Origin of the sequence: Marinobacter sp. ELB17 (assembly GCF_000169375.1) — a bacterium.
Taxonomy (GTDB): Bacteria; Pseudomonadota; Gammaproteobacteria; order Pseudomonadales; family Oleiphilaceae; genus Marinobacter.
Window position 1 is genome coordinate 1 of sequence record NZ_AAXY01000018.1, and the last position, 57,671, is coordinate 57,671.

The window sequence follows — 57,671 nt, forward strand, 5'->3', positions numbered from 1 at the left end:
ATGGGACTGCCACCCACCTGTTGTAAGGCTCGCTGCAAGCCCGCCGCCAGAGCCGCATAACTCTCACCACCTTGAACGACGGTAACCGAGCGCCAACCGCTGTAGGCCAATCGAAATTGATAGAGCAGGTGTGGAAAGGTCTTGGATTGAATCGTAACCGGGTTGTCGGGGTGGGTAAAATCAGAAAACCCCTGTTGCGCCACAACCGCCTGCTGGCGAAAAATGACCTCGCGTTCCGGCCCGTGTAGCGCCCGCCAGAGCTTCACACGGCGTTGCAGGGTGCGCAGAATGGTCTGATCGTAGTGCTCAGGGTAATGCTCTTGCAGATAATCAAGCAGAGTTGTACCGGTCAGCTTAGGCTCATTTTCTAACAGATGGAGCAACTCTGTTTCCCAAACCGCTTCCAGTGGATCTTCTCGGGTACGCCATTGCCGCTCGGTGTCAAGGCAGGGTTTTTGTGCTGATGTCTCGATGCGTCGCCCAGATCGGACAGAAACGCCTGCCTTGGCGGCAGCTACTTCTTGGCTTGCGCCATTTTGTCGGTGCTGCATGTACAGCTCCTCTTGTCGGTTGGTTATGTGTTGACCAGGCACCTTGTGCTCCACAGTGGAAAACAAAGTACCGATTGTTACACCCAACCGGCCAAGATAATTGTCGTTAACCGGTCATCCTAATTGTCGCCGAACACCACGCAATGATCGTGATTGAGGATTTGAAGGTCAGCAATATGTCTCGCTCAGCCAAAGGCACCACGGACAATCCGGGCACCAACGTTGCCGCAAAATCCGGCTTGAACCGGTCGATACTGAACCAGGGCTGGCACGAATTCCGGGGCGGAGAAGTGCTGGCGGTGCCGGCGCATTACACCCGTCAAACGTGCCCAGCCTGTCAGCATGTCAGTGTCGACAACCGCAAGACGCAGGCTCGTTTTAAGTGCGTTGAGTGTGGGTTTTCAGAGAACGCTTATCTGGCCGGTGCGATCAATATAAAAGCACGAGGGCATCGCGTTCTAGCTTGTGGAGAGACGGCGTCAGCTGTTCAATGAAGCAGGAACTGGCTGCCCGAGTAATCAGGTAGCACTCTCTTTTGGGAATCCTCTTCCTGAGCATTCAGCGAAGGGAGGATGTCAGTAAGAGGAATGTTTCGGCACGTGAAGCCTGGCCGGAAATCGAGGACACCGCAATACGAAAATCTCTAACCAACACAGACTGCAGGGCACTGGTTTGAAGTCCTAGAGCAAAATGGATACTTCAGGCCAAAACCCCTGCTAAGTCCAATACACTTAAATATTAGACATAATGGAATAGAGTAATTATACTGTACCCATGACCTATTGGTATTGGCGCCAAACCTGGTTTTCGCTAGCGTCAGCTAAACACCACAGCCTGGTAAAACCTCATGAGCACGATAGATACAAACAAGCTGGGCGGAATCAACCTCAAGATCCGCGGCGGCGAGCAGTCAATCGGAGCCATTACAAAGAATCGAGTTACCCTACGCGATCCTAAAACCCGTAAGCCTCGCGGTGTTCGGATCTAAACTCCGGACGACCAACTGATTAAAGAGCTTTAACAGTGAGCTAGCTATGAGCAAATTAGACGAAATCACACTGTATTACCCAACTGAATTGAAGCGTTTTAGTAAAGTGGAAGCTATGGCGGAACTTATGCGCATCGGGGAGTTTCAGATTTTACTTGCTTTTATCGATCCACGTACTAACCGCCAAGTTGAGAAGAGATTTACGTTCTACCCAGCGCCACAAATCACCATCACTGGTAAATATTTTTTTGCTGAATACGCCGGTCTGCCGCTGAAAATACCGGCTGACCTAGGCTGGTGGGTTGAGGCTCAGCGTCAGAAACTGCTCAGCGTTATGAAGGTAGAGCAAAAATTACTGATTTTGAAGCGAGGCAGCTACACGGAAACCGTATTTGACCTTGAAGTGCTGCCAGCTATTCAGGGGTTCTGGGGACATTCCGTCCTAATGTAACACTTATCGCTACAGCCCAACTGTCATAAGGCATCCAGAGGCACCTTAATTTTCAAAATCGCTGTAATATCCAGTTTATAGTAGTATTCCAGGTTTCGCGAGAAGCCCATGTCTTATAAAGAACGCCTGACCATACTTCACGAAGCTGAAATTAACGACCTATATGGCATTCCCAGTCTCTCGCTTGAAGGAAAACGTGTCAGTTTTGCACTGAATGACCCGGAACAGGACGTTATTAAATCCATCAGGAATCGCAATCATAAATGCTATGCCATAGCACTTCTCGGTTATTTTAAAATCAAACCGATCCAACACAACCCGCCTTACAAGGAATTGCAGGAAGATCTAACCTTTATTGCTGAAGAATATTTCGCTAAATTTAAAGTTCCTCGCTTTAGTGTTAGTCGTATGCAAAAGGCACGTATCTACGACAAGATTCTCAACCTGCAGGGTTTTAAAACATGGGATGCAAAGCAACATCAGGAACCTCTCATTAGCTATTTACAAAAGGTTGCTAAATCCTGGATAGAACCACGCTTTTTATTTGATGCCTGTACCGAATATCTGGCTCGGAATCATATAGCTATTCCAAAATATACTGTACTTCAACGGATTATAAGTCAGGTAATCAAGCAGGAGCGTAAGCGACTTTCTGACACATTAAAAGCAACTATATCTGCTGATTTGGCTGAGAAACTGGCGGATTTAGTCGATGGAGAAAGTACACTAACGGTCAAAGAACTTAAGCAGGCTGCGAAAAGTTTTAATGTTTCAGAGTTGGAGAAAGAGTTGAACGTGAATAAGCTGATTCAGACTTGGATGAATGAAGTAAATCAGGTGGTATCTGCTTTGTCACTATCGCAAAAAAACCAACTGCATTATGCGACGATGGTTGATTACTACTCTATTACCAAGCTTAAACGCTTTTACCGAGTCACGCAGCAGCTTTATTTACTTTGTTACCTTCAGGAGAGGGCGCAAATCAATATTGAACGTCTGGCCGATGGATTTATCTACCACGTTCGAAAATTGCGTGAAAAAGCCAAAGCGCATGCCAAGGAAATGGCCTATAAAGACTGGGAAGGTGCAGCAGCAAATATTAGCAAAGCCGCTGAACTATTATACTTTTTTATTGACGATACAATTGATGACCAAGTGTCATTTAGACAAATAAAAAAACGGGTACAAGACTTGCTTGGAGCACGGGAAATTGAATTACTGTGCCTGTATCTAAAAAAACAAAAACGTACGAACAATGATTACATCTGGGAATTTTATGATAAGAACAATGAGCTGATTCAACACATAATACGCCCCATCTTTTTATGTCTGACGTTTGAAGGGTCAGGCAATACACAGGCATTAGCTGCACAATTAAATGGAATGCAAAAGGAGTTGTTAGATACCGGGGAATTGGCGTCTACAGACCGGCGATTAATTTCATCCAAACATCAATTTTATGTGATCGATGCGGATAACAAGGTACTCTCTGAACGTTACGAGATTATGCTGTATTTAGCGGCCCAAAATAAGCTGGATGGCAAACTTTTTATACCCACAGCCATAAAATATCGCGCATTACACGATGATCTGGTTGGGGATATCCCTTGGGCTGAGAAAGACAAATTGCTCAAAGATTCCATGTTAGGCAGTATGAATACCGAGCCTGCCCAGCTGGTCAAGTCAATGGAACAAGAGATGACCGATAAGCTGCAGCGGGTCTGCCAACGTATTGATGACGGCGACAATCGAAATGTGATATTGCGTAATCGTTCGGGTAAAACCCAATGGCGGCTTCCGTATTCCGGTGCTAAAACTGCTCTAAACAATCCTTTTTTTGATCGCATGGAACCCATCAACGTTGCTGACGTATTGCGCTTCGTTCATCAGGAGACAGGCTTTTTAAAGCACTTTGAGCATGTTCGTCAGATACAGTCCGGCCAGAGCGATCATTTGAATGATTTGCTGGCAGCAGTCATTGGCAATGGAACTTATTACGGCTTGCATGGCATGGCCAGTATCTCTGATCGGTCATATGAACACCTACGCACAGTGCAAGCCAATTATTTGCGACCTGAAACGCTAAACCTCGGCAATGATGCCATTAACGATGCGACAGCGAAATTATCAATCTTCAAACATTACAATATCCAGGAAGGACTCATTCATGCGAGTGCCGATGGGCAGAAATTCGAATCACGGTTAGAGACATTTAAAACCCGCTATTCATCGAAATATTTTGGCACAAACAAAGGACTGACATCGATGAACCTGATTGCCAATCATGTAGCATTGAATGCCCGAATTATCGGTGCTAATGAACATGAATCACACTTTATTTTGGACTTGCTTCATAACAACACCTCTGAAATTAAGCCGGATATATTATCAACGGATACGCACGGGGTTAATCATGTGAACTTTGCCTTGCTGGACCTGTTTGGCTATACCTTTGCACCGCGCTATGCTCAGTTTGGAACGGTGATATCAGACTTATTTGATGTAAGTGAGGGAGAAGATAATAAGGCGACGCTCTCATTGAAAAAGCCTATCAATACAGCACTAATTATCGATGAGTGGGATACTATTCAACGCATTATTGTATCGCTGCAGCAAAAGACGATAACGCAGGCAACACTTGTTAGAAAGCTTTCCGGCTATAGTCAAAACCATCCCTTGCTGAAAGCTTTAACTGAGTACAACCGTATGCTCAAGGCCATGTACTTACTGGACTATATTGATGATGCCAGCTTAAGAACTTATGTGCAGCGAGCATTGAATCGCGGAGAGGCTTATCATCAACTACGCCGTGCCATTGCTCATGTGAATGGTAATCGTTTCAGAGGGAAATCAGACGATGAAATCGTCTTGTGGAATGAATGTGCGAGGCTATTAACCAACGCCATTATTTATTTTAACTCGCTGATACTGACGCGATTACTCGAGTATTTTGAAGAGGAAGGTGACGATAAGAAGCTCGAAATTATCAAGCAGGTTTCACCAGTGGCCTGGCATAATATCAATTTGAACGGGACCTACAGCTTCAGCTTTGAACAAAATCCGCTCGACTTGGATGAGATTATGCAATCAATCGTGCAAAATGAAAATTAAGACACCTCTGGACACCCTATGAGGCAAGGGCTGTAGCGATAAGTGTTACATTAGGACGGAATGTCCCCAGAACCCCATAATGTAGCTCAGCGTTTTAATTCAGATAAAGATTACGCTGAAAAGCTCAACGGTTTAGAGCTGAAAGCAAAAACCGCCGGTAGCGGGGTTTGGGCTTTTAGTGACAGTGTTTCACCGTCAGAATATAGAAAGGAAGTTAAACGTGTTGGAACAACACCAGCAATACCCTGATTCATGGCTGACGTTGTTAAAGTGGGTGGCGATAGCATCAATGACGTTGGACCACTGCAACCGGTTTTTGCTGAGTGAAGCGGGCGCGATTGCTCCTGGCCTTGGTCGTTTGGCCATGCCTTTATTTGTGTTTGTCCTTGCTTACAACTTAGCGCGAATGCCCGTTAACAAAATGCCGAAATTAGTTTTTCGGCTTTTTGCGTTTGGGGTTTTGGCAACACCGGCTTACCTGGCTGTGGGCGCAACGTCTAAATATGGGTGGTGGCCATTAAACATCCTGTTTACGTTTATGACGCTTACGACGGTTGTGTGGCTGCTGAGCGTGAAAACGGACAGCAAGTGGAAAACGGTTGTGTACCGTTTTTCAGCCATAATTTTGTTTCTCGTTTTAGGGGTAATTGTCGAATATTTTTGGGTCGGTCTTGGTTTGGGTCTGTCGATTTGGGCTTATTTTCGCCTAGCGAAAATAACAATCTGGGGCAGGGCTTTACCGTTCGCGGTGGCTGCGTGGTTCGTGCTTCTGAATGATATGAACGGCAACTGGTGGGCGCTTGTGGCATTTGCGTTGGTCGCGACAGGCTGGTTAGTGCCAGCGGATAAAGTCAAATTACCTCGCTGTAAATGGTTTTTTTACTGGTTTTATCCCGCACATTTGGCGGTAATTTGGGTTTTGGTGAAAATTTTTCCTTGAAGTGCGATAAATGTAAATGCCTTTCAAAAATAGTTATTCAATAACTTTTAAGCCATAAAAAAACCGCCTAAATAGGCGGTTCTTTTATTTATAATTCTGGTTACTTTTTTGTGAAACGTTTTTCATATACGCCCACTAACACTAAAGTCTCGCCATCTAATTTAAACTTTGTTTGATTGCTTCTTACATCAACCAGATTACCTTCGTTTACTAAATATGTACCGTTTGTTTTAGTTATATTTCTATCATGCAAAATATTTACTTTGTCGCTTGAATCTTCAGTTATTAATAACGTTTGTGACTTTCCTCCGTCCTCTTTTACTTCGCTCCATGTACCTAAAAACGGCTCTTTGTTACTGCCGCCGCAAGCGGTTAAAAGTAAGGTTGTGGCCAATGCAATAACAAATTTAGTCATTTTAATAATCTCTATGTGTGTAAATTTTATTCTGTTACTATCCAATCAGATACGTCTAAATCTGGATTTTCAGAACGCCATTTTTTCAGAACCGTGTGATTTCCGCCCGCTGTGGTAACGGTTTCACCCGTTTCAGGGTTTTTGTATGTTTTTGGTTCTCTTGGCTTCCGAGGCTTTTTGATGAAAGCGTTATTTGCTAAGTGTTCGGCCTGGTGAGGGTTTAGCAGTTCGGCAGCTTCTTCTTTGGTCTTTTCATAAACTTCTAAAAGGGTTTCAAGTTCGTTAAAAAACTTTAGATCATTCTGAAAGCTCTCATTGTTCTCAATAGCAGCCAGATCACTTTCCATTTTCTGCACTTGTTCTTTGATTTTCATGTATTCGCGTAGCGTTGCCATACAGTTTCCACCTAATTTTTGGTCTAATTTATGATTTACTTATTTCGTAAAGTCGCATTGTGGCAGATAAATTGAATTGCCACAACGCAACGGAGTATGGATTACATTTCAAAATCACGTGAACTAATTTTTAATTGTTGCGCTGGTTGGCTCACTTCCGTTTTAGCAGCAGCCATAACGGCTTTCATATAGTCGTTATCTTGACCAATGGTTGTTAGCTCTGCGGCCAGCTCTGGGCTCTTATCGGCTAGATACACAACGGCAATAATAGCCTCCTTTAGTTCAGGTTTACCTCTCAAATCTTCAAGGCGGCTGGTTATTTCTTGCGCTGTTTTCTTTGCGCCTGCTTCGGTATGAGGCGGCTTTAGCTCCAATATTTTGTTTGCGTTATCTTTTGCTTCAGCATTTTCAACACTGAGCTGTGCGGGCTCTTGGTCAAATGTGGCCACAATAGAATTAGTGAAGCTTTCACTGTAACCAGTCCTGAAGTTCCCGCTGATCTCATCATTGCCAGCAGGCAACGTTTTTGTATAAATGGGCTCTCCACTTTCAAGTTGCCCGGTAACGTTGGTTTCAGCAATTACCTGTGAGGCATTTCCTGGCTCTTTATCGAGTCCGTTAGGCAGGTTGTGGACAATGGAAGGTAGCTCTGAGGCTTTGGCTTCAAAGAACGCACCACCGGCAGCAGCAGCCGTTGTGTACTGCGTGGAAATATCGCCAGCCACTAGATCGAAAGTACCAGTTTTGTTTTCAGTAGTTGGCACATACTGTTCCAATTTGAAATTAGGCGGCGTGAAATCCTCCCCGGTTAATTCTGCTATTGTTTCGTTGTCTAGTTTCCTTATGTCTAAATCGTTTGTAACTTCTCTTGCAGCTTCGCCAGCGGTCATTTCTCCACTATCGCTAAGCGGTACAAAATCTTTATCAAAATGGGTTACTTGGTACATACCCTCTTCTTTTGCACTTCGTGTTAGAAGGGTTGTTGTAGATTCTGAGCTAAGCGTTAGAGCTTCAATTTCGCCGCTGTTTATTCTTTCTTCGACGCGCTCACCCAAGAGTGATCGCTGATCGCCAGCTTTAACGGCTGCACCAAAAGCATTTTCATTGGTACTGCTCGCCAGTTCTTCCATTTTGTACAGCTTACTAAGGTCAAGGTCTGTGTCAGGTGTCTTCTCGTCATTATCGGTGTCAAGCATTTCCACAACTTCATTCAACGTTTTCTCGTTTTCAATTCTTGTTGATTCCGCCGCCATACCTTCATTAATTAAAGATTCAAGTTCTTCAGGTGTATTTGCTGTGTTGCGCTCGGCTTCGGTATTTTCTACGGTCTGCCGGTTGGTCACGGTTTCAATGTTTTCAGTGTCGAGCTGATTTTTGACAGTCTCAATATTTTCAACATCGAGCTGGTTTCGTTCGTTCACTTCCAGTTCGCTTGTTAGCTCTGAAACATAGCTTTCCATTAGTACGGCGCTGCGGGTCGCTCTCGCGCTATCTAAGTTTGTTTCTAGTACATCAAATTTTTCAGCCGTGATATTTTGGCTTTCCATCAGCGCCATATACTGGCTTTCCAACTCAACGAATCGGCTTTCTTGCTCTCTGAAACTATCCGCCATTGGCAGCATCTTACTGTCTTGATAATCGGTTTCCAGCTCTTTACTAAACGCTCTGGCTGCGTGATTCGTTAACATAAATTCGTTGGGCTCTTTCCCGGCAAGCTCCGCTTTATGGGGTTCTGGGGACATTCCGTCCTAATGTAACACTTATCGCTACAGCCCAACTGTCATAAGGCATCCAGAGGCACCTTAATTTTCAAAATCGCTGTAATATCCAGTTTATAGTAGTATTCCAGGTTTCGCGAGAAGCCCATGTCTTATAAAGAACGCCTGACCATACTTCACGAAGCTGAAATTAACGACCTATATGGCATTCCCAGTCTCTCGCTTGAAGGAAAACGTGTCAGTTTTGCACTGAATGACCCGGAACAGGACGTTATTAAATCCATCAGGAATCGCAATCATAAATGCTATGCCATAGCACTTCTCGGTTATTTTAAAATCAAACCGATCCAACACAACCCGCCTTACAAGGAATTGCAGGAAGATCTAACCTTTATTGCTGAAGAATATTTCGCTAAATTTAAAGTTCCTCGCTTTAGTGTTAGTCGTATGCAAAAGGCACGTATCTACGACAAGATTCTCAACCTGCAGGGTTTTAAAACATGGGATGCAAAGCAACATCAGGAACCTCTCATTAGCTATTTACAAAAGGTTGCTAAATCCTGGATAGAACCACGCTTTTTATTTGATGCCTGTACCGAATATCTGGCTCGGAATCATATAGCTATTCCAAAATATACTGTACTTCAACGGATTATAAGTCAGGTAATCAAGCAGGAGCGTAAGCGACTTTCTGACACATTAAAAGCAACTATATCTGCTGATTTGGCTGAGAAACTGGCGGATTTAGTCGATGGAGAAAGTACACTAACGGTCAAAGAACTTAAGCAGGCTGCGAAAAGTTTTAATGTTTCAGAGTTGGAGAAAGAGTTGAACGTGAATAAGCTGATTCAGACTTGGATGAATGAAGTAAATCAGGTGGTATCTGCTTTGTCACTATCGCAAAAAAACCAACTGCATTATGCGACGATGGTTGATTACTACTCTATTACCAAGCTTAAACGCTTTTACCGAGTCACGCAGCAGCTTTATTTACTTTGTTACCTTCAGGAGAGGGCGCAAATCAATATTGAACGTCTGGCCGATGGATTTATCTACCACGTTCGAAAATTGCGTGAAAAAGCCAAAGCGCATGCCAAGGAAATGGCCTATAAAGACTGGGAAGGTGCAGCAGCAAATATTAGCAAAGCCGCTGAACTATTATACTTTTTTATTGACGATACAATTGATGACCAAGTGTCATTTAGACAAATAAAAAAACGGGTACAAGACTTGCTTGGAGCACGGGAAATTGAATTACTGTGCCTGTATCTAAAAAAACAAAAACGTACGAACAATGATTACATCTGGGAATTTTATGATAAGAACAATGAGCTGATTCAACACATAATACGCCCCATCTTTTTATGTCTGACGTTTGAAGGGTCAGGCAATACACAGGCATTAGCTGCACAATTAAATGGAATGCAAAAGGAGTTGTTAGATACCGGGGAATTGGCGTCTACAGACCGGCGATTAATTTCATCCAAACATCAATTTTATGTGATCGATGCGGATAACAAGGTACTCTCTGAACGTTACGAGATTATGCTGTATTTAGCGGCCCAAAATAAGCTGGATGGCAAACTTTTTATACCCACAGCCATAAAATATCGCGCATTACACGATGATCTGGTTGGGGATATCCCTTGGGCTGAGAAAGACAAATTGCTCAAAGATTCCATGTTAGGCAGTATGAATACCGAGCCTGCCCAGCTGGTCAAGTCAATGGAACAAGAGATGACCGATAAGCTGCAGCGGGTCTGCCAACGTATTGATGACGGCGACAATCGAAATGTGATATTGCGTAATCGTTCGGGTAAAACCCAATGGCGGCTTCCGTATTCCGGTGCTAAAACTGCTCTAAACAATCCTTTTTTTGATCGCATGGAACCCATCAACGTTGCTGACGTATTGCGCTTCGTTCATCAGGAGACAGGCTTTTTAAAGCACTTTGAGCATGTTCGTCAGATACAGTCCGGCCAGAGCGATCATTTGAATGATTTGCTGGCAGCAGTCATTGGCAATGGAACTTATTACGGCTTGCATGGCATGGCCAGTATCTCTGATCGGTCATATGAACACCTACGCACAGTGCAAGCCAATTATTTGCGACCTGAAACGCTAAACCTCGGCAATGATGCCATTAACGATGCGACAGCGAAATTATCAATCTTCAAACATTACAATATCCAGGAAGGACTCATTCATGCGAGTGCCGATGGGCAGAAATTCGAATCACGGTTAGAGACATTTAAAACCCGCTATTCATCGAAATATTTTGGCACAAACAAAGGACTGACATCGATGAACCTGATTGCCAATCATGTAGCATTGAATGCCCGAATTATCGGTGCTAATGAACATGAATCACACTTTATTTTGGACTTGCTTCATAACAACACCTCTGAAATTAAGCCGGATATATTATCAACGGATACGCACGGGGTTAATCATGTGAACTTTGCCTTGCTGGACCTGTTTGGCTATACCTTTGCACCGCGCTATGCTCAGTTTGGAACGGTGATATCAGACTTATTTGATGTAAGTGAGGGAGAAGATAATAAGGCGACGCTCTCATTGAAAAAGCCTATCAATACAGCACTAATTATCGATGAGTGGGATACTATTCAACGCATTATTGTATCGCTGCAGCAAAAGACGATAACGCAGGCAACACTTGTTAGAAAGCTTTCCGGCTATAGTCAAAACCATCCCTTGCTGAAAGCTTTAACTGAGTACAACCGTATGCTCAAGGCCATGTACTTACTGGACTATATTGATGATGCCAGCTTAAGAACTTATGTGCAGCGAGCATTGAATCGCGGAGAGGCTTATCATCAACTACGCCGTGCCATTGCTCATGTGAATGGTAATCGTTTCAGAGGGAAATCAGACGATGAAATCGTCTTGTGGAATGAATGTGCGAGGCTATTAACCAACGCCATTATTTATTTTAACTCGCTGATACTGACGCGATTACTCGAGTATTTTGAAGAGGAAGGTGACGATAAGAAGCTCGAAATTATCAAGCAGGTTTCACCAGTGGCCTGGCATAATATCAATTTGAACGGGACCTACAGCTTCAGCTTTGAACAAAATCCGCTCGACTTGGATGAGATTATGCAATCAATCGTGCAAAATGAAAATTAAGACACCTCTGGACACCCTATGAGGCAAGGGCTGTAGCGATAAGTGTTACATTAGGACGGAATGTCCCCAGAACCCCACTTTGGTGCCTACCAGCTTTTGAGGAATGGTTAAGTAAATGCAACGCTTATCCGTATCACGTGAGTCGATAGTGACTCTCCCCGCCTTCTCAGGACAGGCGTCTGGCACGCTTGTATACCCGGAAAAATCCATGAAATTGTATTGCTCAAGTGGAGAGGAACCGTTAGCACTGGCTCCAACGGAAGACGCAAACTTAGCCATGTCTTCTTTGGATTTTTTCATCGCCGCCCGATATAGAACGATCTTGGCGTCGCGCTCTTTGGTCAGCTTTTCGTAGGCTTCTTTTGATTCGGAAACCTTCTCGTTATAGGCGTCCCCTTTGTTGGCGAGCTCAGCCTTGGTCGCATTACGCTGGTCTATTTCAGCCTGGATTCCCGCGATTTCGGCATTATGCCTAGCCGTACTTTCGTCGTACCAGGCCTGAGCTGCTTCCTGGAAGCCTGAAACAGAAGATTCAAGGGCGGTTCCTGAAACACCATCATAAGTCAGGGCTAATTGAGGGGCTAAGCCTTCAGCGCCTGAAATGATGAAGTCACGAAACTTGTTATCCAGATCCTTGATTGCTTGAATATCCGCAGAGTAGCTTCGTGCTGCATCTTCGGCGCCGGACTTAACGCTGAACACAGCGCCGGATATTTCCTCTATATTCGCTACCTCGCGAATGTCTCGCGTATCAACCACGCCCGATGAGGGGTAGTCGGAACAGCCAGCCAAAAACGAACCCAAAACGATCAGAATAGATAGTTTCTTCATGTGTTTTCCATAAAAAAGTTTAAGAAGTTTGCGGCCTAAAGTGAGTATTTCGAGCGCCAATGAATATATCACAATTACTCTATCAGCTTTCCTTAGCGACGCCCAAAAACCGCAAAAAGGATTAGATTTTAGATCGCATAGCATCTTTTAGTTGTCACTAATTTATAGGCCAAAAAAAACTAAAAACCCCGGTAAAATTTGCATTTTGTAGGCCAATGGCCTATTATTGTATTCGTCATCTGGCAACGCCAGAACCCCCACGGCAACCGCCCCAGGAGAACCCCGAATGCAAGGTCACCCCACGCCCGGCACTGTTAATTTAGACGCTGACTTCAGCGCGATTTACGCCAATACTGTCGGTTTTCTGAGTAGCTACTCTTTGCACGAATTCCCGTTTTTCCAGAGCTCCCGCGTTATCACACCAACCATCAGTCAAACGCCCCAAGCAACGGCATTAGTTGCCGGTCCAGCAAACAATCCAACTTAACAAGGCCGTTATTGGCGGGAAGGCGAAAGCCTGACTGCCACCATGCCGGAAGGGCCTCGGCCCGACCGACATAGAAAGAAGCAGTGACCCGCTCGCCCGTCTTCGGGCATATCTCCGTACTCGCGCAAAGCAATAAGCCCCAACACACCACCCGCTTAAAGCGGGTATTATGGCAATCGTTGAGAGACAGTCAGTGTCTCGCTCTCACTATGCAAGAGCCTGAAGTCCTACTTTTGCTGATATTTATTTATGGTAGTTTATGCGATACCAATTACCCCCACTGGTATAGTGGTTGTAATCAAAATACCCACTGGCTGAGCTAACACCACACAATGATTAAAGCGATCCGCTACTTTGCCTTCTCACTGATTGACAGCCAAAGCGCCGATGCCTTTGTGTCACGGCAGAAAATGAACAATGCCTTGGCGTTTGAGGTCACGCAGACTCAATTAGACGAACAACATGTGTGTGAAGGCGCGGTGGATGTGACCTGGATAGCATCGCAGCCTGTTGGCATTGCCCGCCTGACTGAAAAGGAGCTTGCACGAGCGTTTCAAGATGTGACGAAAACAGATTGGATAAAGGCCGAGGTATTGCCAGCCGTCTACGGTCGGGATGCCCAGTTCAGACACGGAGCCCGCACTCACCAGTGGGCGCCAGACTTTATCAATGCCGTGTCCTTTAAGGTTTATCTTCACAGATCAGGCCAGATGATCAGTCACGGCCGTCCCCGCATGGCTAGAGAGTGCCTGGAACCTGCCGGCCAGGGTGGCGTCATCCTGGGTACCATTGATGACCTCGACACGTTTTATGAAGAGAACCCATACCCTGAGCATGAGCACCCAGCTCAGAGCGAAGATCAGGATCGGATTACACTTTCAGAAACGCTCAGGTATTGTGAGCGCCTTTTAAAGTCCGTGTGCAGGGGCAGCCTTGAGTCACCTGCCGAGGGGCTGCGTTACAAAAAACTGGAAAACCCGATACTTCTGTTGAACGGCGACCGAGACGCCAGCATCAAGGCTCTCTTGTCCGTGTATGACAGCATCGAAACGCTGAAGCCCGACCTGCCCTGCCTTGAACGATTCACCTCGTCCATGATCGGCTCTAAGTCCTACCCTTGCATATCAGTATCCACATTACGGACCACCGGTATTAAGTGGGGCACACTTCAACCATCAGTTACGTTGAGCGATGACCAGACTCGCGCTGTACACGCAAGCCTCAGTATGAAAGAGGGAGACGTGCTTGCGATCAACGGGCCACCTGGAACGGGCAAGACTGCCATTCTTAAAGAGATTGTCGCCAGTGCCGTAGTCCGAAGCGTTCTAACCAATAAGCCACCGCCGCTAATGGCCATCAGTAGCACCAACAACCAGGCAATCCGGAATGCCATGCAAAGCCTGACGAAGTTTTCGGGCGGCGATTCTGAGTTGCACCAACGATGGATACAAGAGGTCAGCGGGTTTGCGGTGTACGCGGTGTCGCAGTATGGGGAGTCGCTGGCGGACGAGCATGATCTGTTCACACTGAGGCGCCTTGACGAACTGGAAGGCAACCTGGACATTCCACAGGCGACGGTTCGCTTCACCCGTAAGGCCAACTCATTTTTAAAGCCCAAACAGCCCCTGACCAGTGTTGAAGAGAGTTGTGCAGCGTTAAAGGAGAACTTACGAAAGCAGGCCCGAACGCAAGCGTGGGTCTTCCGTCTGAGAAGTGAAATGGAGAACTGCCGAACACCGAACGATTTGAAGGGGCTAATTGAACGGTTCACTGCGCAGAAAACGTACTGGATGAGCCAGCATTCGTTGAGCCATGAGTTTTTGAGCTCATGGGCAGCACTATTCAAAGACCTGTCCAGCATTGCGGTTAGCCTGGATCAGCTTATCGAGCTTGATGACCAGATGGCGGAGCACACCAAGGTCATTGCCAGCACGCTGAACGCTCACCCACTCTTGAAACGCAGCAAAGTCCTCGCACGTTCTGTCTGGGGTCAGCGTCTGGCAGCGCCGGCAGTGCGGAAAGCTCTGGGTGAGCTAAAGCTCGACATTGGTTTCGTAACACGGCCGGCCGCTGAAAATCATTATAAAGCCCTCAAGAAACAGCGATTAAGTAGCGCGGTGCAGATGTTAAAGGGTATTGCCCGAGGGGAAACTCTGAAGCACTGGTCAACGCTTGCAGAAGCAGCGTTGGCCGAAGATTGGCGGAGCGACTGGTTCTGGCTGGCCATTCATATCAGGGAGGGGGAATGGCTGATAGAACTGCGGGATACCTTACGGGCAAAAGATCCTGACAAGCGCACGCAGGACAAAGTGATTCGGCGCCTCACTCGGCAAGCCAAAATTGTCCCGGTAATCGTAGCCACGCTCCACAGGCTGCCCAAGGTCTTGTCACATTGGGATGTGGCTCGACAGGCTGAGCTGCCGTTATTCAATGTATTGGACACCCTCATCATTGATGAAGCTGGCCAAAGCGCCCCTGATGTGGCCGCTGCGTCCCTGGCCTTGACGCAAAAAGCTGTGTTGTTTGGCGATCGGGCTCAGCTGGAACCAGTTTGGAGCGTTTCTGAGCGGGAAGATATCGGTAACCGAATTGCGTCTGGCCTACTAACGAAACAACAAGCCAACGGACACAAAGGATCGCAGTTTGGCGCCACCGGTGGGGCCACCTCGGCGGGCAGCGCAATATGGCTCGCCCAAAATTCAACGTGCTTTAACGATGCTCGCGGTGAAGTTCATCGTGAACCAGGCTTATGGTTAACAATGAATCGGCGCTCGGTACCGGATATTCTAGGGCTCAGTAACGAGCTGTGCTATGAAGGACGGCTAACGGCCTCGCGATCAGCGGATACCCTCTCACCCTTCCCTGGCCTCAGCGTTATGGATATTGCCGGCCGGTGCACTGAAAGCATGGGTTCCCGCGTAAACCCCTTGGAATCGATGATGATTGCCAACTGGGTTTCCTGCCAACGTGAAGCCATAGAGTTTGCGTATAAAAAACCGCTGGCGGAATGCCTGGCGATCGTTACACCGTTCAAGGCGCAAGCTGATCATCTAAGGGCCCGTATTCAACGGCAGTTAGGTAAAGACAACGGAGTAACGGTTGGGACGATACACTCACTGCAGGGAGCGGAGCGCCCGGTCATTGTGATGAGCCTGACATACACAGCTGAAGCTCATCCGCAGTCTATGTTTTTTGACCGAAATCCAACGATGCTTAATGTAGCCGCATCCCGAGCTCAAGATTCATTCATCGTGATGGGTGACCTTGATACGCTCACCCGGGCTCAGGGCAGCGCAAAAGTATTAGCGGAACACCTGCAGACCAAAGCAAGCCCACTGCCATGGTCACCTTGGCATTCTGATATGACAAGCCACGTCGCGACAATCTGGGGTGCCGAGGCCACGGCGTCTATTATCCACTCGCCAACTGATAATGCTCTGATCATGGCGTTGAGCGATGAAACGATTGGCTCCATCATCGTCAGTACAAGCGCAATGGAGTGCGAGTCATTACAAAGACTCGGCAGCGAGATGAACCGGGCCGCGCGACGAGGGTGCAATGTCACGTTACTGGTTGGCCAGAAAACAGTCATGAGTCACCCCGATGCGGAGCGTATAGGTCGCGGATTTGACGCGATGCAGTCCAACGGAGTCAGCATTCGGTACATGTCGACGGTATTAAGCAATCGCGCCTGCTTAAGCAATGGAATGACGTTGATCACATCAGAATCATGGTTTTCCCATCTAATGCCAACTCAGATACTGTTGGTGCAGAATGACCAAGGGCACGAGGCAAGCCGGATGACTGCGGCGTACAACTTGTCGCCGCAGCCCGAAGAGTCAGTGGTTATCGAGGCGAGTTAACGCGGCCTTAAATCGATTGCAAAGAGATTCATCCATTGAGTCAAGCCAGGTTGACCACTCAAATTGCCAAGTACGGTCACCCACGCCTGAGTCAGCTTCGTGTTCCTCTGCACGTTCAGCCGTAACCGCTGTAAAAGTAGAGGCCCAACCCATTAACCAGCGGGCGGGGAACCCATTCTTTAGCAACCGATCCACTAAGCCTGCTTGATCAATTGAATCGTCATCACCTAAGCACACGTTAGCAGCAAAAATGTAGGTTAATGCCGCTGGCGGTCCATCAGCCCCGGCGCGACCAGTAAGCAAATCATTTGCCCACCAGCGTCGGCGATACGGCGCGCACAATGCGGCTATCCTATCTGGCCGAGCGTACAACCGGTGTAGCCACAATCGAACAATCGCATCTTCATTCGACAGCGCTTGTCGAGCCAAGCGATGAAGGCTCCAGGGTGGAAGCTGAGTTTGCAGTGCGGGGTACCGAATTAAGTATCCTGAAATTTGCTGTATGCGCCTGGCTATCATCAATTGCCAGAGCGGTGTCTTAGGGTAAGTATCACGATTGGCGTAAGCGCGCTCAATAACCACCTGGTCAGCCAAAGATGAGGGGGTGGATAGCTTACCAACATAGTGATCCCACCAAAGACTTTCGGGCTGGCGGACGTGTAGGCCGGACAATGCAGCCTTGGGATCGTCTGGATTTGCCGCTAAAAAAGAATCTGGGTCGTGCGTGTCGGGCAGGAGGTGCGCCGTAAGCCGGTGATCGTCAGTCATTTCTGCGAAGACAGTCAGCATGGTCCGCTGTGCGGCTTGCTGGCCTGGCCGGTCGCCGTCATAGAGACACCGAATGCGCCGCGCGTGTTTTAATAAAAGCTGAACCTGATGCGATGAGAACCCTGTACCCATACCCGCGCACGCCCGAATGCCAAAGGCGGCCAAAGCAATGACATCGGTGTAGCCCTCAACCACGTAGATTTCGTCCTGAGCGATTAGTGTCCGCCAGAATTCGCGCGCTTCAGGGGAGGCCGTAATAAGCGCTCGTGGTGGCGTAAGCGCATACAATAAGCGCGATTTATCGAACAACTCTGATTCAGGCGAGTTGATGTATTTAGCCTTGCTAGCCTCATCCAGCGTTCGACCGGAAAACCCGACAATGGCTCCAGACGGGTCGGTGATCGGAAATATGAGGCGCCCAGTAAAAGGGCTCCCGCCGCCGGTATAAGTTAAACCAAGCTCTGCACAACCCAGTGAAACCTGATCTCTTGAGAGATCCGATAACTCTGGCCTTGCAACCATCGAGTCGAGAAAGGCGAGATTGGTTGGAAAATAGCCAAGTCCGAATGCTGCAGCGAGTGCTGGCGGAATATGACGTTCCTCAATGACAGATATGAAGTCGGGGTGTTCCGCCTTGCCTCTAAAAACATACTGCGCCGCGACATTGATATCCAAAAGTACCGATCGATCCCATGCCTGCCGCTGTGGGCGTCGAACTGCCGGGCCGTTTCGCGGTGTGTATTGCCGAGGCTCAACTTTAATATCAGCCAAATCAGCCAGCTCTTTAATAGCCTGTCCTGTACTGACCAGATTCATTGCGGCATGGAACTCAATGATGTCTCCGGTCGCACGACACCCACGGCAAAAATACAGCCCTTTGGTATCGTTAACGGAAAATGAAGGCGTGTTTTCGTCGTGGAACGGGCAAAGACCTACCCATTCGGCCCCGCGCTTCTTGAGCTCAATGCCGGCCGCCAAAACATGAGTAGAGAGTGAGAGCCGGATTTTTATGCAACGGGGAACGTCGGCATAGGGTGTCATGTTTAAAGATGTCCACTTTGGTTGTCAAAATGATGAATCAACATCGTATAACATAACACAGTCACAGGTTATGATAGGGCTATAGACCGCTATAGAACCAAACAAAGCGAATAGGCCAAGAATGAGCGAAACGACCGGGATTCCACTGACCGAACAGCAGAATGCGATAGCCAGCCACAAGGATGGTCCGATGATTGTGCTGGCGGGTGCCGGGTCGGGAAAAACCGCTACCCTGGTGGCGCGTACCGGCCGTTTAATTGATCAGCATATTAGCCCTCGGAACATCCTGATCACTACGTTTAGTCGTAAAGCGGCGACGGAAATCAAGAAGCGACTCTCCGAACAGTTCGGCATGAACGGCGACGATGTTCGCGTCGATACGTTTCACGGCATGGGTTACCGCTTCATGCAGGATTACAAAAACCTGTTTGGCATCACGGAAGATCAAAACTGGGCCATCATGACCTCAAACGACCAAGGGCGAATGCTTAATGAGATCGCCAAAGATGTTGCTGAGAAAAGTAATATAGAATTCAAGGCAATACGAAAGGATCTTAAAGAAGGATTTAGTTTGTGGAGCCTCATGAAACAGGGGTGCAAATGCCCTGGAAACGTGTCTGACGCGCTTATAGAGCTGGACAAGATGCGGGCCCAGAAGAAAGGCGTCAGTCCGAACGCAGAAAAGGTCACACTTGAAGAGAGGATTGTCGCCAAAGCCCTTGTTCAATATGAAAAAGATAAGCGAGCTGGCGGCTATCTCGACTTTGATGATCTACTGTTGCTGCCGGCGCGCGCGCTGGTGAAGTTTCCGAAAATATCTGAGGGCCTGTCATACCAGCACACGCACATTATGGTAGACGAGTCGCAGGATACGAATCTTGCGCAGTACCTGATGGTTCGCCAGATCGGACAGCACCATAAGAACGTGGTGATGGTAGGTGATGATGACCAGTCAATTTACCGCTGGCGGGGCGCCAAGATTGCAAACCTGCGGCGGTTCATTAAAGATTTTGAAGCCCCCGTGGCGCGACTTGAACAGAATTTTAGAAGTCATGCGCACATTGTTGATTCAGCATCCAATCTGATCAAGCACAACCAAAAAAGGCTCGCCAAATCGCCGTTCTCGGCGACCCATGAGGGGGAAGTTCCGCGCGTCCAGATCAACGAAACAGATCGCGATATGGCTCGCCAAATGGTCAGGCAAGTCAAAGATCTGAACAGCCAAGGCGTACCGCTTAACGATATCGCCATGCTCTATCGAACCAACCGTATGACAACGATACTGGAGCCCGCGTTTAAGCAAGCCGGCATCCCCTACTCCGTTGTTGGTGGCATGAGCTTTTATGAGCGCGCTGAAATCCAAGCCGTAGCCGCGTGCGCCCGTATCGTTTGGAAGCATGACGACTGGCAAGCGCTTAAGTCCTTGCAGCCGTACATAGATGGCTTGGGCAAAAAAGGCATGGAAGACACCATAGATAGGCTCAAGGCCGACGACATGAACATGGTGCTGTTTCTGCTGCATGAGGCCCCACAACAGTACGGAAAAGGTGGTATTCGTCTCCATGAATTCGTGACTGGGGTTTTCAAATCAAGCATCGTGGGCTCTACAGACCAAAGCCAATACCAAATAGCGCAGCGCCTGATTCAATGGATGAAAGACGGCCCAATGGCCATTCTTGACCGCGAAAAAGATGATGTTCTGCGGGTTAAGCGCTCAGATAATCTGGATCAACTACTGGATGAGCTAAGCCACGCGGAACCGGAAGACTTCTTTCAATATATGATTGAGGCACCACTATCGGACTACCTCGCCTCCCAAGAAGGTACCGATCGCGTTACGATGTCCACAATTCATCGCAGCAAAGGACTGGAATGGCCGCACGTTATGATTGCCGGCTTCTCTGACGGTTTAATGCCGCTTGACCAAGGCCTGTTGTCAGGCCGTGCAGCCACGGCCCCAACACCTGCGGATCTGGAAGACGATGATGGTGGTCGACCAGAAGAAGAGCGGTGCCTTGCCTACGTAGCATCTACACGAAGCATGCAAACACTCACGCTGAATCACGCCAACCAATATCATTTCCCTGGCAGTGAGCCTGTGATTCTGGATATTTCGCCGTATGTTGAGGAAATGGGACTTGAGATTACCCAGGAGATGGCAATGAAGTTGGCGGGCGACACCCGTGATTACGATGTACTCCAAAGTCTAAGCCGCTAGTCACCTCTTCAGGCACCTGGGCCCCGCCCGGGTGCTGCATGCACAAAGACTGAAACGCTCATATAGCGCTCCCTCCCCTCATTTTTTGTCAAAATCACCCTCAGAAGCTTGAACCCTATTTTCGCATGGCATAATAGAACCCACTTTTAATCACTGCAGGTGGGCCGATGGCCATGGCACTTAAAACTCTTTTCGCAATGAGCGTGGCCGAGGTACCCAGTGCCAGCCAAATTACGCGCGTTGGTCGTGAATACCCGGTGCGAGAATGCAAATTCCAAGAAGAAAAGTTTTGGGGATTCAAGTCCTTTGACGGTAAGGAAGGCACGGACGAAGAATTTGCCACGCCCTTATATAACGGTCGCTGGATTCATCTTCAGATCGCCAACTTCAAACCCATTATCCCCGGCCCTGTTGTCCGGCGCCATGTTGCCGAAAAAATCAAAGAGTTCACGAAACAGCACGGCGAAGAGCCCGGAAGTAAGAAAAAGCGCGAAATCAAAGAGCAGGTGCGCGACACCTTGCGCCAGCAGGCATTTCAAAAAGAAACGATCCATCAAGTTATTTTTGACTCAAAAACCAATCAGGTTTGGCTAGAGGCTACGTCAGAAACAGTCCAGACAGAAATTTTGCGCGTTCTGCGCCGTGGCCTCGGCAGTCTACCGGCTGTCCCTGTCCTGGAAGTGGCTAACTTACCCTCTATTTTTGCCGGCTGGATAGCGGGTGAACGCGATTTGCCAGAAGGCTTTCATGTTGGCGATAGCGCCAAAGCCATTGATCCAGATGACCCTAAGGCCACCATCACCTTAACGCATGAGGTCCTTCAGGCACCGGATTTACAGAGTATCCTGGGGACCCGAATGGTTAAGCAGATGGGACTAAAGAGCGCCAACATCAGCGCTGTCATCAATGACCAATCGCTTCTGAAGTCTATAAGACTGTCCGTGGAAACGGATGATGCAGACGCAGATGCCGACCACATGATGGCGCTGTGGTGCACAGAAATAAGTGAGCTTTTGGCGATGCTTCGTGCAGACATTGGAGGCAACAAACCCCCCGATAAGCCAGAACCTGAAGCACAGGACGATACTGCTTTTGAAAATACGAATGAGCATGAAGACGGGAGCGTTGTATGAGGTTTGTTGATCGGGTCGTCGATAATCTCGACGCCCTTCTAAGTTATGGACACAGCGCAATCTGGAGAACAAACCCCCGCGAGTTCCTGGATATAGCCACCACCGATGACAACATGACGTTTGTTACCCGTGACGGCGCACTGCTGACCTTACTAAAAGTGAAAGGGCTCACATCCAATCTCTACGATGATGAGCTCAAAGCGGTCATTAACGAAATGTCCGAAATTACCGGTCGCGACTTGATAAAGTCCGGTAACCACAGCTTCGCCATTAGCTTTGAGTTTGACCCAGATGCGGCCTACGCGTACTGCCAGGAATCGTTACGGGCGACAGCACAAACGGGCGCGCGATACGGCATGGGTGGCTTTATGAAGCTGATCGTGGAAGAAAAAAGCCGTAAAATGGCGGAGTTCTGCCAAGTTGAGAACACCTACATTGCCTTGTACACAAACCGAACGGCAATTCATGCCACCGAAATGGACGGTCAGGTAAAAGAGCGCACAAAAGCCATGCGTACGTGGCCGGACATGGCCGAAGCCATGCTACTGGATGTTGCCTACCCGCAACTCCGAGTTGAGCATCGGACGATGGTTCAGTCGCTCGTCAGCTTAATGAGAAAGCTTACGTCACTCAAAGATGTCGGCCTCATGCTGGAGGTTGTGGGTGTTCGTGAGTATCTGAAGGAAGTTCGCAGAATTGCGCATCCCGGAACCTCGCCTAATTGGAAGCCACGCATAGCCTCTGATTTTATGAAGGAAGTACAAATCCCCGTAAAATTCAGTCGGCGAGATCGAAAGAATGCCGACTTTATGATGGCACCCTCCATCGGCTCCCAAATCTTTAGCGAGACGCCGACAACGGTTGGCTTAAAGTATGCGGTGCTCGGTAACCGTATTCACTATTCCACAGCACTATCGCGCGGGCCCACCGACCCACAGACCTTTGATCACCTGCTGCAGCAAGCATCGGATTTGCGATTGCCGTTCCGCATCTGCTTTTCATTCAAAGGCACCGGCACAGGTGTTGATTACCTAAACACCATGCTTGCACTGACATTCCCTTGGCTATCATCGGCCAACAGCCAGGTGAAGGAGTCGTATCAAGCACTGCAGAACTATGAAAAGAAGATGAACGGCGTAGTTCCAGCTATGTTTGTGACGGCCTGCACCTGGGCCCCGGTAAAATCGACGTACAACCAAAAAAACGGGACAACGTACGATCTAACCGAAATTGGCGATCGAGCAACCAAATTGAATCGCGCACTTCAAAGCTGGGGTGGATGCCAGACGACGGATGCGTTTGCGGCACCCATCGAAGCGGTGCTAGCAACGCAGGCCGGGGTTTGGGATAAGCCCATGGGCGCCATAATGGCACCACCCATGCCAGACGCTATTGGCCTTAGCCCCCTGTTTCGACCAACCACCAGCTGGGGCCAAAAGGACGGAAACGTGTTGCTGCGTACAGATAGCGGCCGGTTTCTTCACTACCAGCAAACCAGTGGTCATCAGAGTGCCTGGGTCACACTACTCGTTGGCCCAATGGGGTTTGGTAAGTCAACCGCACTGAACACACTCAACCTGTATTACATCCTGACCCCATCGCAGGAAACTGAGTTGCCATTCTTGCGCTCACTCGATGTTGGCCCATCGTCCCGTTCACTTGTGGACATGGTGCTGGCGTCCGTTGGGCCTGAGCAACAAAACGTGGCCAAATACATACGGATTCAGAACACCAAAGATTATCAATTCAATCCATTCGACACAGTGTTTGGCTGTGAATTTCCGCTACCTAACCACACGAATTATCTGGGAAACCTGATCACGACGATCTGTTATTCGATGCAGTCGAACGACGCTGTGAAAGGGCAGCTCCCTGGCATGGTGAACGCTATTCTTCGCGAAACCTATAAAGCGTTCGCGTCCGCTGAAAATGGGGGTACCCGCCCTCGGATTTACTACGAAAAAGCCAATCAGCTGATTGACCAAAAGATTGAAGAACACGGAATCGAGATAGACGACCGGACCAGCTGGCATGAAATTCGAAACGCCCTGTATGCCGCTGGCGAAACTCGTTCCGCGTTCATCGCACACCGCAAAGCGATGCCCATTTTGTCAGACTTGATCGGAACCGCTAGCGGTGAAAGCATCCGCGGTGACTACCCGGACATGGTTAATGGTATTGCGATACTCGATCTTTTTACTCGCGCTATCCGGGAAGCGTTTGATATGTTCCCTATGCTTCAGGGAGAAACGAAGTTTGAACTGGGTGAGTCCCGCATTATTTCTTTAGACATGGAAGACCTTGTTCCGCGGGAGTTGACGGATCGGGCGATGTGGCAGGCGAGCATTGCGTTCTTCATCGGGTATGACATTTTGACCCGGGACTTCTTCTTCCACGAAGACTATTTAAAATACATCCCTGCCCTATTTCTGAATTTCCACACCCGCAGAGCCAAGGCTCTAAAGACCGCACGCAAGCGATTCAGCATGGATGAGCGTCAGCGGTTTGCGAAGATCCCTACCGCCCAAGCGCAGGTAGACGGCCTGATCGCCGAAGGACGGAAGAACATCGTTGACATTATGGTGGCCTCACAGCTGTTCGAACACCACACGGATCAGTCTATCCGGCTATCAACGTCAGTGATTATTCTCGGTGCCGGCAACATGGACAACGAGGAAGCCGACCAGGTGGCGTCTCGATTTGCGCTCACCAAAAGTCAGGTTGGCGCTATTCGCCGCATTCGCCCGCCAACGAGCAAGGGCGCCGAGGCGTTTATGATTTTCCGGACAAAGGATGGATCGCAAGCCCACCATTGCTATATGTCCGATGGTTCGGTTTATTTGTGGCTGATCGCAACCGAAGGCATTGACCGGGCATTCAGGGGCATAATGTACGAGCGGTTCCCAACAGAAGAAGCTTTGACGCGCTTGGCCAAGCGGTACCCAGGAGGCTCTATTAAGAAAGAACTGGAAAACAAACTGGCCACCATGAACGACGACCCGAGCCAGGATGGTCAGATAACGGCGAACCTGCTGGAACAGATGGCGGACGAATGCTAATTCACTGATCGGTAAGGAATGAATAACTGGCCAATTACTGTGTTGTTAATATGTAGCCTGCGATTTTCTGTAACGTTTTGTGATTTAGTGGATTAAATTCGTACAGACGCTGGATTTCTTCTGGTCTAGCTGTGACAATTATTACTTACTCTTCATCTGGTGGCGAAACTGATCGTATTGACGTCCGACCGGCAGTGGTTTTCAGTTCAGATATTCAAACAGGATTAGCTTAGGTATGGCAATAATACTGGATAGCATAGTGTCAATCACCCGGGTCCCGGTTTCAGGCAAGATTACCGATATTAGGTGGCTCACAAAAAACATCAGTGAGTTTGGCACGGAGACATCAGTTGAACCTGAGCACGTTGTGTATCTGCTGGAATCGTTCGGTGAGGGTGAGGACAGCGCCCCGCAATCGCTGAGTTTTGAACTTGGAGGCGACGAATTCGCCCTCTACATGAGCGGAACCGACGAACTGGCCCGCGAAGTGTATGACTATCTGAAGGTTAAAAAGCACGTTACCATTAGCAGTGTTGTGCATAAAGCGGGCGATGCAAACCAGTTTGAGCGGTTTAGCTGGACAGTACCCGTCACTGTGTATAAGAATTATGTAGCAATGGTATCGGATATGGCCGCGATGACGAACCTTTCCGCGACTAAGAAAGCCTGAAGGAACGGGCTTCTAACCCACATGTACAGTCTGCGCAGAATAATAGCAGCACCAAAAGGCATCGCATCCGTGAGTTTGAGTACCCAGGATCAAGTTTTCTTCGACACGCTTAAGGACTGGAAGTCAGAAGGTGCCGAGCTTTTTATTGGCGGCACCACGACCGGTTCGTTCGTGATCAGTGACGATCGCACCCAGTTTGGCCGGGACCCCAGCCGAAGTTTTAACACGCAATTAGTAGAAGCGATTAAAACCGAATTGGGCGGCACCGACGCTCGCCTGAATTTGCAGCAATCGCAGCGAATGCTGACAACACTCGATCGTTTCCCGCTGGGCATCCATAATACGCACATAGCAAAGATGGATCGCGCCGTGCAATCGGCGCAGAACGATGAAGACGACGACCAGCCAAGCCCAGGGGCGACAAAGTGATCCGCTGACCCGCTAATCCGCCAGCGACCCGAAACCATGCCTAGCATGGTTTTTTTGTGCCCGTGGCCCTGCCCTGACGGCAAAGCCGGAAAGGGCGTGCGCAATCGGGCGCAAGCGCGCCTGATTGGGGATGGCATTTGGGTGGGGAAGGGCACGATCAGGCATTGTCGTCGGTGAGCACGTCGAGGGCACTGGCAATGCCGCGCACCACAGCTGGCGTCAAAGCGCCTTTTTGTATAAGGGTAATGAGCCGTCCGTGCAATCGCACGATGTCGTTACGGTTCGGTGGTATGACGTGCTGGGTGAGTAGGCGCCGCGCATCCCTTGCCGCTTCATCGCGGGTGGACAGCCGGCCGGTCATATCAATCATGTAGCCTTTACCGGTCGACAGCCACTTGGCGCTCACCCCGCAAATCTCTGCCACCTCCATGAAGTACCGGGTGCTCTGCAGATCACCGTTCACCAGCTTGTAGGTGTTGGTTCTTGAAACGCGGATATCAAAGTCCGTGCGCAGCCGCTCCCGCAGCTGCATGGGCTTCAGCCTGGCATGAACCAGTGACACTTCCACCCGAGCCCCCAACCCTGACATGCCCTTGGGCATGTGTACCGGCGCCCCCCTGCCGGGAGCCTCTATTGGCGTGTCTTCAACCATCCTAAAACACCTCTCATTCTTGTACGTTGTCCATTAAGGCTTCCCTCACCCAAACTCCGCCAGCCTGCCAGAGTGTCAACCAAAGGGAACAACCGCATTATCTGTTTTTAAAGGCTTACCTGATCAAAAGACTTGGTTTACCTGATTAAAAACATTGGGTTACCAGATTTAAAAAAGTTTAGGTTGTCCCTTTTGGGTGTCACGGGGTTACCTGGCTTGCTCGATACTGCTTGTTTGCCAGTATCGCATAATCTACCGTAGGCAATAACAAACCCAGTTGATTTAACCCCAAATGAAAGGTGTACCTTATGGACGTATTTGCAGAAGTTAAAAAGATTAACCGCCAGCAGTTCAAAAAAGACGCCACGGTTATCCGTGTTGAAAAGTATGAGCTGGATAAAGACCCGCGTAAGTGTTCCATCATTGGCACCGATATGATGAACATGGACGAAAACGGGGTGCCCAAAAAAGTGAAGGTTCAGTTTCACGACCCTTCGGGCAAATCTTTGGGTATCCAGGATTTCGCGGACGAAGGTTCCATGTCAAACACACTGCCAGGCGGCATGATTCGTTTGGATAAGTTTGTGACGCGTGCCGATGGCTCTTATGTGTGTGGCCACATGCAACGTATTTCAAAGAAGGATGGCCCGCGTACCGATAAGGGTGGCGCTCAACACGATATGGCGATTGACCGTGCGTGGACCAAAATTTACCCGCAGTTGGACGACAAGGGCAACATAGCCATCATTAAGACAGCCACCAATGAATTCAGTCGTGGCCGTGCCTTGGTGATTCCGGAAGCCAATCCGTCTATTGAAATTACCTTCAACAAAGACTTGGGTGACCAGATTAAAGCAGCGGCTACCCTGGCCATTGAGAGCGCACCGGATAAGTCCAAAGCATTCTTGATGTTCCGTCAGTCTGATTTTCCAACCGTCGCTGAAATGGTGATCCCGAATACCAAGAAGAACGAAGCTGGCAATTATGTTCCGATGACCAAGGCTGAACAACTGGCCATTGTTCCAGAATTGAATTTCTTCAAAAACATGATGAAGGTAAACGAAAACCCAGCGGCAGCGGGTTTGGTGAAAGAAGCGGTTGCCGGTTTCCAGTTGGACGTTTACGGCATGCTGAACGATCCCAAATCAGGTAAGCCTCTTGATAAGCCTCGCCTGCAGTCGATGGTCCAGGACACCCAGCGTAATTTTTCGTTACCCAAAAAACCCGGACAAGAACGCCCGGATATGGTGGCTCACAACAAACCGGAATTTAAGTTGGCGGTCATCAGTTATGAAATACCGAAAGCGGATGCCGCTACGACTGCCAGCCTGCAAACGTTGGGTTCCGTACCCGGCGTTACCGCCAGCCCGAACGCAGGCCTATCAGTGACCCCTAACCCGTATTATCCGGCGCCTGGTGCTTCTGCAGCGATTGACGCTGACGTGAACGCAGCGGTGAAGACCAGCGAAGCGGCTCAGGCCAGCAAAGCACAACAATCTGCCCAGGCTGCCCCACAACAAAGCGCACCGGCTGCGCAAGCGCCTGCGGCGGCTGCGGCTGCACCGGCGCCTGCACCGCAACCAGATCAGGCGGATCAAGACGCCGACGTCGACGACGCCATGCTCAACCAAATGGGTGAAGACGACTACGGCTTTGATATGGACGACTTGGAAGCACAGCTAAGCAACCAAGGACTTTAAAAGGGTGACCGAATGCCCCGGCAACTGCCGGGGCTGTTTTGTTTCAGGTAAACCTAAAAATCAGTTTCAGGAGTCGTCATGAGTCAACCTACCCTGCCCTGGCCAAATTTGAGCGCCTATAACCTTCTTTTAACGGTTAACCATGATAAAGCAGGTAACCGTGCCCTGGTGTTGAGGCCCAACGATCCAGAAGAATCGTCTGAGCGGACCACGGCCAGGTTGAACATTTTGGCGCCTAAAATCGATCAGTTTTGCCAAAAAATTGGTAACGGTCAGATCAAATCCCGTGTTTTGCGCGACCAATACTTGGTGTTTACCGGTCCTTTGGTCAACAACCAGGCACTCATCAACCGTTTTTTCGGTCGCCTATTTCCAAAATCGTCAACCATGCTCATGACGTTAGCCCAGGCTGAGTCTGCTGAGGTGGTCCGTAAACAGGCCATGGCACTCTTTAACAAAGATAAGGTTGGCCCAAATACCGCTTTGGATAACCAAGCGCTTATTCAGGCACTCCCAAGTGGTGTGGATTTCCAGCGTACGGATTCGGGCTGCCTGATCAGTGTATTAGGTCAACCAGGCATTGCGGTCGAGATGCCTTCCAGCATCACCAATCAGGAAGCCGTGGCCTTTTTTGAAGACCCCCTAATTTCATATTTTAGAACTCTTGAAACAAGCGATATAGACCTCGTGCGCGAGCGCCAGGTGGTTCTGAAACAGTTTTTGAACAAAGAAAACCTAGAATTTTGGCCCAAGATTGTCGCGAATTTTGAATTGGGTTACCTGAACACCGAAGAGGCACGCTTGAACGTTGCCGAGGTAGCCCTGAAAGCACTCCAGAACAGTGATCCTTCGGTTACCCTGTACCAAAAACTGGACGCCTTAAAAGTTCGTCAGGCAAACCAGGCCCGAGTGGTAGACGACCGACTGGTTGCCCAAATCAAACGTCTGGAAGATGAAATTGACCAGTTTGAGGATGGGCAGCAAGTTGGGGAGCCTAGTAGGGACAACGTACAAGAGAATGATGCGGTTACCGGTGTTGTATTCGATGAAGGTGGCTACCGGGAAATTGGCAAGAACACCGAAGGTGTGAGTTTGTTTGAGGACGCCCGCGGCGTTCGCTCGGTGGTGTCAGGCACGCTGCGCATTCATGAGAAAGTGGCCATTATCCCGACTCGCAACGGTATTGCGATGGCGACGCCGGCGCGCGGCGAAAGCTGGCTGACCGTTGATGAATCCTTGGACGCGGCGCCGGCCGGTCTGCGTTATGAAGACATGGTAAGGGCCGCGTTCAGTACCCGCGTCACCGCGGACGACGCTCACTACTGGCATCCGGTGGCCATCAATCAGGGTGACACCAAGCACCGTTACCTGGCGCGTGCCCGCGAGCGCGGCTATCCGGACGGTGAACTGGAACTGATCAATCTGAAGGAAACCGACGGCAAATGGTTGGCGCACAGTGAGCTTCTATCGCCGTTGAACGAGCTTACTCTGGGGGCTATGCCCTACCCGGCGCCGACCACGCTGGTAACGTTGTGGGAAAATGCCGGTTTTCACTTACCCGTTTCCGGGGTACAAAATGATGGCTCAACGTCAAATGCCGCTGGTAAGGGTGCTAATATTGAGCTTGAACAACTAAATAAGGACGCTGACGATGCAACTGACCCAACACAAACCGCAGGAACTGATGCCGCCACTAACCACGGCGAACCTGGAAATGTGGGACGAGCTGGCGGACTATCTGAACGACCGACAGCTACAGGTGGAAACCCTGGCGCAACAAATGATGATCTACTGGAACTCGGGCAACAACCCGGGACCACTGGGCAATCCGAGCAACCAGCAGAGCAGCCCGAGCTCCCAAGCGGTGCAGGCCGCCTTGAGCCAACCGAACCTGTCACCGGCGCGGACGTGGATGCTCAATCAGATGTTGGAAATAGCGCTGGCGGCCGAGGAAGCGTGGGCAGCGGATCGGAAGGAAAAGAATCAGGCACCTCCGCCAGCGGAGCCGAGCTACCAGACCCAACCGAATCTGTATCGGGCGAGCCAGGCACCGGTGGAAACACTGGAACCGTTTCTGGACGAGATGACCGCTCAGATCCGGACCTTGTTCAAGGCACCGGTGGCGGGGATCTTTTCGGCCCTGGTGGAATCAATGCCGGCGACGCTGATGGAACTGATGGAAGACCCGAAGCAGCCGGCGTTACTCAATCCGATGCCATTGCTGGAAACCCTGTCGATTCTGGAACATCAGTTGGCAACCCAGTGGGGGGATCTGCACCTGCAGTTGCTGGAACAGAATCCGCTGTATCAGAGCGAGTCGATGGCGGAACGGATTCAGGCAGCGGCGCATACGGAACTGCAGACAACGGAGATGATCTCGAGCAGGATTGGCTCGGCCTTGGAGACGCCGACGCCTTTGAAGACTTTGCTCGGGTTGAGCGATTTTACGCGGGCTCTGATGAAAACCCCCGCAGCCCCACTGCACGACTGAGAGATAATGTTACCGCAATCATGCGATTGCGGGAGCTTGAGAAGTCTGGCGAGACACCGACCATGGAAGACCGTGAGGTGATCGCCAATTACTCCGGCTTCGGCGGTATTCATGCCAAGCTCTTTAATCAAGCCACCTATGACGCTCCGGATTGGGTGGTCAAAGCCAATAAAACGCTGCGAAGCCTGACGGAAGACGACACACTCAGTCCGACTGATTACGAATCCATTCGTAAAACCATCATAAACGCGCATTACACCCACTCCGGTATTATTCAGCCGATGTGGGAGGCGCTGGATCGCTTTAATATTCCATTAAACCGTGTTCTTGAACCCTCAGCCGGCACGTTGCAGTTCAAATCGTTCATGCCCAAGGAGCTTGAAAGTAAAGTCACCCACACCACCGCGGTAGAGCTTGACCCGATCACGGCCAGAATTGCAGCAATGATTCACCCGGACGCCACGGTGATCAGCAGTGGTTTTGAGAAAACCACGTTTCCGGATGGCTTCTTCGATTGCGTAATCTCCAACGTGCCGTTTGGCGACTACAAAATATTTGATCCTCAACACCCACTGCGCAAGGAGTCCATTCACAACGCCTTTTTCCTGAAAGGCTTGGACAAGGTTCGACCTGGCGGCGTGGTGTCTTTTTTAACGTCCTCGTACGTGCTGGACTCCAAAGACACCGATGTTCGTAAAGAGATCATGGATCGGGCCCATGTTGTCGGCGCTGTTCGCCTACCCACAGGCACGTTTGATAAGACCACCGGTACCAGCGTGGTCACCGATATTCTGTTCCTGCAAAAGAAAGGTGACTTCGAGCCGAACTACACGCCGTTGAACATCTTGGATGTGCGAACGCTGTCTGCGCCTCTTGGCACGGCCTCATCTATGTTTATTTTTGATGAGGAATTCCAACCTGGTGAGATGGTGCCCCACCAGACGATGAACCAAGTTTACGTGGATCACCCTGAAAAAATCCTGGGTGATTTGGTGGTAATGAGCAGTCAGCACGGTGCTGCGTTGCGGGTAACCGGTGGCGGTTCCGTGTCCGAGCAGCGTGAGCGCCTACGCACAGCCTTTGCCTCACTGCCGACAGATTTGCCATCTCACTCCAGATCCACACTTACGCCGGCAGAAATTGCTGCACAAGTGGCCGCGTCGAATAACCAAAGCATGACGCTGGAGAACTTGCCGGGCGCTCTGAGCCTGCAGGGCAACACCATTAAAGTAAACGTGGTAACAGCCACGGGCGCCGTAAGCACCGAGAATTTGGCGTTGCCGAAATCTGCACAAAGCCGTGTGGCCGCCAGCATCATAGCAATGACCAGTCTTAGCCGGTTGATGGAGCTTGAGACCACAGCGAAGTCGCCCGAAGAAATTACCGAACTCGACGAGCGCCGCCAGCAAGCCAAACAGGACGCTACGGCACTGGTCAGATTGAGCGACGGTAAGAAACCTCTCTCTGGCGCAGGCATGCAGGCACTTGCCGCAGACGCTCGTTTCAAACTGCTACAGGGTGCGATTACTGTAAGCACGGACCAGAAATGGTCACTGGCGGACATTTACTCCAAGAGAACAGTGTCACCGGCAGAAGGCGCTCCCGAATCAGCGGAAACGCTCGAAGACGCCTTGGCTATTTCGCTTGCGTATACGGCCACCGTGTCCGAAACATACATGGTCGGCCTTTTGGCTCACAAAACCAATCCGCCAACCGTAGCGGTTATCCGTACCGCGCTGGTGGAGAAGAACCTCGCTTTCATTGATCCCGTTACCAATCAATTGGAAGAGCGCAGCGTTTACCTGTCCGGCAACCTGCGGCCTAAAATCGAAGCGGTTCAAAACATCGTTGCATCGGACCCCTACTTTCAGCACAACCTTGAAGCGTTGGAAGCGGCACTGCCTGAGCCGTTGAAACCGTCACAGATTAAAGTGGGCCTGGATGCCTTTTGGATACCCAAAGACACCATGAAGGAGTTTTTGAGTGAGGGTCTTGGATTTAACACCGTCGGCACATTCGGCATCCAACCGTTTTTTGACACCCACGTCCGCCACTGGAAATTGGAATCTGCAGGCACCAAGGGGAGCACGTCGCTTAGCAGAATAGCGACGCAACAGAGCCACTTGGCTACAAGTCGGTGGGGAACCACTCGCAGAAATGCTTTTGAACTGCTTGAAAGTGGATTCACTAACACAATCCCAAAGGTTCAAGACCCGATACCCGGCACTGAACCAAGACGCTACCAGATGAACGCGCCGGAAACTCTCAAAGCGCAGAACAAGCTTGAAGAAATTACTGACGTGTTTAACCGGTGGATTTACAAGTCTCCCGAGCGCGCCTCGCGCTTAGCCGACATTTATAACGAGCGGTTCAACACATGGGTACTCAACGACCCAGATGGCAGCCACATGGTCTATCCGGGCATGTCGGATACGTTCAAACCTTACAAGCACCAGAATGATTTTATTTGGCGTGCCGTGTCTGGCCGTAACGCGATGACAGCTCACGTTGTGGGCGCCGGAAAAACCATGCAGCTGATTGGCGCCTCTATTCGCGGCAAGCAAATGGGCCGATGGAACAAGCCGTTGGTGGTTGTGCCAAACCACATGCTTGAGCAGTTTACCAATGATGGTCACAAGATTTACCCAGGCGCAAAGATTCTGGCCATGAGTGCTGCGGACGCCCGAGCAGTAAACCGGCCGGCGTTTGCAGCGCGATGCGCTATGGGCGACTGGGATATGGTCGTGTGCACTCACAGCGTTTTTGAAAAGATCACCATACCCAAGGAAGCGGAAGCGCGAATTGTCGACAGAGAGCTTAGGAAGCTCCGTGAAGCCTTGCAAAGCGAGGACGCTGACCCTAATGGCAAAAACCAAACCCAGAAGAACATTGAAAAAGCCATTGCGCGCCTGCAAGAGCGGCTTGAACGCACCTTGGCGGATATCAATGACAATAAAGAGAATGTTCTGAACCTGGCGCAGATTGGCATTGATTTTATTGGCGTCGACGAAGCTCACTACTACAAAAATTTAATGCTGGATACCAGCCGACAGATACCTGGTGTCTCCAACGCATCGTCCAGTCGCGCAACGAACATGCTGTTCAAATCACAGTACATGCACGAGCTTCACGATGGTCCCTACGGTTTGATGATGGCCACCGGCACTCCGATCTCAAACTCGGTGACAGAATGCTACACCTTCATGCGAGTTATGCGCCCTGACTTGCTGGAAGGCCTCGAAATTCAGAACTTCAACGACTGGATGGGCCTCTTCGGTGAGATTAAGCACGGCATGGAAATCAAGCCAGAGGGCGGCGGATATCACATGAAGTCTCGACTGTCCCGGTTCAAGAACATTCCGGAGCTTATCAAAGCCGTCCGTACGTTCATTGACTTCAAAAGCCGTGAAGACCTCAACCTTCCAACACCCGACATTATTGAAACGCAGGTTGTGGCTAAGCCGTCACCAACGATGGCCAATTTCATGAAGTACATCGAGGCGCGTGCCCGGACGGTTCGTGCTGCAAAGCACGATCAACCCAGTGCGGCTGAGGAAATTGGTAAAAGACTTCGCGCGGCAGTGTATGGCGCCAACAATAAAACGCTAATTGATAAAGAAACCGGTGAAATTGATCCGGACATGATTGAAGAGCCAACAGACGACATCATGCTGACCATCGCCACCGATGGACGGAAGGCGTCCCTTGACCTGCGAATGATTCATCCTGACCTTGAAGATTTTGTTGGCTCAAAAGTCAATTTGTGCGTTCAAAAATGCTTTGAAATGTACACCCAGTATGACGAGCAAAAAGCGGCGCAGCTGATCTTTTGCGACTTCTCAAGCCCCACCGGTAAGGGCATCTTTAACGTCTACGACGACATCAAGGCAAAACTGATTACCGCGGGTGTTCTAGAAAACGAAATAGCGTTCATACACGATGCCAAGACTGATGCAGATAAGGAAAAACTGTTTGCCCAGGTTCGGTCGGGCGAAGTGCGCTTTTTGCTCGGGTCCACACAAAAGATGGGTGTTGGCACCAACGTGCAGGAACGTTTGATCGCAATTCATCAACTCGATCCGCCCTGGAAACCTTCAGATATAGAGCAAAGATTGGGCCGCATGGATCGACAGGGAAACATGTTTGAGACGGCTCACAACTTCACCTATGTCACCGAAGACAGCTTTGATCTGTTTATGTGGGAAACCCTTAATCGGAAGCTGAAGATGATCCGCCAGGCCATGCAAAAGCCGGAAGATTGTGCTCGTGAACTGGATGAAGAGGCCGAGATTGGTTACGAGGATATCCTGGCCGTGACCACCGGTAACCCTGCGATTCGTGAGTTTTTGGAAACCCGGGTTGCGCTGGACAAGTTCAAGCGAATGAGTGACAGCCACACTGACCAGCAAGCGGATCTGGCGTCACGAATTAGCATTCAGGAAAGAACCATAAGAACCCAAGAATCCTACATAGAGGATAAGCGTAAGGAACAAGCAACCGTTAACGACAATCTGCCACTGCATATTGAATTTAGCGGGCCAACGGCCGGACTTCGTGATGGGTCTATGTGTACCGCTGGCGGCCTGGACGGATTGACAGAGGCCATTGCTAACATTGCCGAGCGAGCCAAAACGTATCGAGAGGAAACAGTCGGCAAATTTGGTGGACTGGATCTGGTGGTATCTCGTATGGGGTCAGAGCCTGTTCTGCAAGTCAAACGGTCTCACGGCAAAGCAGAAACCGTGTTTCGATACCTTAGTCAGCAAGATTTATTTAACGCAAAACAAGACGCTGCAGAGGCAAAGCTCGTTGGCGGCACTTCATCCAAGGAAGATAAACCGAAAGACGAAAACCGGGAAGCCGCAAAGGATCTCGTTCGATATATCAACAAAATTGCTCGCAGCAATGATATTGAAAAGAGTGTGGAAGTGCAGATAGCCGCACAAGAAAACTTAGCCAATCTTCACAAGGATTTAGGGCAACCGTTTGCCTATGAAGATGAGCTGAACGATACCCGCAAACGTTATGAAGAACTGTCGGTTGAGTTAGGCGACGCAATCGACGCTGACAAAACCATTGACCCGACTCCCCTTGTAGACTTTGCTGCCCAGATACACGGCCAAACGGGCGCTTACCCTGGCTTGGAATCCGAGGCTCGATCTTTGGCCACTGAAAAAAGCTTTGCTAACAGAGCTGGATGGACTGATGACGATGACATGGGCATGGATGAGGATGAAGATGACTTCAACTACGAAGAAGACGATGACGAAGATAGGATAGCTATCGGATAAATGTGCTTTTTACTGCCGCCAGCCCCGTACTTGTTGTGAGTGGGGTAAGCTGGCGGATAGCATTACATCAGGAACCATTATGCAAGAAAATACAGCGGTCGCCATTACGCCAGAAGCATTGCCGTTCCCAGAGGGTTTTCCAAACCCTTTGCTGAATACCGGCACTATGCAAATTATCGAAGACGCCCTTATCCTCCGGGCACACGAACAGGGCATCACCAATATTTGTGTCCACGGCGCCACACTGCCGGTTACCCAGGGCCTGCGCGCGGACGCTTTGATGCCCATTCTGACCGATTATCTGACGCACACCCTTTACCGACAGATGAACCTACTGTTCGACACCGATCTAATGGAGTCGTTGGTTGTAGAGCGCCTGGAGTCAATGGACCCTGAAAGCATGACGCTGAACGGTTTGCTCGAGACCCTGGAGCGCGACATTCAGCGCCCGCTGTTCTATAACGCCGCTAACGAGAACGCCTTGCTTGGATTTAAAACCCAAGTAAGCACTCTGGCGACAATACCGGCGTCCGTTACGTTGCTTTTAATGGACGCTGCCATTGAGTCTGCTCATAGCCTTTCACAAACACACCAGCTTAATCTTCACGGCGAACCTACGCTTGGCGATCTTGACCTAACGCCGGTCGTGGAAAGCTTGGAAGCTCAGAATGTTAATCCCCGGGTTGTTGTTCCTCAAAATCTTCATGCACGTCTGCGCGATCTAACCGACCGATTAACGAACGAAAGTCGGAATATGAAGTTGGATAGCGAAAAACAGGGTCACGATTCACCAACCACCAATGAGCCGGCATAACACTGGAGCTTTCGATGAACGTTTTTGAAGAAGTTGAAAAGCTATCTGAACGTGGCAAAAAAGCGAATGGCGCTTCCTACGCATCGCTGAGCACGCTGCGCATAGTTAGCAAAGTATTGGGTGGCGTCCTTCATCACAGCGAGGGGCTGTCCCCACGCGAGCTGGAAACCCACGCACAAGCCATGTTAGCCAGAGTCGGCCAGCAAACCACTGACCTCTTTCATAAGCTGGACATGCCCGCCGAAAGCTTTGCCCTGGCATCCATTACCGGCTCAGTTGCCGAAACGATCAGCGAGCATTATCGCCGCATTGGCCCGAAGGCGCTTGAAATGGACTGGTCTTCCGTCCTTGCCAATGCCGCCAGCATGGATGGCATCTGGAAAGAGCCGTCGTTCACCAATTCAGGTGGCAGCGTTGAATTTCGCCGCTCCATGGCGATGATGAACTCACTCTCACCCATGATCAGCGCCTTTCAGCGTTTCAGTTATTTTCACTCCGATCAGGAAGCTGTTATCAAGGATGTCGGTGAAATGCTGTGGCGCACAACCGATGAGTCCATTCAAGATTCGCCCGTAGCCCTGGAAATGGATGAACCGGAACGCGAAATGCTCCGCTCAAACCTACTCAAACGGGCAGGCGAACTTTACGCGGACAGCTGGGACAGCCTTGCACCACAAGCGATGGCCACCTACAAAGAAAGCCCAACTGACCAACGCAGAACCTGGATGACAGAAGGTTACCCGCTAAACGAGGTTAACGATCGCTTTCGTGGTCAGTACCGAATGCTCGAGCAAGCGTTGGATGTAAGCCTGAAAGTTCATTTTGAACACGACCAGCACCAGTCTGCCGGCCCGCATGTAGGGCCCAGCTAAGGATATCCCCGGCGCGATTACGGATGATTGCGCCAACTCACTACAAGAATACGCCCCATCGTCCTACTATCGCCTGTCATACCGTATAATCAAAAAACTAACGATTAACAGGTATCCGGCGATAATGTTTGATTTACCACCACCACCGACTGTTCCACCCAACGCACCTTCAGCCATGATCGTTCAGCTGGAACAACCCAGTGAACTGACGCGAGCTTGCGTCACGGCTATCACCTCCCGATACGGCGTCAGTCCCGTTGTCATGAGCATCATCCACAAGGTTGAAGGCGGATACTCCGGTGCACGCATTAAAAACACTAATTCTTCGTATGACGTTGGTTTTAATCAGGTTAACACGATTCACATGCCGCAACTGTCCCAGTTCGGACTCACTGAGAAGATGGTCCAAAACAACAACTGTATAAACCTCGCGGTTTCCGCTTGGTATGTGCGTACAGTGACGGTTAATCAGAAAATCAGCGACAAAGCAGGGTTTTTCAGGGCCATCGCCCGGTATCACAGTAAAAACGAACCTCACATTTCGGTTTATACCGGAAAACTCATAAAAGCGTACGAGCAGCTTGTCGTCGATTATGGAGTTGATCAACCATGGCAATGAATCCCCAGAAAGGTGGGGGCCAGGGCGGCTCTGACCCTCAGATGGACAGCATGATTTTCGGGGTTGTCATCATCGGGACCATATACCTGATGTGTTGGCTGCTCTGGAAATCCAACAACGAGATCATTTTGAGCACCCTGTTTCAAGTGGTCGGATTTATGTCGAAAGGGCTTCAGTACGTTCCTTGGATATTCCCAGACAAATACGCTGACAACTTCGGGAATTGGGCTGTCAGCCTGCAGGTGGCTATTCCCGGGAATTACGGTTGGCCGGCAGCCAAACAAATGATTGGCGTGATCACCCATACACTGTCGTTAGTTTTCGTGCCGCTGATTATCTTGCGGGTAAAACTTCTGCGCCGCACTCATATCACGAACAAATTCGTGCGATATTTCAACTTGGACAAGCTCAAGGCCATTAACGCCAGTCGTTATGCTGCTGTCGCTTCTGTTCAGCACGAAAATCTCTTAAAAATTCCAGTCCACGAAGGGCCGCTGGCAACAGCTCGTTCTCCCATTGATTATGCGCTTGAGAATAAATTGGTTGTTGTTCAGAGCAATGCGGTGGGCAGTGGCGCGCTACGAGCCATGTTTGGCATGAAAGCCAACAGCAAGAAAGAGTCTAAACCCAAGCCCATCACTGGCTGGACAAGCAAGAAAATGCGCTGGTCCGTTGCTGAACGTCGCCGGGTAATGCCAAACCCAAACCAATGCCGTCTGGACACCGTGAAGACAGACGCGCTACTTGCGCAACAGCTTGGCGGGCTATTCAACATAGATTCACTGGATAGATTTGAACGATGCGTTTTGGCGATACTGCTTACTGCTAATACCTCCGGACTCGGACCTGCCCGAGAGTTAGCGTTACCTTTAGCTATGAGCTATAAGCGACTTGATGCAAAAGGTCGACATAATCCTGTAATCAATGACAAGGGTGTTGACGGCATCATAAAGAAGTTGATCAACAAGCCGAAAATCCGCGATATCACCCGCAAACACGCCTTCAAATCCACCGTGTTCATGGCATTACTCGAAAGCAGTTGGAAGAAGGGTGTTTTTATCGCAGCGGAGTTTTTATGGCTCAAGGGTGTTAACCGTGGTTTGTATATTGCACTGGACGCCCTTGGCGGTGACCGACCTTTCGTAGAAGGCCTCGGCACGTGGGGCCACTACATGCTGGAGGTACAACAGAAAAAAGCGGTTAAAACACCTTGCGTTGAAGCCGGCACGGATGCACTGCAAGTGATGCTGTTCGATGAAGAATGGATTGGGTCTGAAGACGGCCTGGCATCTGAAATAGCAGCTCGCAAAGCGATTGATGGTGGACAAGATGATGAATACTCCCCCACGAAAGGCATTGATCTGTTTACTCCCCCACCCCGCCCGTAATGAACAACGGTGATACCGACATGCAAAAAAGACTCACATCCGTTAAAACGGTAGGCGTATTAATCGCCCTCTTTGTCAATACGTCTGCCTTGGCTACAGACGGCCGTTCGATCGAGGATAAGAATTTCCACGGCTTTCCGGTTGCCGAAATAGTGGCACCTTTTATCACAAAAATTTCAGCTGGATGTTCCCCGTCAGCAGGGTCTATCGGGGGCTCCGAAGACGCGCTTAGTGGGTTACTTCTGACACACCCGAATGACTTGCCGAAGTCAGCCAAGTCAAAGGAGCAAGCTGACAGTGAGTAACCAGCGACCTCAAATGCGAGGCCTCAGCAAAAAAGATGAGATCGGGCACGAGAAGTTAAATCGTGATATTCGCACGCCAATGCAACAAATGCAGGATTGGCTTGCCGAGTCACCGGGATTCTGTGCAGCAACGGCTATTTTGCTTATTCTCCCTGTACTTATTTCCACGACGTTTTTTATCCTGGTGTGCTTACCGCTCATTTACTATGTCACGGCGAAGCCTCTATCCAGTGAACAAACATTGCCATTACTGTTGCCTCGTGAGGCGGGTATAAAAGATCTAAAAGACCCCAAGCCCGGGAGGCACGGTTTCCACACAGCCCGTGGCGAGTTCATGCTGGGCAACCTGCGCTTTGGTAAACGACCGCAGGAATTGTGGCTCGGATTTGCTCATCTACTGACGCACTCTATGATCCTTGGGGCAACGGGCTCCGGCAAGACCGAAACATTAGTAAGCATGGTTGCTAACTATATTGCGGTTGGGTCGGGCGTAATGTATTCGGATGCGAAAGCGGCACCCAAGCTTGCGTGGCAAATATACACGCTGGCCAGATTCTTTGGTCGGGAAGAAGATTTTAGAACCCTGAACTACATAAAGGGCAACACCAGTCTCAAACCTGATCCGGCTGTTCGCCGGGGCAACAACGTAAACCTGTTCACCTACGGCTCATCGGAGTCCATCACCCAGATTATCGTGTCCCTTATGCCACCGGGCGGTTCCGAGAACATGCTGTTCAGCGAGCGCGCAATTGGTCTGATTACCGCGGTCATGCCAGGCCTAGTAGACTTGCGCGACACGGTTGGTCTAAAAATTACGCCGGCCATAATACGAAAAGCGCTTGAATTTGAAGAGGTACAAAAACTGAAGCGCGCCAAATCCATCACACCCGGCGCCCGCGAAGCTTTGCGCGCGTATCTTACGTCCTTACCCAGTTATTCAGAACATCCCGTAGACCGTAATGGAAGGCCCACAGACAAGCAGGCCGAAGAAGTCACCCGCCAATTTGGCTTTGCCCAGGCCTATTTTACCCGTGCCCTATCCAGCTTGTCAGATACGTATGGCGACATCTACATGGTTGGACGAGGCGAGATTAATTTCCTCGACGTTATTCTAAGAAGACGAATCGCTGTGGTTCTCATTCCCGCACTCGAAAAGGCGCCGGATGAAATGAAGAACTTGGCCAAAATTGTACTGGCCGCCCAGAAGAACGCGATCTCTACCGGCATTCCGCCCGACATTGAAGGCCGCAAGGAAGATGTACTGGACAACCTTCCGACCACGGCCCCTGTACCCTTCGGAATTATCAATGATGAATTCGCTTTTATGATGACACCGGGATACGGGACCGTGCTTGCACAGGCCAGGGGTCTGTACACATCCATCACCATCGCAGGGCAGGATTATGCCGGCATGAAGCGCGCAGATGCCGACGAAGCGGAGCAGATCGCGGAAAATACGAAACTCAAAATCATCATGGCATCTGAAGGTCTTGGAGCCACGAGAGAATTAATTCAGGAGATTGCCGGTGAAGGTGTAGCATCCGTAGCGTCCTCATATGCTATGGATGAGAACTCCATGAGTGGCTTGTACCGTGATTCAAAGAGCTCCAGTTTTGAGAAGCGCGGCCGTGTAGACACACGCGATACCCGTGCGGCCGTTGAAGGCGAAGGCATTGTTTTCTGGCGCGACCAGATTGTACCAATCAATATGTTTTATCATGGGCTTGATGAGGACAACATAACGTCCGACTACAACGTGCATCGCATGCTGGATGTAGGCCTACCGACCCGCGGTTACGGTGCCACCCTGCTCGAAGTTGACCCGCCTATTGTGTCCGCCATGCGCAAAGCCGTTCACAATGGTGCTCAGCTGGACGTTGACGTTGACTATATACCGGAGCACATCAGTACACCTCTCAACACGGCTCTACCCGTATTCAGGACGCTGATGGTTCGTGCAAAAGGGCTAGCTGCTCAGGATCGTGAAGGTCTTTTGCTGGCGTCGATTATGGCCCAACTCGACAGTGGAGCCATGGAAAGCATTGACGAAGATGATGTTGAACCGGACACAGACGTACCGGCCAGCAATCACAATCCTATGTTCGATAAAAGCATCGTTGACAGCGTCCAGACACTTGCGCCTCCCAAGGAGCCTGACGAGTCAACAGCGATTGAAATGTTTGACTTAACCACCACCAACCTCGATAGCACTCTTGAGCAAATGGCCAAAGAGTCTGATGAGCAACATTACCCACAAACACCGGTGCCCACAGTGGCGGCGACTCAACAGATAACCGAAAAGGAAAAGACTGACATTCTCGCAGGCAGCTCATTAATAGCCAGCGCACCGTTCCTCGTCGACCCCGTTCTCCTGGCCAGTCGCGCAGGTCGAAGCGTCACTGAACGTGAAGCCATCATGCTCAATGAAGCCGCAAGCAGCATACGTGATGTAGAGGAAGCACTGGGAACATCACTGGAAGCGGCTCGCAGTGTTGGCATAACAACCGCACATGCCATCGCAAAAGCGGTTGATTACCCCGCTCGCACGAGCCGCCCGACAGCCCCTAGCAATGAAGATGAAGAGCGTATTGTGTTGCGTGAAGCTAGCAGTGTCATGGAAGCCTGGGCCGCGAAAACCCGTAACTCTGGGGGCAACTAAGTCTATGGTACTCGATCGCGAGTGGCGGCCCTTTCTGGTGCTGCTGCTGGCCATTGAAATTGTTTATGTTCTCGCCGAGTTTTCATTTAATGCCGCTATTTTGAATGTGGCTAGTGGCGCTGCACCTGGCGGCATACAAGCGATTGACCACCTGGAATTATTCGGGCGCGCACTCTCTGGCATTGGCCTGGGACTGTTTATTTTTACAGCAACCATGCTGGCGCGCGCTAAAGCGCCCGGCTTGATTGCACAACTCTTGGTTGCTGTACTGATCTTCCCGCCCTCTATTGTTGGTATGAGCAAACTTCAGACCTGGCTTGTGTACGACCTTATCCCCTCACAATCTGATGACAACGATCGATTCGCAGCTAACTACATCCAATTTCTGAGCCCGGCCATACGCAACGGTCTAATTCAACTTGAAAGCGTTCCGATTACCCCCGAATCACTTGCACAACCTGAGTCCAAGGCATTTCTGACGCTTCTGGCGCCAGCACTTCTGCATGATACCCACATTGTTCAAACCATTGCTGAGCGCAGTGAGGACATCATTAAATTCATCGTTCACCGGGAAGCAAGCAACAACGCCGCAGACATGTACGAGGCTTACACCGACGCCACAAATGCCATAGATTTTGACGGTCTCTATAAAAAGTACGAATCAGCCAGCCTGGAAACCACGATACGCATTCGGGAAGAACAACGGCGAGCGGCAAACAGTCGCACACTCCTTAACCTACAGTGGGAGATACAAAGCGGCTGGCACGCATACCACGTTGCGACCATTTGGCGCAGTGCCGGCGTCCGACACATACCTCAAGGACTATCAGCTCGGAACTTTCCAGCTCACCCAGCCACGCTCCGAATGATAGGCTTTGATGATGAGCAACTGATAGAAAAGGTAAAGCCACAGCACTTCAGAATCATCCAAAGCGCCGCGTCAGGCAAAATGACTACAGTGGATGCCCGAAATTTTTTGAATCTGGTTATCGAACACGAAGCGGAAAAAGTATTCAAACGAGAATGGGCGAAAGCGACACGGGATCTGGCGCGTGGTTTCAACAACTTTTCCGTAGCACCAGGCCTAACCAAAGCTCAGTTTATGGGGTCGAAATGGGCTCAATCATTCATTCCACCTGAACTCCGGTTATCTCCGAACACACCAATTTTTCCAGGCCTACACATTGATGAGTTTGTAGACGCACACGTTTTACCGGCCGCATGGAGCGAGGCAAATCGCGCGATTGGCAACCTCCCGCGAAATCCAGACGCGATCGCCCAAAACCGGGATCATAGCGATCAAGTCCTTCGGAGCATCTATGTTCCCGCCGTCGCATTGGTGTTTTCACTGTTTTTCTCATTGCTCACTCTGGGAAGGCTCGTCACGCGATGCTGGCTGATTTGGCAGTGCGGGAGAACGATAGGCCGCAAGAATTACCGGCTCATCAAGGCGGGTATAGGCTTACTAACTGCAGCCATCATTGTTGGCCTACCCATCACGCTTGCATCAGGCAGTCTCGCTCAAAGCGATGCACTAGGGGTTGCAGCCAAAGACGGAGTGCCGGCGCCAATCATCAAGGCGATGACCTGGACGCTCGACGCTGAGCCACTCATCTTCCCCCTCGGCAACACTCTCCTGTCTATACCTTGGGCCAGTAACCCGCTCCGCAACTATTACGACCCACTCGCCAAAAACATATCCAGTACCAACAACACCGAAAAAGTACACCGAATTCAGCTAACCATGCCAATGTCTGTCAAAGACCTCCAGCGCACACTCACAGCGTCTGGTTACAACGCCGGTCCCATTGACGGTGTGATAGGACGCGCTACTGTGAGCGCACTGAAACAGTTTCAGCATGATAATGGGACAACCCCGACTGGAACCCAGGATTACTCAACCATTAGGCTACTGAAGGCGCTGAGACAGCGTTAATTGGGGTCGTCGGATCGAGGTATTACGTTTAGCTTTAGGGTTGCCCTGCTCAACTTAAATTGGAGCAGGGCAAAATAATTGTGTTAAAGGGTACCTTCTGTGTAGCTGTGCTCCGTTACAAGGCCGTTTTTCGAAAAGAACACCATCAACGTTTTATAGTTTGAGTCCATGCCTTTTCCGAATATCCCAGCACCTGGAATTAAGCTCATCGCGTTAGCGCGTGTCGCACTATAAAGATATGTGTAAATCGCGTCATGATCTGTACTTTTCGTACGTGACGATGGCTCGCCAAACCAACTAACAATGTCGGCCTTGGTGGTTTGACCAACAACAATCTCGTCGATCTGATTGCTACTAAAATCATTGCCTGTTGTCGCGCAGCCGGCCAAAACAAAAGCAGCAAAAACCATAACTAGAAGTTTTTTGACGATCATCGGTATTCCTTCCTTTTAGAGTAAATTACTTGGTATCCGTGCCATTACTCGAGCGCCATAGAACTTACTGCCGGCCACCGAGCGGCTGCTTAAAGGCACCAAATACCGTCGCATGACATAGAATACATCAATGCAGAGCTCATCCGGTCATTTTCAAACAGTTTTGCGCCGAGGGCACCGCCCGACGCGATCCGCAAAAGGATCGGCCCCAGGCCGAGCCCTAAGCTCTGGCATCTGTTGCTTGTGAGTCCGCACTGGGGCTGTACCTGCACCCAGCCATTTTAAAAGCGTTTTGGATGTGTCAACCAAAGTGAACAACGTGTTTCTATTATTGCTCATGCGGCATCTTGCAAAATTAGTTGGTGGTAGTATGACCCACTATAGACCGATATTTATGCACGCTTGAGCAACCCGTTATGGACGTAGATTTTGACCTCATATCCCTGACCCTTAAAGTTCGCAAGGTTGTTGACGCCCTACCCCAGCGATCTCATATTCCAGACGATGTAGCTGTACGGTGGGTAGAGGGCATTATTAAGCGTGATCCGGAACGTGCTGTGTGGCATGCCAACAGGGCCTCAGGCATTGGGGGTAGCGAAATCGGCGAGCTTGTACTTCACGCTAGCGGCCAACGCCCCATGTACAACACCCTTGAGGAACTGAGCCGGCAAAAGCTTCTTCTGGACTTCCCCAGCCGCTCAAATATTCACATGGAACGCGGCACTGATATGGAGCCGCTAGCCGAAAAAACATATTGGGCGATAACAAAGCACAAAAGCGTACTCGCCGATCCAGAAATAGCGAATGCTTTTGCAAAGGGTCACCCCACCTATCCGTGGCTTGTAGGTAATCCAGATGACGTTGTTGATGCTCCCAGTCTTGGGCGGCTGATTACCGACTTTAAGGTGCGCAGTAACCTCGATAGCGAGGAAGGCATGAAATTGATCAATGCCTGCCAGCTTCATTGGTATGGGTTAATCCATGAAGGTCAGTTTGGCAAACTGCCTGACGGTTACGGATTGGCCGAGCTTGATATACCGACTCCGCTGATTGACTCGTTACGCGGTGAGGATAATCCAGACTTTCAAGCGATGGCTGAGACCATTGCCTCGGTTAACAAGCCGGGGTTCGGGATGCAGATTCGTTATTTCAAGCACAATCCGGCATTGGCCAACCACATGACTCGACTGGCTGAACAGTTTTGGAATAAGTACGTGATGACTGGTCAGCCATTCGTAACTCCAAAGCCTGAAAAACCTGCCGAAATGAGCAAGCAGGATGAATCGAAAATCCGTGGACTACTGAACGATTTGGTGCGCTTTAAGATTGCAGAAAACGTCAGCAAAATGGAGTGCGATCGAGTTCGGAGCGACATATTTGAACTGACCGACCGCTATGAGATGGACGTATGGCCATTTGAAGTTCCTGGGTTAAGTGCTGGTTATAGCTCAAAATTCGATATTAACCGCGCGGCTACAGCGCTGATCACGAAAGGGATTGACAGAGTTACCCTAGCCAAACCCTCAGATGCCCTGGATATGGATGCTGTACACATTACACTCGAAAACAATGGTCTTCTAACCGACTCTTTATACAAGCCAACTTGGGACCCCCGCGCCGTCAAATCTGCTTTAAAAAAGCTGAAAATACCTGTCTCAGACTTTAATGCGACTAACTTTCGGGCTGGCATATCCACAAAAAGGGCAGATCAAGATACTCGGCATACGCTCGAAACGTCTATGGGCATCCATATTCAAAAGTTTGGTCAAGATGAACCAAGTCTTTCTCAGCAACAGAATGATGGGGTTAGCCCAGATCGGTCAGCGCCAAATGGTAACATAGACATACTTAGTCAGCTCGACGATGACGATGACCATAATGATTCTCTTCGGATTGGATAGGTTAAATATTGATCAATTAAAAAACCCCTTATATTGCCAGCGGGGATAGTCGATTTCCCCAGACATATCCACAAAATCAGTGGATAACTATTTAGATAGAGGCAGATTATGACCCAAGTAAAAGAACAGCCAGACCTCGGTGCCATCAACCTGTTTAACATCCGTGAACGGTTTTTTATGCTCAAAGGCAAATTAACCGAACTCCAAACTTTCATGTCAGACATAGCAGACAAAAAGCACCCAGGTGTCTTGGACCTTGCGACTCAGTATTCCATCTTACTGTCTGTCTGTTCAGCCACATCAAGACAGTTTGAGACAATCAAACCGAAAGAAGTGAGTACCAAACAGATTCGCATGCTGAGCAACCTAGAAGGCCTTGTACTGGAGTTTGAGGACGTTTTACTTGAAGCGCACACAGAATTAACCAACGTCGAATAGCGAGAGGAATATATAATGGCAACTTCAAATTGGGCTGGAAAAGCCCGCTCTGGCCTGCGATCTACAGCAAATTTTCTTGCTGAGTATGGGGGTGGCGTAGGCTTTACTGGTGCCGCACTGCTGGGTGCTATGGGCGCCGTTTGTGCTGCCTCTGGTATGTCATCGGAAACCCCAGCAATAGCGGAAATGTTCCAATCGTCAGCGGCGGCACTGGTTGTAGGAGGTGCATTGTTAGGGTCAGGTTTTATTGCTGCAGAAAAAGTAGCGAAAAATCACCTAAAACGAGAGGGTGTTCCGTTAAGCGTTATGGACGGGCAAGTGGGCGGATTGCAGCGCCGCGGCGCTCAAGCTATGGCAGATGGTCTTGATCCAACAATGGGGCCAGAATTTAAAGCGGCTATGCGCGAACTATACAAAGATCTCAACGCAGTACCAGAATACCGAGCTGAGATCGTGACGATGTTGAAGGCATCCCCTGCTGCCCGCAAAGCATTCGTCGAGGGCTTTTCTGAAAAACAAGAACAGGCTGCCAATCAGGCTTTGACTACAGCGCGATCTACGATTGGCCCCAACAATGATGACTACGACTCATCATCTCACCCATCGTAAAAGGCGCCTGGCATGAGCGATAACGACGACGAATCTTCTTGGCCCGAAAGGGCCGCTGGTAGCGTAAAGAAAGGCCTTGAGTTTCTGAAAGAATACGGTGGCGATATCGCAAAAACTTCCGCGATTGTGACTGCAGTGGTCGCAGCGACTTCTTATGCAGCCACTTTCGTTGGTTATCAGATGTCTGATGGAACCGCTATGAAGGTTGCTGCCGGCGTCTTGGTTGCCGCCTACAAAGTCTACAGCGAAGTCAAAAAATATAGCAAAGACAAGGAATCCAGTGCCTTAAAGGCTGAAAATCCTCATGCGACCGTGCAAATGGAAGATTATATTTCGACTAGAGGGGATCTGAGCAGGCTATTGAAAGCTCATGAGGCAACGGTATACACGTTGAGCGAAACCGAATCGGCTAACCGGATTCTACTTAAATCCAATCAAGATTTAAGCGATGCAATCGACGGTCTGGCAGCCGAGAACGGTAACTTGGTTAACGTAATTGATGAGCTGGTTGAGGCCAACGAAGTTCTAAAGACGGCGGTTCGGGTCAAGCACGATTCGGATATCAAAGTAGCGGAATTGAAAGGCGAGTTAACGAGACTTCCATACGATTTTGACAAGGATGAATCTGTTATTAAGTTCGTTGATGACGAACCAGAATCCTTGCAAGGCCCAGGATGAATTAACCCCGGTGCCCACGCAAGGATACCGGGGTTAGTTTTTCAAATCACCCAGCACTCGGCCCGTCTTGATCCTGGTAATCGTCTAAATTTTGTTGCTGCAACCTTCTTACTTCGGCGGGGTTTTCGGCCGCTGCAGTTGCCGGATTGCTCCGTGCGATGTCCATCATATCGTTCAGTGCACCTGGTTCTTTTGCTTGAGCACCGCCTATGGTTTGTTCCGGTCCAGCTTGCCCAACACTCATTTTGTCCAATAACGCCGACCCAGCCATGGCTGCCAGCCTTACCTTAAGCCCAATGCCGGGAATATATGTTGCTACGTTTAAAGCTTTGCTTGCTGCCTGCATAACTCCGGATTTATTGTCTTCGGTTTGCCCTGCTGCAGCATCTTGGGATGCGGTTTTTACGACACCCTGATCGGCGCCGGGATTCGCAAGCATCGCAGTGTTAGCTTTCTGCATGATTCGTTGTGATGACTCTGCACTTAACATTGGATCTGGCTGAAACGATGTGACGAGCATTGATGGCTTCATAGTTTTTCTCTCTCTAGAGTGTTCGCGAGTATTTGCGACAACATGATTATGGTGTCTCTTTTCAGAACCCATGTTTTGTATTTACGGGCCAATTGTTCAGCTTCCATTTGCGCGTATTGCTTGACCGCATACGCGTCACTGATATCAATTCTGGCAATCCATTCCGGGTCATTGGAACGATAGTGCGTGGTCAGGTAGGTAAAATCATCTTCTGATACCGCATCATCAGGGGCGCTTTCAGCCATTACCTCTCTAAGATAGGTTTCTGCGCCGAGCTTGCCTGGATGACGTCGACGGTCTTTGATTATTTTATCCATGACGGCCATGGCCATCCCTGACTCCATCGCTCCGATTGACTCTGGAACAGCAAGTTTCAAGAGCCCGGGTGTTGATGCCGACGCCATGATTGCCTCGGCCGTAGAGGGGGTATCGATAACAAGGTACTGAATGAGAAAATCCATTCGCTCACTATCACTGATACCAAATTCGTCCGGTGTTTCCGAGAGGACACGCGATCCCTCGGAGACTAGCAACTCAGGCTTGAGCATTTCGCTGACACCGGCATCTGGTTTACCTGATACGGTTCGCATTTTTCTAAATTGACTGCCCACACGATTAAGTGTCTGGTCTTCGAAATTTGCAATAAGCGCAGCTGCCCCTGCCTCAGACGTAACAGCTGAAGAATTGGTTGGCGTAGATGGTGATCCTGCATTCGGAGTTCCAGTGTCAGAGGGAGCCGAGTCTGTGAAGGCAGCGCCTTTCATCCACAGCCACCCCTCAGACAGTGACGAAGCACCGTTCATACCCGACGCCAACCCATAATCAACTGCCGCACACCCGGCTTTGTCTCCAATAAGGTCAGCCTGGGCAAGTTTCCTTTCTACAGTTAGCGCCTTTCTGTTTGCAGGCAGTGCTTGCAGACTTACAATTAAATTCTTTGTATACGCCTCCAGAGCGGCTATTAGGATCTGAGTTTGCTGTCCTTCCGCACCAGAAATAGTGTCCTGTAGAGCTGGAAAGCCAATCATTGGATTTGGTGGAACCACCCCAGTCGCCGCTAAAATTGCCGTTTCTGAAGCAAGAATCGCAGAACTAATAGTCGCCATCGCTCCGTTCGTTGCGGCGGCGCACGTTTCACAGGCAAATGAGAACCCGGATCTAAAGCCCGCGGCATAGGAGGCTGCAGCATTAGCGGTGTTCGGGACCGCCGCAACCAACAGAGGCATAAGAAAAGCGGTTACAAAATTCCGTACGCTTTTCATATTAACGATCCTCTGCTTTTTGTCTGTTTTGCGCAGCCAGTACCTGACTCATCAGAAGAGCCTGATTACGGTCCATAAGCCAAATTTCATAATCCATCACCAGCGAATCAGCCTTTGTGATCGCAAGATCTTTTATTACACCCTTGGCATCTTTCGCCGCCAAGTTAGTCACCCACCCCGAATCCTTAACGCGGTGAGTAGCCATCAATTTTAACAAATCGGATTTTGAAACCTTGGCGTCACCTGACGTAAAATTGCTCGCAGCATTCGGAGTGATTCGTGCGAGCTGGCGGCCAGCCCATGAGTCTTCGGCAATATCAACGACTGGCGCATCGTAAGATAAAATCTGATTTAATACGGCTTGCGGAATCGACATTCTAAGGTTGTATAGATCCGCTTTTACACCCACCTTAATTGCACCCGGTGTCGAGGGCTCTGGTATGCGCGCTGGCGGATTAGGATTGGTGGTTAAATTGATGGCAGTAGCTACATTTTGCAGCTCTTCGCCCGTGAAGGCTCCAAACTGCCCCGGCTTTGCCACAAGATCCATACCAGCCGTCACAATGGCTGGTCGACTACGCATCAGCGAACCGGTCTGTGATAAAAAGCGGTCACTCACATTAACTCCAAGCGGGTAACTTGAAGTCATCTCGTTGTACCTCCCCGATGTTTGATTCAGGTTTTCTTCCTGCAGTGCCGACAATCTTTCAGCGACTATCGTATCGCTTGCCCTATCAGTATAGCTACAGCCGTCTGTAGCATGCATTGCGGGATTCAATAGCTCTTCGGCTGACTCCAACTCCTTCTCATAGACCGGTAACTTTTGAATTTCGGCAGCAATTATTTTGTTATGGGCCGTGAGTGCGTCGACAAGACTTTTTGTTTGCTTTCCGGTGCTCCCATCAACCGTGGATGCTACAGCCTGAAACCCTGTATAAAGAGCAGAGGTAACGGCCGTGGCACCGGCTCCAACAAGGCCTGATATTTGGATGGCCCCTGATGAAGCGGCTGCAATACAAGCGCATGCCTGTGATTGTTGAGGGGCGGCCGCACCACCTACCCCAACCATCATTGCCACAATCAGCGTGGCGTGCTTAAACTGTCTCATCGACGCGCCCCCGATTCATCTGTCTCTGCTTTTTTGGCTTTTTTAGCCTTGCTTTGCTTTGTCGCATAGTCGTAGTCCGTTACATTTGAATCCGAATCGTATGAATAGTCAGTGTAACCGTCGTCCACTTCTGGCATCTGTGCGAATTGGTCGTTAACTATGGAATCGAGATCAACACCCACCTCGTTCTCACGTTCAGACATCTTAAAGAAAGAATCATCTGGGTCATCTGAATCACGCTTACCAACACCCAAGTCCACGTCAGCCAATCCTAAAGGGCTGGAGAGCGAAACAGTAAATTTCTCCAGATTCGATGCCAAGTAACTGTCTGCTGCGGCACAGACCTTGTCCATTAATCCATCGAGCAGACTTCCAGCCAATGAAGGCAAACCAAAGCCCCCCTTTAGCCCGTAATCACCGATACATCCTTGTTCTTCGAGATCAAGGTCTTCTGGAGGACTTCGATCTACAATTTTTTGGTGACCCGCTGCAGCAATGGCAAGGGAAGCTTTTGCGTAATTCAATCGCAGGCCTGCAATTGCACAGGCGGTGCCGCTTTTCGCCTTAGAACCACCCGCGCCTTCGGCAAATGTCATTGGGGATAGCGTCAATATAACTGGCAGCAATGCTACTACCGCTAACCGCTGAATTCTCATTAAACGTCGCCTTCTTTTGTCAAGTTTGGATTGATTTGTGCTTGATTCATCAACTTGGCTCGACTCAGTGCACTCAGAATGCTTTTAACACGAGCCTTGGAAAACACACGCTGAATAAGTGCTGACCGCTCAAATACGAGAAAACGCTCAATGGCCAAACCTGCGGCTTTAAAAACCTCTGAGTCACTGCTCTCCGTTTCTCGAATGGCTTGTACAGCTTCAAGAAACCGAACCACTAATTCGCGTCTATCTTCTTCGGCGTAGTGTAAGAGCATCATAGCGGTGGAAGTGTGGAGCCAGGCCATCAACTTGAGGCTTTCCCGGGGGTGCGCCAGGCAATAACTCGCCGCCTCAGAGCTTTCTCGCACAGCCGTTATCAGACGATCCAACATCACCCGGAATTGCGGGTGAGCCTCCATTACCCAGTCTTCTTTTTCATCGAGGACCTGGCAGACCTCTAGCGCGACATCATCAACAGCCTTCCAATAAAGATGCCCGCCCCTCGCACCAGCAAAGGGTAGGCTATGCGAAGGCTTTTGCAGCGTAAAATCCATGTTTGTTTCTCAGATTTGAGAGAATGGTGGTGTTCGTCACATACGAGACTCACTTTAATATACACTAATATAGTCAAATATTGCGTTGGAGACGGCATTATGACCCCTGATAAAAATGTGGAAGATTCTAGTGTTGAAACCCCGGGAACAAGCACCTCTAAAGGGGCGATGAAGACCATCAGGGGAGTAGGTAGGGCTGTGGGTAAAACGGCCATGATGATTACTGCGGCTGACGTGATAGCGAAGGATGTAAAACGGATCAGACCAAGATACCCGCAGCTTTGGAAAGACATTTTTAACGCTCGGAAAATTCTACGGGAAACAAACAAAAAAGAACTTGAGAGCGGTGGGGCCAGTTACAAGGTAGCCGCGCGAAACGCTGGCATTACCGCGGCCACTGCCTTGAGTGTTGTTTTTTACTTGGCATACCTGATTAGCGTGCATATCGAGGCAGGAAACACATCAACTATAACCAAAATAGCCATAATTACAGCTGCATCCGTAGCACTTCTTCATACCATTATCTACGGATGGATTGCGATAAAATGTCTCGCGAAACAACAGCATAATATCGCCGCCACTGCTCGGAGAGCCAGCAAGTGAAACGATTAGCCTTTGTTATTTGTGGCTGGCTCATTGCCAGTATGAGTCATGCAAACATAGCGCCTGAAGATTCGGCGTATAGGACAGGCGGATTTGGCAAATGGATCATAGACTCGCTGTTTGAAGCGGGCTCCATTTCGTCGCAAGCGGGGAGCGCAGGGATAGTTGGGGCAACCATTATGCCATTGTCCTTGGTTTGTATGATGGTCGCAGCACTAATAATTGCAATGAAAAGTATCCAGCATCTTTTAATTGTTGCGCAAGCCAAAGACCTCGATCAATCCCCCGTATCGATGACGTGGGCGCCACTGCACATGGTTATTGCGGTAGTCCTTATGGTCCCCCTTCCATCAGGATACTCAATGGGCCAATACGGGGCGATTTGGGTAGCGCACCAAAGCAACACTCTCGGCAATCTTACCGCAGCGAATACCACGAGTTTCTTTAAGAACACCGGTGTTATAACAGCTCCCGCCATTCCCTCAATTAAGACCGTTGCTGATGGCATCATTCTCAGCGAGATGTGTCGGTACCTTAACAACGAAGCCGGCTCTTACGTTGAAGACAACGGTGGTGTCCCAATTACTGTTGAGCGCCGGGCAATGACAATAGATGAGTTATCTGCAATTGGTGGTGCTAGCGTAAAGTACGGAGCAGAAAACGGCCTCTCTCGAAGTGGGTTTACCTTTGCCCGAAAGCGCGCTGGCGGTTTCTTTGGTGGCTACTCTACCGTTGATGACTACTGCGGCGCTGTTGTCATTCAGTTTGCAGCTCGATCCAAGGCGACCTTCGGTGACGACAATGTCGTTCCCTTGCAGCGGCAAGGAGCGAGCAACCTTGTTTCTGGCGCTGCTGAAAAATGTCAGTATGGCCCTCTGTGCATTGGGGGCGTGAATGTTGCGCACCAAGACGCCAAAACCAGTGCAATCAACATATTTTCTGAGGCGCACAACGGAGCCATAACAGCGTTCGAGGCGGACAAAACCAAGACAGCGGCGATCGGTATTGCTGAGGGCATCCTTTACGACATCCCTCTGTACTTTGAATCTAAGTCGTCGTCGGAAGCTGCACAGGAGTATACGCAGAGCTTAAAAGAAGAGCCCGCCAGAATAGATACAGCCGTGAAAGCGTCTGTAGCTCTGATTGGGGATTTACAATCAGATGTTTATTCGAGTTACACCAAGGCAATCAATAAATTTGGAACCACACGCACCGGGAATAGTGGTTCCAACTTTTTAGATATTGTTGACCAGGTGGGCTGGCCAGTCTTGGGCTTGTACTGGTTCCAGTATACGAATTTCAGCCAGCAGGTTATGGATTCTGCGTCTGTTCAAGCGACTTACACCGGCGATCTCGACAAATTCATGACCTCATTCGAGCAAGTTTTGGATGACCCAGTTTTGACCAGTCGAATTAAAGGGCGGATTAGAGCGTATCGTGCGGCCCTTGCGAACGAACTGCAAAATACTCGATATGATGCAAACCCGGCAGCGACTAAGGGTTTGTCGCTTGAAGATAAAACTCTGCAAACCAGTAAAGACATGCTGGCCATCAGAGAAGCATTTCCACTGATGCAAGAAACGATGTTAGAAAACTCCTATAGAGGAAGCATGAATCCTCAAAACGTTATGGATAGCGTAACGCAGAACATCAACACAATTACACGAAGCATCCTTTTTCCAGCGATCATTGCCCCGTTACGAGAGGACAACCTTGTAAACGCTCTCGTCAACACCGGGCACAACATTATCGTGATCTCTGAAATAATTTATGCCAGCAATGTATTAATTCGAACCTACAAACAGCGGAAATTAGCTGACAAAAAAGAGCCGGAAACGGAAAATAAGTCGTGGATAGGAAAAGCGTGGAGCTTCATGTCCAACCCCATTAGCAGTTCTGCAGCGTGGGTAATGGATGCATTATTCATCGGATTTGCTATTGATGCTCTGCTAATTGTATTAAACGATTTTGCTCAACTCTGGTTCTACGTATTCCTAATGGGGCTTTTTCTGGCCTTCTACATACCAGCAATGATAATGATTCAGTGGCTCATCGGCCTGGTCACATGGATCATTTACATTGTCGAGGCAACCGTAATCATTCCGTTATGGGGCCTGCTATTCACTGCAGACATGGGCCAAAAATCGTTTGCCCCGCAGACAGCCCAACAAGGATTCATCCACATTTTGAGCATTTTGGTGTACCCATCCCTAATGACGATAGGGTTCGTGATTGGCTTGAAGGTGATTGACCTGGCGTCAATATTCCTAGTGGAGTACCTGCTAGTGGGCTTAATGAACTCATCAGAAGGCTACGTCTACGGCATCCTCTCAATGATAGCCGGCCTACTTATCCTGGGTCTGGCCTGCTACCAAGTGATCACCAGGGTGTTCTCCCTCGTGCTAGAACTGAATGACCGGGCAATGTCGTGGATCGGTAACCGTCAGGGCTATGGCGAAGGTCAGAGCGAAGGTCAGGTGCGTGCCGGCGTTAACGCGATGATTGGCAAGGTTGAGATTGGAAAGAGAATGGGCGGAGGTGCAGGCGGAGCCAAGCCCAAGTAAAATGGTTTAAAGGTACACAAGAAGGGTTGCACAACTGTGCAGCCCTTTTCTTTGCCCAACGAAAATGAGCTAGGCTAAGGCTATTCACGTATTGGGATCTCACTATCGTATGGTACACTAATTAACATTGGAACGCCGAAAAACGAAAAATTGCAATAAGGACTTAGCCTCATGAAAAGCAAAAACCCAATAGACGCAACACCAGCCATGCTTGGCGCCGTGGTGTTAGGGTCTGCCATTGGAAAAGGGCTAACTGGAACAGAAGAGCACCTTACCAAGACAGTCCCCGGAAAAATTGACTCTAACTCGGGCATAAACATCATCCGCGGATTTCACGGTTACCTGGTGTTCATGGGATTTCTTGCGCTAATCGGGTACTGGCTTATTGCAGGTGATTTCGAGATGTACGGATGGATTGCCGCACTAGGCATCATCTGGGTACCCCTTGCGATGCTCATGCCGGTTATTTTCGGCATCATGGGTTTGTCCATGGCACAACGGCATATTTCAGCCAAAATGAAGGCGCGAATTTACGAACCGTTGGGTCGTGAATGGGCTAACTCAGGGGCTGCGGACAAGGTCACAGTAATCTTCGTACCTTTTCAGACTGCTCTCTACGCGGTAACTATGCTGCCGTTTTTCATTCTTCAGGATGCCGTTGAGTGGATCAAGGTTTTCAGCTCTGCAGGGAATCATAAATTCCGGACCAGCGAAGCTCGGTACTTTGAAAAGCAGCGGTCACACTACCGCGCAATTTGGGCGCAGTATGGCGTAGATAAAGCGGAGTCATTTTTGAAGAATTCAAGCATCAGCATGCACACTCCCGCCGATGCTCAAATCAGCATGGCTCAGTGGGCGGGCGGGTATCGCGCTCAGATTATCCGGCCACTTGAAGCCAAGTATGGACCGCTGATGCCAGGAGGGAATTTCTCACAAAAAGCAGTTCGTGATGCGGTGAATCAATCACCAAACGGGGGTACTGCAAAAGGGTCTGCCGGCATCAAGATCAAGCCGATGAAAGGAATCTAGTCGCATTGAGTGACGTTACGAATTGAAAAGCCCCCTGCTCTCCCGTGACCAGGGGGCTTTTTTGTTTAGACAACAAGACTGCTAAACTGACTTTTGCGTGGATCAGACTTGCTGGGACCATGGCTGACTACTTGCTCAACATCAGTGCCATTCTGACTTGAGCTATCAAAAACGGCCGATTCCACATCTTCATTTTGACGTCCGGACTCAGACCCTTCTGCAGAAAGGTCCGGCATCTCTTGAGTTGGCGAGGTTGAATTTCTTTTTAGCTCCTTGCTAGACAGTGCCGGAGCAGGTTTAGCATCCCGGGTGCGAGAGTCACTAGACCGAGAACGTCCGGTTGAAGCAGTCTCTAATG

41 protein-coding genes and 2 pseudogenes (1 of these 43 running past the window's edge) are annotated in these 57,671 nt (G+C 49.7%); 29 read left to right on the top strand and 14 right to left on the bottom strand.

The features are described from left to right. Positions 1 to 551: pseudogene (locus tag MELB17_RS16395) on the bottom strand (IS21 family transposase); the annotation flags it as partial. 125 nt (positions 552 to 676) lie between these two features. On the opposite strand from MELB17_RS16395, the pseudogene MELB17_RS16400 reads away from it, so the two are divergent. The 6 genes and pseudogenes from MELB17_RS16400 to MELB17_RS16415 all read left to right on the top strand — a co-directional run. Then, positions 677 to 1,045 (top strand): annotated as a pseudogene (locus tag MELB17_RS16400) (RNA-guided endonuclease InsQ/TnpB family protein); the annotation flags it as partial. A 353-nt stretch (positions 1,046 to 1,398) separates the two neighbouring features. Then, positions 1,399 to 1,539 (top strand): hypothetical protein, encoded by a 141-nt coding sequence (locus MELB17_RS24685; protein WP_157133327.1) that lies wholly within the window; start codon positions 1,399 to 1,401, stop codon positions 1,537 to 1,539. A gap of 46 nt (positions 1,540 to 1,585) precedes the next feature. Continuing rightward, positions 1,586 to 1,990 (top strand): hypothetical protein, encoded by a 405-nt coding sequence (locus MELB17_RS16405; protein WP_007351429.1) that lies wholly within the window; start codon positions 1,586 to 1,588, stop codon positions 1,988 to 1,990. A gap of 108 nt (positions 1,991 to 2,098) precedes the next feature. Next, entirely contained in the window at positions 2,099 to 5,101 is a 3,003-nt protein-coding gene (locus tag MELB17_RS16410; RefSeq protein ID WP_007349077.1) for a Tn3 family transposase, read from the top strand. 60 nt (positions 5,102 to 5,161) lie between these two features. After that, positions 5,162 to 5,350, top strand: coding sequence for a hypothetical protein (locus MELB17_RS24690; RefSeq protein ID WP_157133328.1), 189 nt, complete (start codon positions 5,162 to 5,164; stop codon positions 5,348 to 5,350). After that, on the top strand, positions 5,322 to 6,041 hold the full coding sequence (locus MELB17_RS16415) for a TraX family protein (protein ID WP_007351430.1): 720 nt from the start codon (positions 5,322 to 5,324) through the stop codon (positions 6,039 to 6,041). The genes MELB17_RS24690 and MELB17_RS16415 overlap by 29 nt, the downstream gene beginning before the upstream one ends. A gap of 100 nt (positions 6,042 to 6,141) precedes the next feature. Here MELB17_RS16415 and MELB17_RS16420 read toward each other — a convergent pair whose 3' ends face one another. From MELB17_RS16420 to MELB17_RS16430, 3 genes are all read right to left on the bottom strand, one after another. Then, positions 6,142 to 6,456, bottom strand: a complete 315-nt coding sequence (locus MELB17_RS16420; RefSeq protein ID WP_007351431.1) for a hypothetical protein — start codon at positions 6,454 to 6,456, stop codon at positions 6,142 to 6,144. Between the two features lie 26 nt (positions 6,457 to 6,482). Then, positions 6,483 to 6,851, bottom strand: a complete 369-nt coding sequence (locus tag MELB17_RS16425) for a histone-like nucleoid-structuring protein, MvaT/MvaU family (protein ID WP_007351432.1) — start codon at positions 6,849 to 6,851, stop codon at positions 6,483 to 6,485. 101 nt (positions 6,852 to 6,952) lie between these two features. Then, a complete protein-coding gene (locus MELB17_RS16430) occupies positions 6,953 to 8,593 on the bottom strand; it encodes a hypothetical protein (RefSeq protein WP_036185203.1) in 1,641 nt (546 codons plus the stop codon). 123 nt (positions 8,594 to 8,716) lie between these two features. On the opposite strand from MELB17_RS16430, the gene MELB17_RS16435 reads away from it, so the two are divergent. Beyond that, positions 8,717 to 11,719 carry a Tn3 family transposase gene (locus tag MELB17_RS16435; RefSeq protein WP_007349077.1) on the top strand — a complete coding sequence of 1,001 codons (3,003 nt, stop codon included), beginning with the start codon at positions 8,717 to 8,719 and terminating at the stop codon, positions 11,717 to 11,719. A 45-nt stretch (positions 11,720 to 11,764) separates the two neighbouring features. Here the strand turns inward: MELB17_RS16435 and MELB17_RS16440 are convergent, their stop codons facing one another. Then, positions 11,765 to 12,550 carry a hypothetical protein gene (locus tag MELB17_RS16440; RefSeq protein WP_036185205.1) on the bottom strand — a complete coding sequence of 262 codons (786 nt, stop codon included), beginning with the start codon at positions 12,548 to 12,550 and terminating at the stop codon, positions 11,765 to 11,767. A 286-nt stretch (positions 12,551 to 12,836) separates the two neighbouring features. Between MELB17_RS16440 and MELB17_RS16445 the strand changes: the two genes are divergently transcribed. Both MELB17_RS16445 and MELB17_RS16450 read left to right on the top strand, forming a co-directional pair. Beyond that, positions 12,837 to 13,037, top strand: a complete 201-nt coding sequence (locus MELB17_RS16445) for a hypothetical protein (protein ID WP_036185208.1) — start codon at positions 12,837 to 12,839, stop codon at positions 13,035 to 13,037. A 332-nt stretch (positions 13,038 to 13,369) separates the two neighbouring features. Continuing rightward, positions 13,370 to 16,900, top strand: a complete 3,531-nt coding sequence (locus tag MELB17_RS16450; RefSeq protein WP_007351435.1) for a DEAD/DEAH box helicase — start codon at positions 13,370 to 13,372, stop codon at positions 16,898 to 16,900. Here the strand turns inward: MELB17_RS16450 and MELB17_RS16455 are convergent. Beyond that, the gene (locus MELB17_RS16455) at positions 16,877 to 18,709 is read right to left on the bottom strand and encodes a DNA primase (protein WP_007351436.1); all 1,833 of its coding nucleotides are present in this window, start codon (positions 18,707 to 18,709) and stop codon (positions 16,877 to 16,879) included. The genes MELB17_RS16450 and MELB17_RS16455 overlap by 24 nt on opposite strands. A 121-nt stretch (positions 18,710 to 18,830) precedes the next feature. Here MELB17_RS16455 and MELB17_RS16460 point away from each other — a divergent pair, with 121 nt between their 5' ends. From MELB17_RS16460 to MELB17_RS16480, 5 genes are all read left to right on the top strand, one after another. Beyond that, a complete protein-coding gene (locus MELB17_RS16460) occupies positions 18,831 to 20,927 on the top strand; it encodes an ATP-dependent helicase (RefSeq protein WP_007351437.1) in 2,097 nt (698 codons plus the stop codon). 167 nt (positions 20,928 to 21,094) lie between these two features. Further along, positions 21,095 to 22,060 (top strand): recombination-associated protein RdgC, encoded by a 966-nt coding sequence (rdgC, locus tag MELB17_RS16465; RefSeq protein WP_007351438.1) that lies wholly within the window; start codon positions 21,095 to 21,097, stop codon positions 22,058 to 22,060. Continuing rightward, positions 22,057 to 25,119: a hypothetical protein gene (locus MELB17_RS16470; protein ID WP_007351439.1), complete on the top strand. Its 3,063-nt coding sequence runs from the start codon at positions 22,057 to 22,059 to the stop codon at positions 25,117 to 25,119. The genes rdgC and MELB17_RS16470 overlap by 4 nt, the downstream gene beginning before the upstream one ends. A 235-nt stretch (positions 25,120 to 25,354) precedes the next feature. Then, positions 25,355 to 25,789, top strand: coding sequence for a hypothetical protein (locus MELB17_RS16475; RefSeq protein ID WP_007351440.1), 435 nt, complete (start codon positions 25,355 to 25,357; stop codon positions 25,787 to 25,789). Between the two features lie 69 nt (positions 25,790 to 25,858). After that, on the top strand, positions 25,859 to 26,218 hold the full coding sequence (locus tag MELB17_RS16480; protein ID WP_157133329.1) for a hypothetical protein: 360 nt from the start codon (positions 25,859 to 25,861) through the stop codon (positions 26,216 to 26,218). A gap of 157 nt (positions 26,219 to 26,375) precedes the next feature. On the opposite strand, the gene MELB17_RS16485 is transcribed toward MELB17_RS16480, so the two are convergent. Further along, positions 26,376 to 26,870, bottom strand: a complete 495-nt coding sequence (locus MELB17_RS16485) for a hypothetical protein (protein ID WP_007351442.1) — start codon at positions 26,868 to 26,870, stop codon at positions 26,376 to 26,378. Positions 26,871 to 27,178: 308 nt separating this feature from the next. On the opposite strand from MELB17_RS16485, the gene MELB17_RS16490 reads away from it, so the two are divergent. The 8 genes from MELB17_RS16490 (at position 27,179) to MELB17_RS16530 (ending at position 44,945) form a co-directional block, all read left to right on the top strand. Further along, complete coding sequence (locus MELB17_RS16490) at positions 27,179 to 28,570, top strand: hypothetical protein (protein ID WP_007351443.1); 1,392 nt, start codon at positions 27,179 to 27,181, stop codon at positions 28,568 to 28,570. 78 nt (positions 28,571 to 28,648) lie between these two features. Beyond that, a complete protein-coding gene (locus MELB17_RS16495; RefSeq protein ID WP_007351444.1) occupies positions 28,649 to 36,352 on the top strand; it encodes a helicase-related protein in 7,704 nt (2,567 codons plus the stop codon). A gap of 79 nt (positions 36,353 to 36,431) precedes the next feature. Continuing rightward, complete coding sequence (locus tag MELB17_RS16500) at positions 36,432 to 37,166, top strand: hypothetical protein (protein ID WP_007351445.1); 735 nt, start codon at positions 36,432 to 36,434, stop codon at positions 37,164 to 37,166. 14 nt (positions 37,167 to 37,180) lie between these two features. Beyond that, positions 37,181 to 38,038 (top strand): hypothetical protein, encoded by an 858-nt coding sequence (locus MELB17_RS16505; RefSeq protein WP_007351446.1) that lies wholly within the window; start codon positions 37,181 to 37,183, stop codon positions 38,036 to 38,038. A gap of 124 nt (positions 38,039 to 38,162) precedes the next feature. Continuing rightward, on the top strand, positions 38,163 to 38,657 hold the full coding sequence (locus MELB17_RS16510; RefSeq protein WP_157133330.1) for a lytic transglycosylase domain-containing protein: 495 nt from the start codon (positions 38,163 to 38,165) through the stop codon (positions 38,655 to 38,657). Next, on the top strand, positions 38,648 to 40,045 hold the full coding sequence (locus MELB17_RS16515; protein WP_007351448.1) for a hypothetical protein: 1,398 nt from the start codon (positions 38,648 to 38,650) through the stop codon (positions 40,043 to 40,045). The genes MELB17_RS16510 and MELB17_RS16515 overlap by 10 nt, the downstream gene beginning before the upstream one ends. A gap of 297 nt (positions 40,046 to 40,342) precedes the next feature. Then, a complete protein-coding gene (locus tag MELB17_RS16525; protein ID WP_157133331.1) occupies positions 40,343 to 43,009 on the top strand; it encodes a hypothetical protein in 2,667 nt (888 codons plus the stop codon). Between the two features lie 4 nt (positions 43,010 to 43,013). Continuing rightward, positions 43,014 to 44,945 (top strand): peptidoglycan-binding domain-containing protein, encoded by a 1,932-nt coding sequence (locus MELB17_RS16530; protein WP_007351451.1) that lies wholly within the window; start codon positions 43,014 to 43,016, stop codon positions 44,943 to 44,945. Positions 44,946 to 45,028: 83 nt separating this feature from the next. Here the strand turns inward: MELB17_RS16530 and bamE are convergent, their stop codons facing one another. Continuing rightward, positions 45,029 to 45,379 carry an outer membrane protein assembly factor BamE gene (gene bamE, locus MELB17_RS16535; protein WP_007351452.1) on the bottom strand — a complete coding sequence of 117 codons (351 nt, stop codon included), beginning with the start codon at positions 45,377 to 45,379 and terminating at the stop codon, positions 45,029 to 45,031. A gap of 416 nt (positions 45,380 to 45,795) precedes the next feature. Between bamE and MELB17_RS16540 the strand changes: the two genes are divergently transcribed. The 4 genes from MELB17_RS16540 (at position 45,796) to MELB17_RS16555 (ending at position 49,005) form a co-directional block, all read left to right on the top strand. Next, positions 45,796 to 47,280: a YqaJ viral recombinase family protein gene (locus MELB17_RS16540; protein ID WP_007351453.1), complete on the top strand. Its 1,485-nt coding sequence runs from the start codon at positions 45,796 to 45,798 to the stop codon at positions 47,278 to 47,280. 108 nt (positions 47,281 to 47,388) lie between these two features. Then, positions 47,389 to 47,718 (top strand): hypothetical protein, encoded by a 330-nt coding sequence (locus MELB17_RS16545; protein ID WP_007351454.1) that lies wholly within the window; start codon positions 47,389 to 47,391, stop codon positions 47,716 to 47,718. Between the two features lie 15 nt (positions 47,719 to 47,733). After that, the gene (locus MELB17_RS16550) at positions 47,734 to 48,327 is read left to right on the top strand and encodes a hypothetical protein (RefSeq protein WP_007351455.1); all 594 of its coding nucleotides are present in this window, start codon (positions 47,734 to 47,736) and stop codon (positions 48,325 to 48,327) included. A 12-nt stretch (positions 48,328 to 48,339) separates the two neighbouring features. Continuing rightward, positions 48,340 to 49,005, top strand: coding sequence for a hypothetical protein (locus MELB17_RS16555; protein WP_007351456.1), 666 nt, complete (start codon positions 48,340 to 48,342; stop codon positions 49,003 to 49,005). A 46-nt stretch (positions 49,006 to 49,051) separates the two neighbouring features. Here MELB17_RS16555 and MELB17_RS16560 read toward each other — a convergent pair whose 3' ends face one another. From MELB17_RS16560 to MELB17_RS16580, 5 genes are read right to left on the bottom strand one after another with little or no spacing between them, the layout of a single operon-like run. Further along, complete coding sequence (locus tag MELB17_RS16560) at positions 49,052 to 49,537, bottom strand: hypothetical protein (protein ID WP_007351457.1); 486 nt, start codon at positions 49,535 to 49,537, stop codon at positions 49,052 to 49,054. Then, positions 49,534 to 50,799, bottom strand: a complete 1,266-nt coding sequence (locus MELB17_RS16565) for a hypothetical protein (protein ID WP_007351458.1) — start codon at positions 50,797 to 50,799, stop codon at positions 49,534 to 49,536. The genes MELB17_RS16560 and MELB17_RS16565 overlap by 4 nt, the downstream gene beginning before the upstream one ends. Before the next feature lies 1 nt (position 50,800). Continuing rightward, complete coding sequence (locus tag MELB17_RS16570) at positions 50,801 to 51,907, bottom strand: hypothetical protein (protein ID WP_007351459.1); 1,107 nt, start codon at positions 51,905 to 51,907, stop codon at positions 50,801 to 50,803. Next, on the bottom strand, positions 51,904 to 52,563 hold the full coding sequence (locus tag MELB17_RS16575) for a hypothetical protein (RefSeq protein ID WP_007351460.1): 660 nt from the start codon (positions 52,561 to 52,563) through the stop codon (positions 51,904 to 51,906). Before MELB17_RS16575 ends, MELB17_RS16570 begins: the two co-directional genes overlap by 4 nt. Beyond that, positions 52,563 to 53,117 (bottom strand): hypothetical protein, encoded by a 555-nt coding sequence (locus MELB17_RS16580; RefSeq protein ID WP_157133332.1) that lies wholly within the window; start codon positions 53,115 to 53,117, stop codon positions 52,563 to 52,565. The genes MELB17_RS16575 and MELB17_RS16580 overlap by 1 nt, the downstream gene beginning before the upstream one ends. A 99-nt stretch (positions 53,118 to 53,216) precedes the next feature. On the opposite strand from MELB17_RS16580, the gene MELB17_RS16585 reads away from it, so the two are divergent. The 3 genes from MELB17_RS16585 (at position 53,217) to MELB17_RS16595 (ending at position 57,313) form a co-directional block, all read left to right on the top strand. Beyond that, positions 53,217 to 53,720 carry a hypothetical protein gene (locus tag MELB17_RS16585; protein ID WP_007351462.1) on the top strand — a complete coding sequence of 168 codons (504 nt, stop codon included), beginning with the start codon at positions 53,217 to 53,219 and terminating at the stop codon, positions 53,718 to 53,720. Next, the gene (locus MELB17_RS16590; RefSeq protein ID WP_007351463.1) at positions 53,717 to 56,284 is read left to right on the top strand and encodes a DotA/TraY family protein; all 2,568 of its coding nucleotides are present in this window, start codon (positions 53,717 to 53,719) and stop codon (positions 56,282 to 56,284) included. The genes MELB17_RS16585 and MELB17_RS16590 overlap by 4 nt, the downstream gene beginning before the upstream one ends. A 171-nt stretch (positions 56,285 to 56,455) precedes the next feature. Further along, on the top strand, positions 56,456 to 57,313 hold the full coding sequence (locus MELB17_RS16595) for a hypothetical protein (RefSeq protein WP_007351464.1): 858 nt from the start codon (positions 56,456 to 56,458) through the stop codon (positions 57,311 to 57,313). A gap of 65 nt (positions 57,314 to 57,378) precedes the next feature. On the opposite strand, the gene MELB17_RS16600 is transcribed toward MELB17_RS16595, so the two are convergent. Next, a protein-coding gene (locus MELB17_RS16600; protein ID WP_007351465.1) for a hypothetical protein crosses the window boundary here: on the bottom strand, positions 57,379 to 57,671 show its 3' portion. It continues 283 nt past the right edge of the window; only the last 293 of its 576 coding nucleotides appear in the window; the start codon falls outside the window, past its right edge — the gene reads right to left on this strand; it ends in the stop codon at positions 57,379 to 57,381.

What these genes read in the sequence shown, in the direction of transcription:
- MELB17_RS16500 (WP_007351445.1), top strand. Translation starts at nt 36,432, where the DNA reads ATGCAAGAAAATACAGCGGTCGCCATTACGCCAGAAGCATTGCCGTTC.
- MELB17_RS16450 (WP_007351435.1), top strand. Translation starts at nt 13,370, where the DNA reads ATGATTAAAGCGATCCGCTACTTTGCCTTCTCACTGATTGACAGCCAA.
- MELB17_RS16435 (WP_007349077.1), top strand. Translation starts at nt 8,717, where the DNA reads ATGTCTTATAAAGAACGCCTGACCATACTTCACGAAGCTGAAATTAAC.
- MELB17_RS16515 (WP_007351448.1), top strand. Translation starts at nt 38,648, where the DNA reads ATGGCAATGAATCCCCAGAAAGGTGGGGGCCAGGGCGGCTCTGACCCT.
- MELB17_RS16575 (WP_007351460.1), bottom strand. Translation starts at nt 52,563, where the DNA reads ATGAGAATTCAGCGGTTAGCGGTAGTAGCATTGCTGCCAGTTATATTG.
- MELB17_RS16580 (WP_157133332.1), bottom strand. Translation starts at nt 53,117, where the DNA reads ATGGATTTTACGCTGCAAAAGCCTTCGCATAGCCTACCCTTTGCTGGT.
- MELB17_RS16495 (WP_007351444.1), top strand. Translation starts at nt 28,649, where the DNA reads ATGAGTCAACCTACCCTGCCCTGGCCAAATTTGAGCGCCTATAACCTT.
- MELB17_RS16445 (WP_036185208.1), top strand. Translation starts at nt 12,837, where the DNA reads ATGCAAGGTCACCCCACGCCCGGCACTGTTAATTTAGACGCTGACTTC.
- MELB17_RS16570 (WP_007351459.1), bottom strand. Translation starts at nt 51,907, where the DNA reads ATGAGACAGTTTAAGCACGCCACGCTGATTGTGGCAATGATGGTTGGG.
- MELB17_RS16540 (WP_007351453.1), top strand. Translation starts at nt 45,796, where the DNA reads ATGGACGTAGATTTTGACCTCATATCCCTGACCCTTAAAGTTCGCAAG.
- MELB17_RS16410 (WP_007349077.1), top strand. Translation starts at nt 2,099, where the DNA reads ATGTCTTATAAAGAACGCCTGACCATACTTCACGAAGCTGAAATTAAC.
- MELB17_RS16510 (WP_157133330.1), top strand. Translation starts at nt 38,163, where the DNA reads ATGTTTGATTTACCACCACCACCGACTGTTCCACCCAACGCACCTTCA.
- MELB17_RS16550 (WP_007351455.1), top strand. Translation starts at nt 47,734, where the DNA reads ATGGCAACTTCAAATTGGGCTGGAAAAGCCCGCTCTGGCCTGCGATCT.
- MELB17_RS16425 (WP_007351432.1), bottom strand. Translation starts at nt 6,851, where the DNA reads ATGGCAACGCTACGCGAATACATGAAAATCAAAGAACAAGTGCAGAAA.
- MELB17_RS16595 (WP_007351464.1), top strand. Translation starts at nt 56,456, where the DNA reads ATGAAAAGCAAAAACCCAATAGACGCAACACCAGCCATGCTTGGCGCC.
- MELB17_RS16530 (WP_007351451.1), top strand. Translation starts at nt 43,014, where the DNA reads ATGGTACTCGATCGCGAGTGGCGGCCCTTTCTGGTGCTGCTGCTGGCC.
- bamE (WP_007351452.1), bottom strand. Translation starts at nt 45,379, where the DNA reads ATGATCGTCAAAAAACTTCTAGTTATGGTTTTTGCTGCTTTTGTTTTG.
- MELB17_RS16585 (WP_007351462.1), top strand. Translation starts at nt 53,217, where the DNA reads ATGACCCCTGATAAAAATGTGGAAGATTCTAGTGTTGAAACCCCGGGA.
- MELB17_RS24690 (WP_157133328.1), top strand. Translation starts at nt 5,162, where the DNA reads ATGTCCCCAGAACCCCATAATGTAGCTCAGCGTTTTAATTCAGATAAA.
- MELB17_RS16405 (WP_007351429.1), top strand. Translation starts at nt 1,586, where the DNA reads ATGAGCAAATTAGACGAAATCACACTGTATTACCCAACTGAATTGAAG.
- MELB17_RS16475 (WP_007351440.1), top strand. Translation starts at nt 25,355, where the DNA reads ATGGCAATAATACTGGATAGCATAGTGTCAATCACCCGGGTCCCGGTT.
- MELB17_RS16560 (WP_007351457.1), bottom strand. Translation starts at nt 49,537, where the DNA reads ATGAAGCCATCAATGCTCGTCACATCGTTTCAGCCAGATCCAATGTTA.
- MELB17_RS16485 (WP_007351442.1), bottom strand. Translation starts at nt 26,870, where the DNA reads ATGGTTGAAGACACGCCAATAGAGGCTCCCGGCAGGGGGGCGCCGGTA.
- MELB17_RS16420 (WP_007351431.1), bottom strand. Translation starts at nt 6,456, where the DNA reads ATGACTAAATTTGTTATTGCATTGGCCACAACCTTACTTTTAACCGCT.
- MELB17_RS16505 (WP_007351446.1), top strand. Translation starts at nt 37,181, where the DNA reads ATGAACGTTTTTGAAGAAGTTGAAAAGCTATCTGAACGTGGCAAAAAA.
- MELB17_RS16470 (WP_007351439.1), top strand. Translation starts at nt 22,057, where the DNA reads ATGAGGTTTGTTGATCGGGTCGTCGATAATCTCGACGCCCTTCTAAGT.
- MELB17_RS16455 (WP_007351436.1), bottom strand. Translation starts at nt 18,709, where the DNA reads ATGACACCCTATGCCGACGTTCCCCGTTGCATAAAAATCCGGCTCTCA.
- MELB17_RS16490 (WP_007351443.1), top strand. Translation starts at nt 27,179, where the DNA reads ATGGACGTATTTGCAGAAGTTAAAAAGATTAACCGCCAGCAGTTCAAA.
- MELB17_RS16460 (WP_007351437.1), top strand. Translation starts at nt 18,831, where the DNA reads ATGAGCGAAACGACCGGGATTCCACTGACCGAACAGCAGAATGCGATA.
- MELB17_RS16430 (WP_036185203.1), bottom strand. Translation starts at nt 8,593, where the DNA reads ATGTCCCCAGAACCCCATAAAGCGGAGCTTGCCGGGAAAGAGCCCAAC.
- MELB17_RS16565 (WP_007351458.1), bottom strand. Translation starts at nt 50,799, where the DNA reads ATGAAAAGCGTACGGAATTTTGTAACCGCTTTTCTTATGCCTCTGTTG.
- rdgC (WP_007351438.1), top strand. Translation starts at nt 21,095, where the DNA reads ATGGCCATGGCACTTAAAACTCTTTTCGCAATGAGCGTGGCCGAGGTA.
- MELB17_RS24685 (WP_157133327.1), top strand. Translation starts at nt 1,399, where the DNA reads ATGAGCACGATAGATACAAACAAGCTGGGCGGAATCAACCTCAAGATC.
- MELB17_RS16555 (WP_007351456.1), top strand. Translation starts at nt 48,340, where the DNA reads ATGAGCGATAACGACGACGAATCTTCTTGGCCCGAAAGGGCCGCTGGT.
- MELB17_RS16545 (WP_007351454.1), top strand. Translation starts at nt 47,389, where the DNA reads ATGACCCAAGTAAAAGAACAGCCAGACCTCGGTGCCATCAACCTGTTT.
- MELB17_RS16440 (WP_036185205.1), bottom strand. Translation starts at nt 12,550, where the DNA reads ATGAAGAAACTATCTATTCTGATCGTTTTGGGTTCGTTTTTGGCTGGC.